The organism is Chryseobacterium daeguense DSM 19388 (genome assembly GCF_000430825.1).
Classification (GTDB): domain Bacteria; phylum Bacteroidota; class Bacteroidia; order Flavobacteriales; family Weeksellaceae; genus Chryseobacterium; species Chryseobacterium daeguense.
The window spans coordinates 57,672-115,342 of record NZ_AUMT01000008.1 but is presented as its reverse complement, the minus strand read 5'-3'; the positions used below and the strand labels follow the sequence as shown (position 1 = coordinate 115,342).

The following is a 57,671-nucleotide window of genomic DNA, read 5'->3' as shown; positions in this document are numbered from 1 at the left end:
TCGCAAATAACGAAGCATTGTATATTCAGCGGGAAATTCCGCCTGAGGAAAATATTTTTGAACGAGTGATTCTCATCGATACTTCATTAAAAAATTGGGGAACTCCGAAAGTTTTGGCCTTTGCATCGGCGATTGCCGTAATCAAACATCCGAAAGCGCATTCGGAATGTAAAGTTTTTGCATTGGGACAAACCAATATTCCTATTTCGCTTGACAAGGTAAATAAAGTTATTGATAACCTAAACCAGGTAAGTCCGGTTTTGGAAGTTTCACATTCACTCGAAAAATTCTTTAATGAAGAGCATACAGAGAAGGATCTGGAAGTTTTTTTCATTACCCATCAGGAAAACTTAACTAATCAGAATCTTCAGAAAGCTATTCACGAAAACAGAGATCGACTGAAATTTTTGGTCACAACTTCCTCACAGGGCGAACTTAATTTTTATAAGCATCATAAAGGAACGAGAAAGCACATCCAAAAGATTGTACTTCCGTTGCAGGAATTATGGGCAAATCCACCCGAAAGAAGGCAAAGAAGGGAAAATAACAATTCCGGCAGCGGAAAAAGAGCCGATGTTCCTTTGAATTACCCGATTTTATTTCCGGCACCGGTTAATAAAATAGCCACCTTTTTATATGAAGGTGAATTTTATATTTTAAGCAGTAAAAAACAATTGTTGAGAACCTATCTGTCTGATAATTATTACAATAAACATTACTACGATTATTATAAAATCCATCACGGATGTGAGGTTTTAATTGAAGATATTTCCGTAAAACCGAAAGGGCAGTTTGCTTTGGCGAGAAACAAACAGCAGGAATTTATTTTATGCCAGTATCAGCCGGATAAAAAATTGATTTCTAAATTAAATTTAAATACAAAAGAATATTCTGAACTGAATTTGACGGGACATATTATTCATCATGATTCTAAATTGATTTATTTTAACAAATATTTTTATCTTTTGAGTGATGAAGAAATGGTTCCTTTAATTAGTATGGAAGGAAATATTTCATTAGAATATATCCTAAATGATGACTTGATCTACAAGAACAAAGCAAAGGTTGAATCTGAAATTAAAAAGTTATCCAACAGTGGAATCAAAATTTTAAATAATTTTAGTAAAATAGGAATCAACAAAGAAAAAAATCTGGTAGTTTCAAACAGTGAATTAAATAAGTCCTATGATAATTCCATAACATTCTACAGAAACAGGCATCAGATAAGAATTTTTGCTGAACAGAATAAAAACAGGTTTACTTTTTCCGACGGAAGCGAAATCATCACCGATTCACGAGGAATGCTGACTTTTAAAAGCAGTAACAAAAATATCCCGGAATTTTATATTCCATCCACGGATTATGGATTTCTGGCGTTGGCGACCAACACGGAATTTGGAGGTTCAGAATATTACTTACCTCAAAATACGCTGCTTAAAGTAAAAACAATGGAAGAAATGTATGCTGAATATCTGGAAAGATTTATAGAACAAATTTGGGAATATGGAGCTTAGAATTAAACCTTTTCCGAAAAATATTTATCCTAAAAAAGGACTTTTAATAAAGGGATCCTCACCATTGACATGGCTTCATGAGATGGAAACTTTAGGTATAGATTTAAATAATATTCAGTCTTTCCCGATTCCTTCCAACGAACCGAACGTTTTGTATGGCTGCTTTCTGATTTTTCAAGATACGGCTCCGTCCGAAATTGGAAAAAATTCTTATTTCCAATGTATTAATAGTAAATTTTTCATTCCTGAAAACACGACTTTTTATCCAAAAATTAACCCTGAAGACTGGCAAAATGTCGATTCTGATTTTTTGATTATGCACCCGGAATTCGGATTGGTAAAATTAATTGAAGAAATCGACTGGCTTTCTATTATTCAAAATCCGAAACAATCGGAAGATAAAATCCGGAAACCATTAAATGGTGTAAAAATCCCTCAGAAAATTGAAAGCTATACTGTTGAAATGGATGATGAAAAGATTTTGGAAGCTCTTCAAACGCCGAAAACGGAAGAGGAATGGATGAAAAATCTTCCTTTCGACCTTAAAAAAGTAATGGAGGGAAACAAAAAAGAGATTGAAAAGTACTTAAAATATATCGAAAAATATCCTGACAGAGCTGTAGAGCTGGGTGTTCCGCTTGATGTAACGGGAACTTCAAGAGGAGATGGTTTTGGAATTTTTAAATTTCGGAATTCATGGCTCGGAAAATTATTCGGCGGTGGTTCAGAAAATGATGAAAAATCTACTTATTCGGAAAAATACCGATGGGTTTTTTGGGCATTTTTAATTGGTATTGCATTGTTCAGGTTCTTTATGCATGTGAGCAAGGATGAGCCGGGGCAAAATCCACCAATTGTTTCTTCGGGAAAAGTTTCAGAAGTGGATAAAAATATGATGAAGCCTGTTGTTGCTTATCAATCGGGGGTTACGGATATCGATATGAAGATTGATTCCATCTACGGAAGACAACGCAAGGATTTGATGAAAGAGCATTTGAATGCATCTCTACATTTTAGTAAGCCAGATGAAAAAAGCTATGAAGAATATTTAAATAAAGGCGGAAGACCGATTAATAAAATTCAGGATGATATTTTCAGGCTTAATGATAAAACTGATGCTGCAAGGGATTCTTTAAAAAGAGTGTATCGCAAGAAAATTGTAAAATATTTAGCTCAAAATGAAGAAAAATTAAAAACAAAAATTTCTGATTCTTTGAAAAAAGTAAGTTCGGGAAAGATAGCAGATCAGAGAATCGTAAAAACTGTTTTAAAAAAGAAGCAGAAATTGGTTGAAGACTCACTAGGCCGTCTTTACGGAACAAAAGAATACCCTGAACCGCCTATTAACATGGACAAAGCCCAGAAAGCGGAAACACTGGAAAAAGAAAAACCATATTCAAAACACAATATTACTTTTTCGGAAATTATTTGGTTAATTATTTTCATGACAGGAGTCGTGGGACTGTATAATTTTATTGTAAAAAGAAAATCTTTAAATATTGGAGGAGATAATGTTCCGAGCGGAATTAAGATTTTTCTTGTCATTTTGCTGGTTGCGATGCTGGCGTATATTTTCTATCCTTTGATCGAGATGTTCGGGTACAACTGGTTTGTGTGGATTCTCATTATTTGTGTTGTATTGCTTCTTTACCGTCTTTTCAGTGAAGATAAAACCATTTTAAAATCAGATAAAGATGAATAGGCAGAAGTTTATAGACAAGTTCATGGCGGCATTTTTTATTCTGGTGATCATTAAGGTGATCGGGATTTTGGCGCAGCTTTTCCATCAGAGCTTCTGGAGTGTTATCGGGACTTTGGTGATTTTTGCGATCGTTGCTTTGATCATTTTAGGAGTTCTTACACAATTGGAAAAGAAAGAAAAAGAGAAAAATTCGTCGGGTCGAAGAGGCATAAACGGCGGAGGAAATTTTTATCTCGAAGCTTCTCTTTTCGACAAGATTAGAACCAAATATAAAGATCTGGCTCAAAAATACATCAATGAAAAAGATTATAAAAGAGCCGCAAAAGTATATATAAACCTGCTCCGTGACAATTACCGTGGCGCAAAAACTCTGGAAGACGGAGGTTTTTATAATGAAGCTGCTGTAATTTATCTTAAAAAGCTGAAAAACAAATCCGAAGCAGCCCATTGTTATGAAAAAGCCAGACAGTACAGAAAAGCAATCGATTTATATAAAGAGCTTGAACAGAAAGAAAAAGTAGGGGACCTTTACAGACAAATTAATGATGTTAAAAATGCAAATACTTATTATCAAATGGTTGTGGACGATTATGTAAACAACAATCAGATGGTAAAAGGTTCATTAATTTACCGTAAAAAAATGGAGATGCCGGATGAAGCCCAGAAAATTCTGTTGAAAGGCTGGGAAGAAGATCGCGATGCATTCAATTGTCTGAACAATTATTTTGCTAATATTTTTGATGTGAAAAAACTCGATCAGCAGATACAGGAATTATATCATAAAACTCCTTCTGATAAAAAGATTACTTACCTTGAAGCAATGAAGCACGAATTTAAAAAAGATCCGAAACTTCAAAATACAACAAGAAATATCGCCTACGAAATTATTTCGGAAAAAATTTCAACCCGTTCGGAAATTGTGAATGAGCTAAAACATTTTAATCCCGATGATGAGGTTATTTTGAAAGATATTTCGAGGTATAAAACGGGAAGAAATAGAATGTTTAGGAATTAAATTATGTGAATTTAGATTTAAAATATTAAAATCCGAAAGATAATTGTTGAATATTATCCGGTTTTCCGTAAAAAGGAAATTTTTGTATTATTTCAAACTGTCCGATACTTGGACTAAACCTTCTTACAGCAATTTGATTACAATGAAAATCAAATTTGACGTCTCGAAAAAGGTCTTTTGACTTTATCAGTTGTTCAGGTTTAAGTTTTCTACCAATAGTTAAATGAGCATTAGATTTATTGTTATATCCATTAATTTTTTGGCGGACATTTCGTAATAGTTTTTTAAAAATCTCATTTCCACTCTTACAAGGTAAAACGATTATTGATTTTGATGAATCGGAACAAATAACTTTATCAAATATTGTGTTGAATGATACTTGTTTTTGAGTAATCATTATAAGTTTTTCAATGATATATTTCAATTCCTCGTCCGTTGCTTCAAATTCTAAAATAGTTATATGAGCAATTGAATTACAACTTCCATAAGTTCCGATTGTATCGTACAATTTACTTTTAAAGGTTTTAAAAAGTTCAATAATTGAATCTTGAGGATGAATAACAATTGAATAAGTTTTCAACATAAATTTACCAGCTATATTATTTGAACAAAATTAAAGAATAAGATTATTTAAAACTTTAGGTAACTGAAAATATCAGCTTATAGTTTTTACAGTTGTCAACAATAAAAGAAAAACCTTTATCTTTGCACCAATAAAATTATGACAATACAAAGAGCACATATCAGTTTAAATCTATGCGATCGCCCGGTAATAAAGGGATCGTTTGGATATGAATGGATGATATTGGATGAGGCGAAATGTGCTTGCTTTGAAAATTATTTACTGTAAACCCGTAAAAATTTAATCAAAATACTGCAGAAACGCCTCGACGATCGGGGCGTTTTTTGTGTTTTTAGAGCATAAATTATTTAGAATGAAAAAAAATAACCATAAAAGTGAAAATTATTTAATAACAAATGAACAATTAATAAGAAAATAAAGCGTGATAAGTAACCCGATGAGAGACAGTCATTTAGGTATTTAAGACATCTGCAAAGTATTGCGGACAGAAATTCTGCATTCTAAATTTTGAGTATAATTATTTGATTTTCAAATACTTAATTGAAAAATAAATTTGCGAGTTAAAAAATTTCATATTTACTTTGCAACCGAAAATTAAAAGCAACACGTTTTTTAATCTTCAAAAAACAGTTTTAAACAATAAGAATATAATGAAACAATTACATAACATATCTAATCAGTATTCAAGACAACACGGACAAGAGCCGATGGGACTTGCATGTATTCTTGATAGTGAATTTGTGAAAAAAAGGTGCTTATATAAATGGGTCAGCTAATCAACTGACACGTCTAAAAATATAAAGCGCCTCCCAAAAAGAGGCGCTTTTTTTATGGTTTCTTTAGCTTATTTGGTAAAGCGCCGGTCTGTGGAACCGGAGAACAGGGTTCGATCCCCGGAGATACCCAAAGTGAAAATCTCATAGCTCAAATGGTTAGAGCACTAGTCTTTTAAACTAAGGGTTGAAAGTTCAAATCTTTCTGGGATTACTAAGGTTCCGTAGCTCAACTGGATAGAGCATGGGTTTTCTAAACCCAGGGTTACAGGTTCGAGTCCTGTCGGAATCACAAAAAAAGGTCTATTGATGTAATGGCTAATCTGCCTGACTGTCGCTCAGGCACTGCGAGTTCGAAATGCAAAGCATTCGTGAATTCAAAAGAAAAAATATATGTGATGATGAACAATCTTGCATAGACCACAAAAGGTTCACGGAAACTTCCAATCCGACTGTCTCTCGGAGAAGATTTTGAAGTGAATCTGCAAAACTGGAAAGATAACGGTGGTTGTTTACCCGTCTTGGACGCGGGAGGTCGCAAGTTCGAATCTTGCTTTCCAGACGAAAAAGTGAATGGTCAAATGTGAATTTGTTTCACAGTTAAATTTTAAAATTGACCGCGAAGCTAATTGATTATTTACCATTCATGAAGTTAAATTGTTTCAAAAGAGAAAAGGAAAAAGTTTGTCGAGAGCAGAAGATCTTTACGCTAAAAACACGATATAATATATAGACAAGCTTTTTCTTAACTCAAAAATTGAGAAGTTAGAAATTAGTAGTTAGCTTAAAATTCACTCATTACTAATTGTTTATTATTCATAAAATCTGATGGTTCGCCGAAGTGGAAGAGTCGGGGCGGTCTGCAAAACCGTTGCGTAAGCTGAGTGGGTTTGACTCCCATAACCATCTCAAATAACTAAAATGAGATTAGTTCCGAAGAAAAGTAAAGTTTGTCGAGCGTAGAAGTTCTTATATCAAACAAAAAATTAAGACAGGCTTTGTTTTTCTTCAATTTAAAAATTAGAAGCTAAAAGTTAGGGTTGTGTGTTATCTAAAAAACTATCAGCCAGCAACTATCAACCAGTTTCAAAATCCGGAAGTACGCCGAAGTTGGAGAGTCGGGGCAGACTGTAAATCTGTTGCTTCATTGCTGAGTAGGTTCGAATCCTACTACTTCCACCAACACCGCTGATAATGTAATGGCAGCATGCAGGAAATGTACTCTTGTTGTTCAGGTTCGATTCCTGATTAGTGGTCAAAGAAGTGAATCGTGAATTTTGCTACGTAAGTGAATTTTAAACTGACAGCAAAGCGAATTGATTATTTACAATTCACAAGAAAAACGCTCTATTCGTCTAACGGTTCAGGACGTCTGCCTTTCGAGCAGAAAATAAGGGTTCGATTCCCTTATAGAGTACTAGGTTTAAATGGAAAAGAGAAAAGTTTGTCGAGCGCAGAAGATCTTTACAATATAACAGGCATAGTTTATAAATATAGATAAGCTTTTCTCAGACCTAAAATTATAAGTAATGAGTAATATGCAATGAGTAATAAACTACGCGCAAAAAATATTACTAATTACCAATTACTTATAAAGCTTGGAAGAGTGGTGTAGAAGGTCTGCACGTTAGTCTGAAAAACTAAAGGTACAGGTTCGATTCCTGTCTGTTCCACAAAACTGATTCATAGTGTAATTGGTCAGCACACAAGACTTTGACTCTTGCTGTTCAGGTTCGAGTCCTGATGAATCAACAGAAATTATCTGTCATCATTGGAAAAAAGGCTTTGTGTTCTTGGCTGAGTGAAACGCCTTTGCGAACTTTAATATTCAAATAATAATTAATAAAAATTTAAACAAAACAAATTTAAAAGATGTAGAAAAAATGGAAACGCAACAACAAACATGGCAGAACATGACTGGAAAAATCTTCCACAACTCTATCACACAGCTGGTAGAAGAAGCCATCATCCGCGAACAGGCAAATGGACACCGACTGAAAGTGTGTGTGGGATCAGACTCCCACGTGTATGGTGACGCCATTAATTATGCTACGGCAGTTGTCTTTATTCGTGAGGGAAAAGGAGCGTTTACCTTTATCAGAAAAGAAAGAGAAATACAGAAGATCAGTATCAAAGAGCGAATGTTAAATGAGGTCAACAAATCCGTAGAAATCGCTTATTCAATTTGCTCTATTCTGGAAACTTATGATGTGGAAATGGAGGTACACGCAGACATTAATACCGATCCTGATTTTAAATCCAACGTCGCTTTGAAAGACGCCATGGGATATATTCTGGGAATGGGATATGTGTTTAAAGCAAAACCCTACGCATTCGCAAGTTCCAATTGTGCTGATATGATGGTGTAAAATAGCTGGAAGCGGGGTGATGGAAGATGGAAGTTTTTTAACAGTATGAATTTAACTTCCCCATCCAGCTTCTAGCATCCATCCAAAAAAATAAATTATGAAAACAATTTTAATCATTAATGGAGAAAAATACTGGAAAGATTATTTTGCAGGATTTAATGTGGTTCAGAAAAAAGTTCAGACATCGGAATTTATTTTAAAAAATTCTGAATTGTATGTGATCGATACAGATGGAGTTTGCAAACCGGATGTAATCTTTTGGAGATTAGGAGCGATAAATCCGGAAGCAAAGCATAGGAACATTTTGGAATTAATTGAATATTCAGGAGTTCCTTGTGTAAATTCAGCATCAACATTATTGATGGGTTATGAAAGATTATCAATGTTAAATCGATTGAAAAAATTGGGATTACCTGTTATTGATTTTAATGTGGCAACCAGTACCACTCAATTGAAAAATCTTGCAATTCAATTTCCTTTCGTGGTTAAAGTTGGAAATCATCATGGTGGATATGGAAAAAGTCTGATTTCGAATGAAGAAAAATGGGAAGAATTAAAAGATTTACTCTTTATTCATCAGGATTATGTGACAACAGAGAAATTTATTAACTATAAATATGACATTCGTTATTTGGCAATAAATGATAAAGTTTGGGCAATGAAAAGAAAAGGCAAATATTGGAAAGCCAATTCATTAACCCAGGAATATCAAATTATTGAGCCGGAAAAAGAATGGATTGAAAAAGTAAAACTGTTACTGGAAAATATCAAAGCAGATATTGTTGCCATTGATGTTCTGGAAACAGAAAACGGAGAAAAAGTGATTTTAGAATACAACGATATTCCCGGTCTTTCAGGATTTCCTGAAGATGCAAAACTAGAATTATCAGGTATTGTAAAAAGTAAATAAACAACTTAAAACTAGTAACCATGTATTTTTTAGTTCAGGCTAATGTGTATTTAGATCCCGATCATTACAAAATTTTTGATGCTTTAGAAGAATTAAATATTGACTATCACGTAATTAATATTCCTCCAAATGCAGAAAAAATAGATTTCGAAACAGACAGGAAAGATGTTTTCGTATATGGTTCGGTGACGATTGCAAGATTGGCAAAACAAAATGCCGACTGGTTTCCCGGTTCTTTTTACGGAGGAAATCACCTGTATGAAGTGTATTCCAAATATTATGGTGAAAACCTTTTGAATCACAAAATTTCCATTCATAAAATTTCAGAAAATTTGATTTGGAAAAAAGATGAATTAAAATTCATTAAACCTTATAATGAAGCGAAAATTTTTACAGGAAAAGTTTTTAATGAAACAGAATGGAATGATTTTGTTTTTGAAGCATTGAAAAGTCAATCGAATAGAATTACAGAAGATTCTTTGATTCAAATTTCTGAAACCAAACAGACAATTAAAGAGGCAAGACTCTGGATTGTCGGTGGACAAATCATAGATGCAGGATATTATAAATTCAATGATAATGCTCCTTTCGAAGAAAAAGTTTCAGAAGACGGATTAAATTTTGCCAATGAAATGATCCAACTTTTTAATCTTGAAAAAGCTTTTGTAATGGATATTTGTTTAACGGATGAAGGCTGGAAAATCGTTGAAATAAACTGCATCAACAGTTCCGGATTTTATCCCAATACCAACGTGAAAAGTATTATCAAAGCTTTGAATATTTATTTTTCCAATTAAAAGATAAGCAATGGAACTAACAAAAAGATTAATATTTCTGGACGATATAAGATATCCGATTGAGGCGTATCATTATACAAAACAGGATATTTTCCTCAGGAAAGACTGGCATATTGTTCGAAATTACGAGCAGTTTGTCAATAGGATTTTGGAAAAAGGACTTCCGGAAATGATTTCTTTTGACCACGATCTTGCAGATGAACATTATTTGGAAAAGAATTCTCAGGAATTTGTTGAAAAAACAGGTTACGATTGTGCAAAATGGCTGGTGGAATATTGTCTGGATAATTATTTAGACTTACCACAATTTTATTGTCACTCCATGAATCCTGTTGGAAAGGAAAATATTGAAAGCCTTTTAAAAAACTTTAAAATATTGTAATGGATATTTTTAGATTAATTCAGGATATAAAAATGCATTTGAAACTCAGTTTTGATGAGGTCGACAGATGGTTTGATAAAGATAAAGAAATGATGAACTTTCAGCCTTCAAATGGAGGTTGGACAGTTCAGCAGATTTTAGAACATATTTATCTGACGAACTTTTATTTGTTGATTCTCATTGAAAAAGGCTCAAAAAAAGCAAAGCGGAATTATCAAAATCTTGATTTAAATTTTGAAATAAAAAATTACAGCTTCGATAAAGAGAAATTTGAAAAAGTAGGTGAGTATGGTGCTTTTGAGTGGATAAGACCGAAGCATATGGAGCCAAAAGGAGAATTGGATTTAAATGAAATTAGAAGTTTAATTTCTCTGCAATATAATCAATGTTTAAACTATTTAAATATAATGAAGAACGGTGAAGGTCTTCTCTGTAAAACAACAATGACTGTAAATGAATTGGGGAAAATCAATGTGTACGAATATATTTATTTCCTTTCTCTTCATGCTCAAAGACATGTTACTCAGATGAAGAATAATGGATTAGAAATATAAACTATAAACGAAAATCTTTGATTTTTCTTATGTGTGCTTTACTATTTAAAAGTACTAGGCTTATTATGAAAAGTGTAGTTGATTCTTTCAGAATGAAAATTGCTGTGTAGAGTTTTATTAATAAACTCAATTTCGATCCTTTTTAAAATGTAAACTATGAAAACAACAAACAAAATATTAATCATCGATTTAGAAGCCACATGCTGGGAAAACGACAGGATCCCGCCTGGTCAAAAAACCGATATTATAGAAATAGGAATTTGCGAATTAAACAGAAATACAAACATAATTGCCAAAAAGCAAAGTATTTATGTCATTCCTGAAAGGTCTAAAATCAGTAAATTCTGTACTGATCTTACGGGAATTACGCCGCAATTAATTAAAGAAAAAGGAATTCATTTTGAAGAAGCCTGTGAAAAGATCAGGGATGAATACGATTCGACATCGCTTACATGGGCAGGGTTTGGAAATTTTGATAAAGAGCAGATCATGGAACAGTGCGAGTATCTCGGTATTGAAAATCCTTTTTCAGAAAATTATATTAATGTGATGCATCAATTCAAACATTATAACGGACTTCATAAAATGATGGGTTTGAAAAGAGCCCTTCGTGCTATGCACATGGATTTTGAAGGTCAACATCACAGCGGAGCAGACGATGCTTACAATGCAGCCAGAATTTTAAGGAAAATTTTGGAATAATCATGGGCCGGAAGTTTGAAGCTGGAGGAGGAAGTGAATTACGTACTGTAAACTTACATCTTCCCGCACCCATCTTCATTGCCTTTTAAACATTTAAAAAAAAGTGAAAACAACAGAAAATATATTAATTATAGACCTCGAAGCCACATGTTGGAATGACCGGCCGCCGAGAGGACAGGAAAGTGAAATCATAGAAATCGGAGTTTGTATTATGGATGCAAAAACCGGTAAAATTTCACAAAATGAAGGAATTTTAGTAAAACCTCAATTCTCAAAAGTAAGTCCGTTTTGCACGGAACTGACTTCAATTACTCAGCAAATGCTTGATGCTGAAGGCATTTTGCTCGATGATGCATTAGATATTCTGAGAGCAGAGTACAATTCTGAAGACCTTACTTGGGCAAGCTATGGAAACTACGATCTAAACATGCTTAAAAATCAGGCAAGAAGGTTCAATGTGGATTATCCTTTGAGTGATGACCATATCAATATGAAGACATTATTCGGAGAATTACATCCGACTGTTCGAAAAAGTGTCGGTATGGCAAGAGCTTTAGGTGAATTGAATTTCAAGCTTGAAGGCACACATCACAGAGGGGTGGATGATGCGAAGAATATTGCAAAAATATTACATTGGTGCCTGCAACAATAGTAATGTTGCAATTTAGCAATGTAAAAATATAACAAAAGCTTCCTTTATTAGGAGGCTTTTTTATTTCAGTATTGTCCTGTCATTGCGAGAAGTGAAGCGACGAAGCAATCTCAATAATAAAATTAGATTGCCTCACTTTAAGTTCCAATAATAAAAAAATCACATTAAAATATTTTACGCAAAAAGATTGCGCAATAAGACTTTTACTTTGCATCATCAAAATGAAATAACACTAAAATTTTGAAAAACAAATTTTAGTCAAAATATCAGACTGGTCTTGTTGGGTGTTTCTGTATAGCGCCATTGCAGGAAATTTTGTTGAGAAACATTATTTTTTTCTGTTCAGCTTGACCTGAAGGTTTAAGGAGTTTACCAGAAAATTCCGCCATGTGCTATGGGTCGGAGGTTCGAATCCTTCTATTTCCGTAGGGGAATATAACTCAGTCAGGTTAGAGTAATAGCTTTTTTGGATGCGTGGGTTCGACTCCCACCCTCACTTCGAATGAGGTAGCTCAGTTTGGTCAGAGCACTACACTGTCACTGTAGTTTGAAAATAGACTAAAAATCTATTTTTTTTCGAGTTGAATATCTCAATAAAAATATTCTTCAGGAGAAATCTGAGTTTTTTCAGTTGTTAAATTAACATTTTGAAAAAGCCTGCAAGAAAGACTTTTCTGAAAAATGAAATTTAATGGAAGATTAATAATCGTTGAATAAATTTCTAAAGAAATTCTATAAAATGGTATTGAGATCACAAATAAGTGATTGGATAACAACTTTAATAAAATTTTTTAGAAACAGATTTAAGAATTATTGGTCTGATATAAACGGATTTTTTCCGAAAATCTTACTTCCGCCATTTTTGGAAGAAAAATCTTGGATTCTCCTTATTTTAAAATAATAACTATTAAAAATATAAACAATGATTAATAAAGTACAAATTAATGCATATCAGGTAGGTTTGGTTTTCAGAAACGGAAACTTAATCGAAATTTTGAAAGAAGGCAGTCAATGGATTTTTGGAAATAAGTCTGTAGAGATTTATGATATGAGATCTTTGTTTAAAACAAACAATGAGCTTACCCTTTTATTGAAAAATGAAAGTCTAAAATCTATGTTGGAGGTCATTGAAGTAAAAGATGGTGAAATTGCACTGATGTTTGAAAACGGAATTTTTAAAGAAGTTCTGAATGTAGGACAGTATGCTTTCTGGAAGGGAATTTTGAATAGAGAGTTTCAAAAAGCTGATTTAACGAAGGTTGAGATTACAGAAAATATCTCCAAAACTCTTCTTGAAAATATGAAATTGAAAAATTTCGTGAGAAAACTTATTGTTACGAATCAATATAAAGGTCTTTTGTTTATTGATGGAAAATTAGTCAAAGTTCTGGAAGCCGGAACATACTATTTCTGGAATAACGAAATTTCTGTGGAAATAAAATCCGTTGATATGCGTATGCAGCAAATGGAAATTGCAGGTCAGGAACTTCTTACAAAGGATAAAGCGATGCTTAGGATTAATTTTTATGTGCGTTTTCAGGTAGAAAATATTGAGAAAGCACTAATGGAAAATAAAGATTATGACAAACAATTGTATATCCTGATGCAGCTTGCCCTCCGTGAATTCGTAGGTGCGCTGACTTTAGATGAATTACTGTTGAAAAAAGATTCTGTAGGTAAGGAAATCCTGGAAAACCTTGGAAACAAGGCAGCAGATCTTGGTCTGATGGCTTCTGACGCGGGCATCCGAGATGTAATTCTCACTGGCGAAATGAAAGAAATCATGAATCAGGTGTTAATTGCAGAGAAAAAAGCTCAGGCAAACAGCATTATGCGTCGTGAAGAAACGGCTTCCACAAGAAGTTTGCTGAATACGGCAAAGCTGATGGAAGAAAATGAAGTACTTTGGAAGCTGAAAGAAATGGAATATATGGAGAAAATTGCCGATAAAATTGGAGATATCACCGTATCCGGAAACAGTAATATCGTTTCTCAGCTGAAGGAAATATTCGCAAAATAGAAAACTAATAACTATCATTATATTGAAGGCAGTCCATTTTTTTTGGGCTGCCTTTTTATTTTAAAAAATAAGCCGATGAACATTACATTCACCGGCATTATTATTGAAAAATATATATAAAAGAATATTATTTGTAAAATTAGATGAGGTTTAAGAAAAAGGCAATATACAATGAAGGATATTGCCTTTTGCATTAAAAATTTTTTCATCTTGTGTTTCTAGATTTTTAAAATCAAAAAAAACGTGTAGTTATTTTTTGAAATTAAAATTCACCATTGCTTGTGTTTTTAGTAAAATTTTAAATCTAATTTTAAATTGAAATAATTTCAAAAGTTTTACTTTTTGAAGTGTGATTATACCAGGAAGATTTTACAGAATCTAATTGATATAAATTTTTTCATCATTTGTGTTTAATAATTTTTAAAAAAAGATTATTCATTATTTACTTATGCAAATAGATGAAAATTACGTGCTAAAACAAAAAAAATGATATACCATCTGAATACTAGTTTTATTTAAATTATTGATTTTCAGTAATATTATTTTCGAATTACTTCAACTTGATAATGAAAAATATTAAGATTTTTATATTTTCTTGGTTTTTAATTTTGTGATAATAAATGGGAATTATAGAAATTGGCTTTAAAAGCTGTTTAACTTTTTGGATAGATTTACAATTTTGTTTTTCGTATTAATCCAATATGTAATTTTTTCTCAAGGTCAAAAAATGTTAGGTATAAACATTATATGCAATGATTAATAATTTTTTTTCAATTAAGGTTTTTATATTATAAAATTTATATAGAATTATTGATTATTTTTAATTGAAATAAGGAAGATTGATATGAAGGTAAATGATTTTTGCTGATAAAATTGATATATCAATAAATATCAGACTGTTCATCTGCCTTTTTACCCGTTAAATCTCTAAGCCATATTCCCATATCTTTTTCAGTAGGAATGAGAAATTTTTTACGAAGATTTTGCTTTCTGTTTCTAATGGTGTTGATGGATTTCTGTGTATACTCCGCAATATCTTTGATAGTAAAGCCTAAAAAAGTGTAAGCACAAAGCGTAAGCTCGGTGATTCTAAGGCCTGGACTGTAATCTAAAAGCTTTTTTTGAAAGTCTGGATAAATCTCCTGGAAACATTCATAAAACATAGGATCATTCTTTTTTGCGAGTTCTATAACCTTGTTGTAAGAATCATTTACTTTTAGTTGAAGTTCCTCTGTTTCTGATGTTTTTTGAGAAATTATTTCGTCTTTTTCTTGTAGTGTAGTATTTACTTCAGTAATCAGAGTTTCTTTATGTTTTAAATTTTTCCTAAGAATATTATAAAAAACAATAAATAATAAAACCATTAGGGATATCCCGCCTAAAATCAAGTAGTAATTTTTCTTTTTTGAGCGTTCATATTCTTTTTCCTGGTCTTTTATAACAACATTTAACGCATAATCTACACTTTTGCTTCTTTCGAGTGAAATTTGATCCTCTGTATTTTTATAGGCTGTTTCATATTCATTTTGCTTTTCTTTATCGCCCATTAATCCGTATATATCCGCTATTTTTTTATTTAAATCATTGAATAGTAAAGTGTTGATGGAGTTGTCTCTAATATTCTGGATAGCCATTAAATAGTAATTGAGCGCCTTTTTTTCATTTTTCTTTTCCTGATAATATTTCCCAAATGTCATGTACTGTACAAATAGGATAGGGTCTTTATATTTTGTTTTTAAAGAAAAGGCTTTCTTGTAGTAATAAAAAGCTGAATCAAGATCTTTTTTCTGAAAATACAGATTTCCTATAGCTGTATAATGTTCTGCAAATGAATGATATGCGTTCTTTTCGTTTAGTTTTTTTAATTCATTTAGGTCCAGCTTGTAAAAATATGCTGCAGAATCCAGCTGTTGTTTATCAAAATATTGACCAGCAGTGTTTCCATAGATCCTTGCCAGAATGTGTATGGCTGCAGTATCTTTATTGTTTTTCAGAAGCTTAGAAATATCTTTTAGTTCTTTTGCACTTTGAGATTCTAAAAAGAGTACATAAAAATTGTATGATTTTATTTCCCGAAGTTTTGCCTGAAGAAGAATATCGGTTTGGGTGTAAGGCTGTAGAAGAGCTTCCTGTACATAAGATAGACTTTCTTTATGAAGTTCCAGCCCGGATAATGATCTTGCGATTATATAATTGCTTTCTGCAATTCTTTTATCGTCCTTTAATTTTTTCGCAAGTATATTGGCTTTTTTCGCAAGTTGTTTCATTTGTGTTTTTTTGAATTAAATTTTCATCATTTGTGTTTGTGTGAAATTCATGCCGGGAATTTTTTTGGGATCCTTCCCGACATAAAATTTCTCTTTTTCATCTTGTGTTTTTCGTTGTCAAACCGTTTCAAATATTCTTGAATGATTTCTGGTGCAAAGGGAAACAAATTTCATGAATAAACAAAAAAAATAGCATACTATCCGTATACTATTTTCATTTAATTATTTGATAATTAGTAATTTAAATTCATATTAGCTCTTTCTTTCAGTTAAATTTCTTAACCATATTCCCATATCCTGCTCACTGGATAAATTAAATTTCTTTCTTAAATTTTGTTTTCTGTTCCTCACAGTATTCACAGATTTGTAGGTGTAGTCCGCAACATCCTTTACATTAAAGCCTAAAAAAGTATAGGCACAAAGAATAAGTTCAGAAGTTCTGAGACCGGGACTGTATTCCAGCAATCTTTTTTGAAAATCCGGATAAACTTCCTGAAATCTGAAATAAAATGAAGGATTATTGCTTTTGGCGAGTTGAAATACTTCATTGTAAGCATCATTTACTTTATGCTGAAGCTCTTCCGTTTCCACAGTTTTCTGCGAAATTATTTCTTCCTTTTCCTGCAGGGTGCTGTGAACTTCTGTGATAAGCGTTTCTTTTTGTTTCAGGTTTTTTCTTAAGATGTTATAGATAATAACGAAGATCAGCAGTAAAACCAGTACCCCCACGCCAATCCAAATGTACTTATTATATTCAGATTTTTTAAATTCTTCTTCTTTATCGCTGAGTATGATTTTCAATGCGTGCTCAATATTGGAATTTCTGGCGGTAAGAAGTTTGCTTTGAAGATCTGCATACGTTTTTTTGTATTCTTCACTTTTTTCTTTATTTCCCAGTTTGTCATACTGCTCGGAAATTTTTTTATATAAATCATTATTTACAAAATGATAAGGCGTAATATTCTGTTCTTTAATATTTTGAATCGCACTTTGATAATATCCTATGGCTTTTTCATATTGTTTTTCACTGGCATAGTAGTCCCCTAAAGCTGTATAATCAAAGAAGAGGACAGGATCCTTATATTTCCGATCTATAGCTAAGCTTTTCTGAAAATAATATAATGCCGAATCACCCTTTTTACCTAAAAATTCTGTCCCTTTATACCTGTAGAAATCGGAAAGTTCAAGATGGACATATTTTTCCGGTATTTTTTTAAGCTCCTGATAGCACAATTTTGAATAATACTTGGCCGAATCAGGCTTTCCGGCACCGATGTTCAGGTATGTTCTCTGTAAAAGTATGGTAGCATCTTTATTATTTTCGTCTTTCAGGAGTTTTACAATTCCAGGTAGTTCCTTGTCAAACTAAGACGTCAGCCCAAGACTGTAATAGTTGAAAGCTTTTACCTCTTTAAGCTGGGCCTGAAGGAGTTTACTTTTCTGATAATAAGTTTGCTGAGTTGCTTTTTTTACATACGTAAAACTTTCTTTGGGAAGTTCCAGGAAAGATAAGGCACGGGCAATATTGTAGTAAGATTCTGCAATTTTTTGTGAATTGCCGCTCTTTTTAGCAAGAATACTGGCTTGTTTTGCATATTGCAGCTGTTCAATATTATTAAATCTTTTCCTGCTGTTTTCAGCTTTTTGAAGAAGATCATCAATTTCCTTAAATTCCTGATCCTGACAAATAGCAATATTTGAAAACAGTAGAAATAACAGCAAGATACTGTTTCTGAAAGTGTTGTGTTTTTTACTCATATCAACTTTTGCCCCTTAAAGCTATATTGAGATTATATATTATTTATTATTACAAAAATATAATTCTTATTTAAATATCAAATAAAAAATAAAAAAAGTCGGTAAACTTTACCGACTTTCTATTTAATATCCTCTTCGAATGTTTTTTTCCATTTTGAAAGAGTAGTTCTGCTTATCTTATATTTTTTTGACATATAGCTTGTGGAAAAGCCATGCTTTTTCTGGTATTGTAGCAGCTTAAGCATCGTTTTCTTATCATACGTCTTTAGCTTCTGGTTGTTTTTCATACTTTCCTTAGATTGTTTGAAAACCAATTCATTAAAATTCAAAACATCTTCTGTAGTTTTTAAATTCTGCAAAAGAGTCTGTATTTTGGGATCTTTAAGCTTCTCAGGCTGGTCCTGTTTCAGCATATCCAGGTATATTTTTTTATAATTGGGGCGCATTATATTTTATTTTTAATTGGTATTATTTTTTTGCAGCCATCTGTGAAGTGTACTTTTAGGAATGGAATATTCATTAATGACATCAGTTTGTGTCATCTCACCCGATTGGATTTTTTGAATAATAAATTCCTTAATTTCCTGAGTATAAATATTTTTTCTGAAGTAAGGTATCTTCTCTGATTTCTGATTGTTGCTAGTCTTATTAACCGCTGATGGTGGAGAATATAAAATAAGGTGTGAACTGTAAAGCCTGAAAAAATCGTACTCCAAAAGTTTAGACCATCTTAATAAAAGATCCGTGTCAATAGAGCTGCTTTCATAAATTTCTTCAATAAAATCTTCATCTTTCTTCAGGAAGTTGCAGATTCTTTCCATATTGATCTGCATTTCCTCAACTCTTTCTTTAATAAATTTCCCTATGTGTATTTCTTTATATAACATTTTTATTAGATATGCTTGTTAAATCTGCATCATTAGCAACAGGTAGTTGATAGCGGAGAATAATTATTTTTAAAAAATCAATCAAACGATTGAGGGATAACAAAATCATAATTTTGCTATATATTTTTTGGACCATGCAGTTTTGCCGGACCTAAAGTTTTTGTTGATTTTTTTATCTGGTAAGAATTCTTGCGTCTTCATAAGTACGTTCTGTCTATGCTTTAGCGATCATTCCTTTTTAATCATCCATTTTGCCAGTAAACCTATTTCTTGGTAAAGTAAATAGATATATTACCTGTTAAAGCTTTTTCATGCAATTTGTCTTTATATAATTATTGGTTAATTTCTTATCCTTAATATATTCTTTTCTGAAATTTTTTTAATCAATTCTGTTGAATTTATTGAAATTTTTAAGAAAATAATTATCGTCTTTATTTTCAAATATATAAAAAAATAGAAACTAAACCTAAAAAACAATTTAAAATTTTTCTTGAAATCACGATTTAGTAGAAAAAAGTATATAATAAATGGAATGACTTGTGAAATATTGTATGTTAACTTTTACGGAATATCAAAAGCTTTAACGATCAATATTTTGTGAGTTTTTTAAATCATAAGTAATTGTATAAAAAAATGTAAGTACATACCTTTGCTGCGAAATGAAAAATACCATTGCATTATTCGATTTTTCGAAGAAAATTAATTATAAAAACGAATTTTTAGCCGGTTTTACGGTAGCAATGACCATGATTCCGGAGTCATTGTCGTTTGCCATTTTAGCAGGGCTTTCTCCATTAACGGGGCTTTATGCCGCATTTATGATGGGACTGGTTACGGCCGTTTTGGGCGGCAGGCCGGGTATGGTTTCTGGTGGAGCAGGAGCAACAATTGTTGTTTTGATTGCTTTAATAAAAAGCCACGGTGTAGAATATCTTTTCGCAACAGTAGCTTTAGCAGGGATTTTCCAAATGCTGGTAGGTATTTTTAAGTTGGGAAAATTTGTACGGCTTATTCCGCAGCCTGTAATGTATGGTTTCTTAAACGGTTTGGCTGTCATTATTTTTATGGCACAGGTAGAGCAGTTTAAAATTACTGATGTGTCTGGTGTCTCTGGCTGGCTGCAGGGTACGGCATTATATATAATGGCGGGTCTTACAGCTTTAACGATCGCTATTGTTTATTTTTTTCCAAAAATAACAAAAGTAGTACCGGCTTCATTAGTAGCGATTTTAATTGTTTTTGGGATTGTTTTGGGCTTCGGGATCAATACCAAAACGGTTGCAGATATTGCTCACATTAGTGGAAGCTTGCCTTCTTTTCATATTCCGAAAATACCATTTTCATTAGAAACACTGCAGATCATCTTTCCTTATGCGATGATTATGGCCGGGGTAGGCCTGATCGAATCTCTTCTCACGCTATCAATGGTAGACGAAATTACCAATTCCAAAGGTAGCGCCAACAAAGAATCCGTAGCTCAAGGATTGGCCAATATCACCAACGGTTTTTTCGGAGGGATGGGAGGGTGTGCAATGGTAGCACAAACGCTTGTAAATCTTAATGCCGGTTCCAGAACAAGGCTTTCGGGAATTATTGCATCCATTACCATCTTAATTATCATCTTGGTGGGAGCTCCGTTTATTGAAAAAATTCCTATGGCGGCACTGGTTGGGGTTATGATGATGGTTGCGATCAGTACTTTTCAGTGGGTATCCATTAGAATTATTAACAAAATGCCGAAATCTGATATTTTTGTAGGAATTACGGTGGCTTTAATTACCATTATCCTTCATAATCTTGCGCTGGCGGTTTTGGTTGGTGTAATTATTTCTGCATTGGTTTTTGCCTGGGATAATGCGAAAAGAATTCGTGCAAGGAAACATATCGATGAAAATGGAGTGAAGCATTATGAAATATTCGGGCCATTGTTTTTCGGTTCTGTTACTGCATTTACGGATAAATTTGATCCTGCTGGTGACCCTGAAGAAGTGATCGTAGATTTTAAGGAAAGCCGGATAGTGGATATGAGTGCTATTGATGCTTTGGATAAATTATCAAAAAAATACAGTGAGCTTAATAAAAAACTTCATTTAAGGCACTTAAGCGAAGACTGTATTAAAATGCTCAAAAATGCTGAAGCGGTGATAGAAGTGAATATTCAGGAAGATCCTACCTACAAAGTGATGCCGGAGAAATAGGCTTGGAATATTTTTTTTGCTAAATAAAAAAATAGACTGTAAAATTTGTTTACAGTCTATTTTTTAATCAAAATTGTAAGAGTATTATTTTTTAATGAATTTTAAGTTTTTAGCACCTTCAATTTCTATAAAGTACTCGCCCTTCGTAAGTTCAGTAACATTAATTGTCTTGTCATTGGAGATATTTCCCTGTAAAACCAGTCTTCCATTCATGTCTGAAACTTTATAGGGTTTTGTTCCTTTTAACGGTAAACTAACCTTTATAAAATCACTTGCAGGGTTTGGGGCAATGCTTCCTGTTACTCTGGTATTAACCTCATTTGTAGATAATACATTGGTGTAAAGCTGATTGATTTCTGCAGGTGTAAGAACTCTGTTCCAGATCCCTACATCATCGATACTTCCCATAATATATCCTGATGGTCCTATTGCACTTCCAATATAGAAAGGTAAAGAAGCTGTGTTTGTACCAGTGTAAGTATTGCTGACTGTACCCACAGAAACGCCATTTTTATAAAATTCCATAGTTTGATTATTATAAACGGCTGCATAATGCTCCCATTGTGTGGTAGAATAAGCGGGGCCATTCAGCCAAGTCCATGGCTGACCTTGCTTATTGGTACCATATATTGTTTTTGTGGCATCACACTGCACAAGCCAGATGAAATTTCCACTGGTACCCGAACCGCTCATTAAAGCCACTCCTTCGCCATTACCCGTTTTTTTCATCCAAAAAGAAACAGAAAATGCTCCAGTCTGAGAAAAATTGTATGATAATGAACTCTTTGTAAGATAATTTCCAAACCCGTTAAAGGAATAAGCTGCATTAGCATTTCCGTTTCTGTCAGTCGTAAGGGTGGCGCCGTTTACGGTAAGGTTATTACCATTTCCGCTGGCGTCATTTGCATCTCCACCGAATCCCCACCAGGCAACCAATCCCGACGTGGGAACATAGTTGGGGGTTTGTGCAGAAGCAGCTATTGTAAAAAGCATAGAAGAAAGTAGGAATAATTTTTTCATAAAATAGTTTTTTTAAAACATGAGTTATAAAATTAATAATTATATTTTTATTTATAGTTAAATTATGTTAAAATTATAAAGATTTAACTGTTTTACTATTCTTTTCTTGTCTGAATTTAAAATTTAAATTTATTTGGTTGAGCTGGTTTACTTTATTAATATAAACTTCAAAGATTATTTGTTTTATTCTAATTATAGAGAAATATTTTATGAGTGTATTTTTTTTAATAAATTAATTCTATAAACAATGAATTATAGTGAATAAGTATCTTGTAATTGCCCGAAAGGGTTAGTTGAGACAATATGAAATCATAAAAAATCATAAAAAATTAGGCATTAATTTTAAAAATTTTATCTTTGGAAAGAATAGAATTTTTTGAACACAAATTGATGATGAAAACAAAAGTCTTTTTCAAGAAAGAGCTAAATAAAACTTTTAACTTGTAATTGTTTTGAAAACAGATATCGACATTCATAACCATAGTCATTTTTCCTTTGACTTATGGCTCACCCTGATAAAATCTCACCCTGAATTTAAAGCAAAAAGAGTTGAGCTGTTCTCCTCGTTTTTTAACGTAGAAAAGCCCATTGAAGAGGTCTCTAAAGTCGTAAGGTATTATGATGATCTTTGCAATTCCATTAACGAGGTTATTGGGCGCAATGTGGATACTTTTGAAATATATCTCTTGATTTTAAATTCTTTACAGGTTGATATTAAGCAAATCAATAAGGAGATTTTAAATGAATTTTATCAGAAAAGCGAAAATCTTTTTCTTGAGTACAGCCCTGTTGTGATCTTCAAAGATGTTCACGATTTTTTTGATGAAATTAAAAATCAGGGTAAGACAATTAATATTCTGAGCAATACAGGGTTTATTAAAGGAAAAACAATGAGGAAATTCCTAATTAACGAAAATCTTGATCAGTACATTGATTTTCATATTTATTCAGACGAAATTAATTGTTCAAAACCCAATCCCAGGATATTTCAGGAAGTGAAAAATTTAATTAAAAATCAGGATTTGGATTTAAAGCAGATTTTGCACATTGGCGATAACCCGATAGCCGATTATAAAGGTGCAAAAGATTTTGGTTTCAACGCACACTTACTTAAACACCAAATATAATATGAATAAGAGATACAGCTTGCATCACATTCATTCGGCGGATGAGTTCACGTTTTCACCTGCGGAATACAGCTATTTTAAATATGGCGATAAGTCGTATGCTGAAAAATTTGCTAAAGAGCTTTTTGAAGGTTTTATTTCTGAAAATGAGACACTTTTAGATACGGAAAAAGAAATTGTAGTGCTGCCAAGTCCTTATATGGCTATCCCTACGGCTTCTAATTTCTTATGTTTCTACTTTAAGAAGCATTTGGATTTTTATTTATTTCAAAAAGGTAAAAAATCAAGCATTTTATCAAAAATCAATAGAAATCATACATATACTATAGATTACGGCACATTAAGCTTTGAAGACCGGAAAAATTTGATCGCCAATGATACTTATTACCTTGATAAAGATTTTCTTAGGGGAAAACTTTGTATTTTTATAGACGATATCAAAATTACCGGAAGTCATGAGTATACAGTGAACAGGATTTTGCAGCAGTATAACGTGGATGGAGAATTTTTATTCATGTATTATGCTGAGCTGATGAATCTTGAACTGGATCCGAAAATTGAAAATTTCTTCAATTATTATGCGGTGAAAAATGTAGAACACATCGCAGAAGTAATGCTAAAGCCGAGTTTTGAGTTTAATACAAGAATCGTAAAATATATTTTAGGCTTAGAATCAAGTAATTTTGAATATCTTTCGTCTAAAATAAAAAAGGAACAGATGGATAAGCTTTTAGAGCTCGCCATCAGCAACAATTATCATTTAATAAAAGAATTTGAAAATAATATTAACATATTAACACAAACTGAATTATATTATGGCTATTAACTTACAAAAAGGACAAAGAGAAAATATAAATGCACCAAAATTCACGGTAGGACTGGGTTGGGATATCAACAATACATCTACCGGAACAGCTTTTGACCTGGATGCATCTTTGTTTTTATTAGGAGAAAACAAGAAACTGGTATCGGATAATCACTTTATTTTTTACAATAACCTTGAATCTCCGGATAAAGCGGTGATCCACTCAGGTGATAACCTAACGGGTGACGGAGCCGGTGATGATGAGCAGATTAAAATAGATTTAACGAAAATTGATCCTGCTGTACAGGAAATCACCGTTGTGGTAACCATCCACGATGCAGATGCCAGAAGACAAAACTTCGGACAGGTAAGAAATTCTTTCATCAGAATTTTTAACACAGATACCAACGAAGAACTTTTAAAATATGAATTGGACGAAGATTTCTCTATTGAAACCGCTGTGGAATTCGGAAGAATCTACAACAGAAACGGAGAATGGAAATTCGAAGCGGTAGGAAGCGGGCAGAGAGAAGGTCTTGAAAAATTTGTATCAATTTATCAATAATTTACTATGGATAATCAACCCAATCAGTCAAACGATCCTCTTGGTTCAATAGAGCCTCTTAAAACATTTGAGCCTACTCCGGTCACACCTCCGGCCCAGCCTGCACAAAATGCAGCTCCGGCAGTTCTTGTGGACAGGGACGGGAATGTAAACCTGAATCAGCTGCAGGTAGAAGAGCGTCAGAAGTATGAAACAATGGCTAATGCTATTGATGAAACAAATCCGGGTTCCATTGTGAATTTCGGGGCAGACCTGCAAAAAACTTTAGCTAACCAGAGTGACAGCTTCTTAGGAAACGTAAGAAGATCAAATTCCGGTGAAGTGGGGGAACTCATTAATAATTTATTGATCGAGCTGAACTACGTAGATGTTGATGAAATAAACAACAGAAACCCTGTAAAAGGATTTTTGAGCAAATTGCCTTTCATGAAAAAAGTCATGACACAGGTGGAAAATCTTTTCGCGAAATATGATAAGATCGTTAATAATATTGACCAGATTTCTCATAAAGTAAATGCCGGAATCATTACTTCTTCCAAGGATAATGCAGTTTTGCAGACGATTTTTGACAGCAACGTAAATTCCATCAAACAGATTGAAGATCTTGTTATTGCAGGAAATTTAAGAATGGAAAAAGCTGCTCAGGAATTGGCGGAAATGGAAACTAACCCTCAGAATTATGCTGATTACCAGATTGCTGATAAAAGAGATTTCATCGCAAGATTAGACAGGAGAATGGCAGATCTTAAAGTGGTTCGTCTTATTATGATGCAGTCACTTCCACAGATCAGATTGGTACAGAACAATAACGTTTCTATTGCTGAAAAAGCTCAGACAATTCTTACCACGACATTACCGGTTTGGAAAAATCAGCTTTCTCTGGCAGTTGCTATGCACAGACAGCAGCAAAATATTGAGATTCAGCAGAAAGTATCTTCTACAACAGAAGAAATTCTTAGAAAAAATGCGGAACGTCTTGGGCAAAACTCAAGAAATGTTGCAAAAGCCAATGAGCAGACCATTGTTTCTGCTGAAACATTGAGAGAAACTACCAATATGTTAATCAGTACATTGAACGAAGTAAAACAGATCCAAAAGCAGGGTGCCGAAAACAGAAGAAAGCTGGATCAGGATCTTCAGACACTGGAACACGAACTAAAAGCAAATATCAGAAGTTAATAATACAGGACAAAGGTGGATGATGAAGCTGTAACCATACTATCTCAAAGCAAAAGAAGATTAACGAAACTTAAGCTTCTTTCGAATTTTTTTGAAAATGTAGATGTAATTTCCATTTATATCAAAACGGATATTATACATAAGCTTTTTGAAGAAAATAAGACGTTGGATTACAATAAATTAGAGCTTTTTCACCTACAGTACACCGATAGTTTAATAGAATTGCTTACCAAGATCAAACGAAAAAAGGAAAATGATCTGTTGGCTGTTATTAACGAGATAAATATTAATAATCAATACATTGAGGCCTTCGAGGAAAAGAAAACCGATAGTTTTGAAACAGACAGAAAGATATACAGCGGTATATTTTCCCAGCATCTGAGGAATCTTTATAAAGATCTCACGGAAGATAAATTTACCCTGAACTGGAATGATGTTTTATATTTTCAAAAAAAATATGCAGCAGAATTCTACAGAACGGAAGCTGATGAGAGCAAATTAAAACCGCATCCGGTTCCTTCTTATCAGTATCAGGATTACTCCATTGAGAGAAAATTGTTGGGAAAATTAAACATACAGCAGTTTAAAGTTCGTTTTGTATGTGGTTACCGGATAGACAGGAATGAATATGAATTGTTCAGGATTTTCCAGTCCGACGAACATTTTATATTTAATGTGGAAGAAAAAAGATTGTATTTAATTGATGATGAATTATCTTATTTAAATACTTCCGAAAATGAATCCAACCAGATTTCAATTATCAATCAATTGAAAAGAAAAAATGAAGAACTGGAAGAAACCATTGAGGAAAAAAAACGGAAGCTGCCCGATGATGTGGAAACCGTTTTGAAAGACTATCTTCGAAATCTGGAAAGTATTGATATTATGAGTAAAATATTCGATGTGAATGAAGAAACGAACATTCTTCGTGCCATGTTGAATTTAAATTTAAATAATTAAAATAATGGAGAGCCCTAAGGGGCGACACAAAAATAGCATTGGGTGAAACCCGATGAAATGGTGCACGATTTTATCAAATTAAACAAATAATAAAACATAAAATGGCTATTAATTTACAAAAAGGTCAAAGAATAAACCTGACGAAAGAAAATGGTACGGCTCTTACCCAGGCTTGTGTAGGAATCAATTGGGGGGCAATCGAGAAAAAAGGATTTTTCGGGGGAGTTACTAGAGAAGCGGTGGACTTGGACGGAAGCTGTATTCTTTATGATTCCAATAAAAATGCAACGGAAATCATTTATTTCGGGAATTTAAAATCTAAAAACGGTTCCGTAAGACACAGTGGAGATGATCTTACCGGGGATGTAAATGGAGATGACGGTCTTGATAACGAAGTGATTACAGTGGATTTCAGTAATCTTGAACCGAATGTAGAGCACGTAGCATTGGTTTTGAACAGCTACAAAGGCCAGGATTTCGGGACAATTCCTTTTGCTTCAATCAGGATTTATGAAGGAACTCCTACCAATGTAAGAGAAGTTTTTGCAAAATATGACATTGCTAATGATGCTTCTTTCAAAGGTCATGTTGCTATGGTGATGGGAGTGTTCTACAAGAGAAACGGAGAATGGAAATTCAACGCCATCGGAGACCCTACCAAAGACAGGAAATTACAGGAAACGATTGAAACTGTAAAGCAAAATTATTTGTAAGAGATTATAAATTAACCAATTAATATTTAGCAATAATTGTACAACCGTGCAGCTATTGCTTTTATCATATAATAAGCACATTAAAAAGTGGGACAAAATACTAGTATTTTAGATCTTCATCCGGGTTTGGTTTGGGGATTTGCGATAACTGTAGTTATCATGTTGCTCCTGGATTTGGGAGTTTTCAACAAAAAAAGTCATGAGGTTTCTTCCAAAGAAGCTACTATCTGGTCAATTGTCTGGATCTCGCTGTCAATGGTTTTTTCCGGTGTCGTATACTGGGTTTATAACTCAGATATGGGTCCGGGAAGTCATGAGCTGGCGGTAGAAAAATTCACGCAGTATCAGGCTGCGTATTGGATTGAAAAGGCGCTTTCGGTGGATAATTTATTTGTATTTATCCTCGTTTTCGGTTTTTTCAAAGTTCCAAAGCATCTTCACCATAAGGTTCTTTTCTGGGGAATCATCGGAGCGCTTGTTTTCAGGGCAGTCTTCATTTTTGCGGGAGTGGGGCTTATCAACCTTACGTATCTTCCGGAAATGAACGTCTTCGGACATCCGGTGAAAATCAACATTGTGATGACTCTTTTCGGATTGTTCCTTGTGTATGCCGGGATCAAATCCTGGGGAGAGGGTGAAGAAGATGATAATGAGGACTTCAGCGATACACCGGGTGCTAAGCTGGTAAAAAGATTCTGGAAAGTATCTGATAACTATGACGGAGATAAGTTCTTCACGATTCAAAACGGAATCAAGATGGCAACTCCGCTTTTAGTGGTGGTAGCGGTAATTGAGTTTACGGATGTACTTTTCGCGGTAGATTCCATTCCGGCGATCTTTGCGATTTCAAATGATCCGTTTATCCTTTATACATCGAATATTTTTGCAATTTTAGGATTAAGATCTTTATACTTCCTTTTAGCAAATTTCATTCACATGTTCAGCAAGCTTCCTTATGGTCTGGCAATTATCCTGGCTTTTATTGGAGTTAAAATGTTAATTGCACCATGGATTCATATTCCATCACCAATTTCTTTGGGAATTGTGGGAGGAGTACTGGTGATTTCGGTTCTCTTATCCGTTATGTTCCCTGAAAAGGTTACTGGTGACAAAGATAAATTAGAAGAATAAATTGAAAAGGCTCTACAAATCAGTAGGGCCTTTTATTTTTCACTATTTTACTTATGTAGCAAGATTCACCATTCACTTTATTTATATTTCAGCAGTTTATTAATTTTTCTTCTCGTCTGAACAGAGACCTTGTACGCTTCATCCCGAAGCTTCTGGATTTTACCTACCGGCTGGAAGAATGTTTTGCTTTCAAAGGGATTGAATGAAAGCATTTCATTTTCGCATGAATTCGGATTTAAAAGCGCTCCTTTTTCAATTTTTATTTCACCCACTTTAATGTAAGGTGATCGTTTCCATTCTACATTCAGCTTATTGATAGGTTGATTTTTAAGATCATAACAAATTTGAATTAAAACATCTGCGGTAAAATCAGTAGCTTTCAGATAACTTTCAAGAGCATCTTTTACTTTCAGTTTTTTTCCAAAATTTCTATTGACCAATTTGGGAACAAGCTTAATTTTAATCATATTTTCTCCCAACCGGTAAGCTCCCACAGAGTGATAATCAAATGATAAAATAAAATCATTTCTTTTATTCCAAAGCTTGATGATATTCTTTAAAAAAGATCCTGTAAAAGTGGACGGAATAACTCTTAAAACCTGGAGCATTAATGAAAAAGAGCTCCATTTTTTCACAAAAAACCGATTAACAGAGGTAAATAATTTCAAAAAAGTACTTACTGAATTAATAGGAAACAAGGGAAAATTTACCAATGGATAATTCGCAATCAGCTCCCCGTTTTCATCTTCTATCTTTACAGCAAATCCATAAGCAGGAATGTCTTTCTTCCCCTTATTAATTTTGAGATGAGCATTGGAAAATCGGATGATCAGATCATATTTTTCTTTATCAAAAAACGGCTGAAGTTCTTCCGGGATATTTTTACTGATGAGAAAACAGCCTTTTGCTATGCCGTAGCTTTTAGCATGGGCATTTCTGGTGGCATATTCTACGTCACTTACCGAGGTTGACTGTTCTACAAAATCAGCGATACTTTTTTTATTAATTTCAAGGAGCTCATTCTCCTCGTCAGCCAGCTTGTCGTATTTCTTATTATATTTTAGTGGATTTGGCATTTAGTTTTAAAATCCAATTATAACGCCAAGTTTCGGAAATGTTATTAATTTAATATTAAAGATATTTGAATTTTTATCGGCAGGAAGCAGGAAGGCTGAGGTTTGAAGTTTAATGTGTTCAAAATAAAATGCTTAATATATTTAAAATTCTCATGAAAACTTCCATCTTCATTTTTCCATCTTCCCGCCTTAAATTCTATCTTTGTAAAAAATATCAATTATGGGAGTAGCAGATATGTTATTTAAACGTAAAAAAGAACAGGCAGAGAAAAACCTGAAAGACGGTAAAGAATACATGGAAGAATATGGCAAAAGAGAAAGTGTGGTAACATTGCCAAGCGGTTTGCAATATGAAATCATCACGGAAGGAGATGGTGAAAAGCCAGGCCCGAAATCTACGGTAAAATGCCATTACCACGGAACCACTATTTCAGGAAAGGTATTCGACAGCTCGGTAAAAAGAGGAACACCTGCATCTTTTCCTTTAAACAGAGTAATTGCAGGATGGACGGAAGCCCTTCAGCTTATGCCGGTAGGAAGCAAATGGAGACTGATTATTCCTCCGCATCTTGCGTATGGAGATCAGCAGATCAGCAAAGAGATAGGACCAAACAGCACACTTGTTTTTGAAGTGGAGTTATTGGAAATAAAATAAATACATACAATCTAAATTTACTCAGTGATGGGTAAATTTTTTTTATTGAATTTAAATGTAATTATATTTGTTACAATTAAAGTTTTTTATATCTTTGTATCACAATTATGAACAATACAAGATTTTCAACCGCGATACACATCATGACCTTGCTGGCCCAAAGCCCTGATGAATGGCTTACCTCCGAATGGATGGCCGGAAGTATCAATGTAAATCCTGTGATTGTGCGTAAAGAAATAAGTGTATTAAAGCAGGCGGGCCTGATATCCAGCAGACAGGGTAAAGAAGGAGGGAGCCAATTGGCAAAAAATGCAGATTTAATACAAATTTCAGATATTTATCTGGCGGTGAAAAACACTGAGGTTCTTGGGAAGAAAAATAACAACCCTAATCCTGCATGTCCTGTAGGAAGGGAAATTAATGATCATTTGAATACTTTATTTTCAGAAACGGACCAGCTGGTTTTAAATTTTCTTGGAAATAAATCATTGAAAGAATTCAGTGATCAGTTTAAATAAATTTTTTTGACTGCAAATGTAACAATATTTATTACAATTAATTTAAAATAAAAAATATGAAAAAAGTAGCAGTAATAGGTGCGACAGGTTTTGTGGGAACACAAGTGGTAAATGAATTATCAAACAGAGGATACGAAGTGGAAGCCATTGTAAGGGATGCTTCAAAGGTACAGCAAAGTGACAAAGTAACGGCAAAAAGTATTGATGTTAATAATATTGATGAATTGGCGGAAGCTTTAAAAGGAAATGATGCGGTAATAAGCGCATTTAACGCAGGCTGGACGAACCCGAATTTGTATGATGACTTTCTGAACGGTTCTGTAAATATTGAAAAAGCAGTAGAAAAATCAGGAGTAAAAAGATTTATTACTGTGGGAGGAGCCGGAAGCCTTTTCATTGAAGACAATCAATTGGTGGACGGGCCGGATTTTCCGGAAGAATATAAACCCGGAGCAACGGCAGCAAGAGATTACCTGAATAAAATTAAAGAAAACAAGACATTAGACTGGACGTTTTTCAGTCCTGCCATTGAAATGCATCAGGGAACGGCAGGTGTAAGAACCGGAAAATACAGAACCGGACTGGAAAATCCTGTTTTTGATGAAAATGGTAGAAGCGTGCTTTCCGTGGAGGATGTTGCGGTAGTTTTGGTGGATGAATTAGAACAGAACAATCATATTCGCGAACGTTTTACAGCGGCATATTAAATTTTCTTCAAAATATAATTAAAAAGTTTCGGGGGCTCGTCAAAGACGAGCCCCCGAAATTCCAATATAATCAATTTTAATTCCTTACAAATTCATAAATAGCTTCGGATTGACCGGAGTATTGTTTTTGTGCACTTCATAATGCAGATGAGGCCCGGTAGAACGCCCGGAATTTCCGGATTTTGCGATGGTTTGTCCTACTTTTACCTTATCATTGGCTTTTACAACAAGCTGGGATAAATGCCCGTAAAGTGTTGCAAGTCCGTTTCCATGAGAAACAATGACGCAGTTTCCGTAACCTCCCTTCTGTCCGGAGAAAATTACAGTTCCGGCTGCAGCGGCTCTTACGTCAGACCCGAATGGTACTGCAATATCCAATCCTTTATGAAACTGCATCTGATCAGCTTCTGCAGGAGGATTATTTTTTTCTGCGGGTTTATTTCCTGTATTGGTCGCCACGGCTTTTGTTGAAGAACCTGTTGAAGGAGCAGGAGCTGCAGGCGCAGGATTTGCTTTTGGGGTTACCATCACTTTTACCTGTCTCTTTTCTCCATAGCTGTCGGTGATTTCTATTATTTTTTCCACCGGCTCAGCTTTTACTTCAGGTTTCGGAGCGGCAGCAACAGTTGCTGGAGCAGATTCGGTTTTTGTATTTGATTTTACGGAAGCGTAAACAGTTTTAAACGGAATAGGATTTTTTCTGATCCCGAAATTGGATGAAATATATCCGTCTGTCGGCATTCCCAAAGGAACCTGCATCAATTTATTTTGTAGATCTATCAGGTATTGGCTGTATCTGTTGGCCTGTTTTGCAAGGTAAACAGAATTTGAAATACTGTCCTGGCTCAGCGCCATTATTTTCTCGCTTGCAATGTCTTTGGATTTTAAGAAAGAATTAAGCTGTGCTACAGTTTGATCTACCATGGTGAGATCAGTTTTCATTTTTAAATAATCTACACTGTCTTTTTCAGTATTTATTTTTACAAGGTTCACTTCATAGTGCTTGTCGTCTTTTGAAGAATACAACTTTGCAATGAAAATGCCTTGTGCAAAAACTACCAGTAAAAGCCCTCCCAGAATGAGATTTACGTTCCTTTTGCTGTTTAGAAATTTCTTCATATTTCTTCTCTTAGTAATTACAAAACGGTTTTAAGCTTGCAAATTTAATTAAAAATAATTTTTCAGGATTATTTTTAACAAAACTTTATTTATTTCTGTAATTAACGGGTGATTAAATATTTAATTGTGTGGAAGTGTTAATTTTATCTAAAAGTGGGTTTTATCATGCTGTGAAAACTCCTCCTCAATCTTTGTTTTAATATATTTGCAGTTCACATTTCTAATATGGCTAAAAAGAAAACGAATACAGAATCGAACCCGAAAAAAGGAAGGAATGATATTTCCGTGGGTGTTGTAGGAAGCGGAAGTTTCGCGACTGCTATCGTAAAAATGCTTGTTGAAAACTGTAAAGTGGTGCACTGGTGTGTAAGAAGCGAATTTGTAAAAGGAGCTATTGAGCTCCGCGGTCACAACCCGACTTATCTTACCGCTGCCACATTTAACCTTAAAAATTTAAAGCTTACAACAGATATCAATGAATTGGTTTCTGCCTGCGATATTATTGTTTTAGCAACACCTTCCATCTATCTTTCTGATACTTTGGATAAAATGACGTGTGATTATAAAAATAAAATCTTTGTTTCCGCGATAAAAGGGATCATTCCTAAAGTAAATGATGTGGTAGCCCATTATTTAAGGGATGAATTTAAGATTGGATTCAGGAATCAGGCTGTGATTGCCGGTCCTTGTCATGCAGAAGAAGTGGCGATGGAAAGGCTTTCCTATCTTACAATTGCAACTGTGGAGGATGAGGTTTCCGAAAAGTTGGTCAGCATTTTTAATTCAGATTTTATTAAGGTTCATTCCAGCAAGGATATTCTGGGCAATGAATACAGCGCGATTCTTAAAAATATTTTTGCGATCGGGGCAGGTATAGCCAGCGGTTTGGGATATGGTGATAACTTTACGGCAGTTTTTGTTTCGAATGCTATCCGCGAAATGGAAACCTTCCTGGAAGCCATCTACGAAGCACCGAGAGATGTTAATGAAAGTGCTTATCTTGGAGATTTACTGGTAACTGCCTACTCATTATTTTCAAGAAACCGAAGCCTCGGAAATCTTATCGGAAAGGGATATACCGTAAAATCTGCGATACAGTCTATGAACATGGTGGCAGAAGGATATTACGCCGCCGATTCTATTTATAAAACATCAAAGGAAAAAGGATTAAAGCTTCCGATTGTGGACACCATTTATGCCATTCTTTATGAGGGTAAAAATGCAGAAAAGCAATTCCGGAAACTTACCGCAAAACTGAATTAATTTTATATTTAAATCAAAATATTGGTGATGCTTCGACTCCGCTCAGCATGACACGACTCTAATACTAACCGTAATAACGTAATGTTTTAACGGTCTTTTGTAGCGATGTCATGCTGAGCGGAGTCGAAGCATCTAAAAAATTCAATTTAAACCTAAATCTCAGCCTAAAAAACTGATGTTAAAATTCTTAAACAAACCCTCATTCTAAGAACTTTTCCCGAAATTTGATATAATAAAATTAAAATTATGTCACAATCGCTTACAAGCAGAACGCCGAAACCAAAATACGACGTTGTTCTCATCGGTGGCGGAATCATGAGTGCCACTTTAGCTACCTTATTACATGAATTTGATCCTAATCTGGAGATCGCTATTTTCGAAAGACTGGGCCGGTTCGCAAAAGAAAGCACCGCCGCTTGGAATAATGCGGGAACAGGCCACTCAGCGTTTTGTGAACTTAATTATACTCCCGAAAAACCGGACGGAACTATTGATATTTCTAAAGCGGAAAGTATTGCTGAACAATTTGAAATCTCAAAACAATTCTGGTCTTATTTAATTACAAAAGGATATATCAGGGAGCCTAAAGATTTTATTAATTCCTGTCCGCACATGAGTCTTGTATTTGGTGAAAAAGATGCTGAATACCTGAAAAAACGTTATCAAAAAATGTCAGAATCAGTCTTATTCAAAGGAATGAAATTTACAACAGACCATGAAAAACTCAGAGAATGGATCCCGCTTGTCATGAGCAAAAGGAACCAGTCTGAAATAATGGCTGCCACCAAAATGGATATGGGAACTGATGTGAATTTCGGGACACTGACAAGAAAAATGGGAAGGCATCTGCTGGAAGATTCCAATGTAGAAGTTTTCCTTTACCATGAGGTAAAAGATGTAGATCCAAGAGAAAACGGGCAATGGGAAATGAAAGTCAAGGATAGAATTCACAACCACAAGCAGGAAGTGGTAGCAGATTTTGTTTTCATAGGAGCGGGAGGTTATGCACTGCCGCTTCTGGACAGCTCGGATATCAAAGAAAGTGAAGGCTATGGCGGTTTTCCTGTTTCCGGGCAGTGGCTGGTTACCCACAATCAGGAATTGGTAGCGAAACATCATGCTAAAGTATATACTCAGGCTACCGTGGATGCACCGCCAATGTCTGTTCCGCATCTGGATTTAAGAATTATTGACGGGCAGAAAGCACTGCTTTTCGGGCCTTTTGCTGGGTTTTCAACCAAATTTCTGAAAGAAGGAAGCTATCTCGACTTACCTGAAAGCGTGAATACAAAAAATCTAAAATCATTATTCGGAGCATGGTGGCACAATCTTCCTTTAACGAAGTACCTGATTCAGCAGGTGGCGATGAACAAAGCACAGCGTATCCAGCATTTAAGAGAATTTATTAAAGATGCAAAAGAAGAGGATTGGGAACTGAAAGTAGCCGGGCAACGCGTTCAGATCATTAAAAAGGATGAAAAAGAAGGCGGCAAGCTGGAATTCGGAACCGAGGTTGTGGTCAATAAAGCCGGAACCATTGCGTCCCTGCTGGGCGCTTCACCGGGAGCTTCCACAGCAGTGTATGCCATGCTCAATGTCCTGGAAAAATGCTTTCCGGAAAAGCTGCACGGAGAATGGAAAGAAAAGCTACTGGAAATGGTTCCTTCTTACGGGCAAAAGCTTGCGGATAATCCGGAACTTACGGAAAAAGTAAGAAATTACTCAAAAGAAAAATTAGAACTTGAATATTAAAATATAAATAATAAGTAATCGGTAATAAGTGATATATTGCTAATATTACTTATTACCGATTACTCATTACTCAAATAAATGGATACACTCGTAAAACCGGTCATTGCAAAAGAACTGCTGGAATCTCTTGAGGCAAAAATCCAGGAAGAGCAGCAGGTGATTGTGCATTGCTGTTTCCCAGCATCACCTTTTTTAGGAAACCTTATAAGGATCTGGCATTCAACTTATCTTTTTGACAATAATTCTGATCATAAAAGCAAGCTGATTCATGCGGAAAACATTACCATTTTCCCAAATTGGACTGTTGTTCCTTTTATGCAGGACTTCTGGTTTACCTTAGTTTTTTCGGGGCTTCCGAAAGACTGTAAAAGCTTTGATTTAAAAGAAATTATCCCTGAAGAAGGCGGCTTTTTCGTGGAATCCATCAAAAGAAATTCATCAGATGTTTACCGGGTGAAAATTTCGGAATCGTTTAATTAGTTTTTAATCACAGATGACACAGATTTACACAGATGATTATGATTACTATTTTAAAATAAATCTGTGGTAAATATCAAGCAAATTGATTCTGTTTAATTAAATTCTCAATACAATATTCAGTAATCGCAACAATAGTTACAAAAGGATTTACACCTATAGTTCCGGGAATCAGAGAGCCATCCAGCACAAAAAGATGGTCATGGTTTTTAAGCTTGCCGAATTCATTCGTTGCTTCTCCAAGAACGCATCCGCCCAAAGGATGGTAACAGATATTAGCTCCAAATCCGTTTTTAAATAAAAGATGTGATCGTGTTCCGCCATTCGCCTTATTCATTTTTTTAATGAAATAATCGGCATTTTCTCTCATTTTTCGGGTATGACTTTCATCCCAGTCAAGCTCCAGCCGGCCATTGCTGTAGGAAACGGAACCTTTTTTGTCTACTCTGTTAATTTGAAGATACAATGCCGTCGCCACATCCATTCCCATCGGAAGTGGTGCAATTTCTGTGAAAAATGGATGTTCCGGATCATCCCAATTATCAATGCCGCCCACCGGAATTGTAGATTGTTTTGTCCCGGTACCTCCGGCGAGAGGATTTACCCAGTTTCTGCCGGTCATAAAATTGCCGTTATTACCCCAGTTTTTACCGATATTTTCATTCAGAGGAAAATTATTGACCGCATTGGATTTCATCAGCAATTGTAAAGTGCCCATGGTTCCGGCTGCCAGAATCAGTTTTTTGCAGTTGAAAACTTTGTCATTGATTGTGTTTCCTGCAGTATCGATCTGGCGGACATTGAGGGTATAACTTTTATCAGCATTTAGTTTAATATCATCCACCGCATGCAGATCAAGGATTTCAAGATTTCCGGTTTCCAATGCTTTTTGCAGATAGGTTTTATCGAGGCTGTTTTTTCCGTGGTTATTTCCATAAATTACTTCATTGTTAAGGGCAGAGCGGGGCACTTCATTATTGTACTCCTTTTCCATATAATTGAAATCGTACACATTCGGAACCCTCATCGTTTTAAAGCCAGCCTTATGAGCTTCTTTTTCACCAATAACGGTAAATTTATAGTATGGGCATTCCTGTATGAATTCTTCACGGATAACGTTTACTTTAAGCTCTTTTCGGGCTCTTGGAAAATAAATCTGGTAAAATTTTTCAGAATTAAGCTGGGGGAAAACTTCTTTAAAGTAACTTTCTTTCGGTGTTACAGCCATTCCACCGTTCACCAGGGAACCGCCGCCAACACCTCTTCCTACCCAGATATTGATGTGTTCAAAATCCAGCCGGTCCAGCACTCCGGTAAAGGGTTTTATAGAAAAAATGTTCAGAAAAGGAGCTATGGTTTTCTTTTTCAGCCATGCAGCACTTTTACCGGGTTTCAGTAAGCTGGAATAAGGAAGCCCTGATTTACCCCAGTTCAGGCCCATTTCAAGCATTAATACTTTTTTTCCGGCTTCACAAAGCCTGAGCGCGGCAACAGCGCCGCCATATCCTGAACCGATAATAATGATCGGGCTGTTAGTTTCTTTAATGCTGATTTTACGTTGTTGGCTTGCCTGCAGTACACCGGAATTCAAAAAATAAAAACCTCCTACTGCAAAAAAACCAGATTTTATAAACTCTTTTCTAGTCATTTCTGTATTTTGTGAATTTTGTTCAAAAAATATGCTATAAAACACGGTTTTAAAGAATTTTAATCATATTGTGAATGTTTTAAGTTTTGTAATCTTTTGTTTTAAATTTTTAGATAATAAATTATTTAATTTGAATGAGAAAAGAGAATTTTGTTTAATGAATGTATGCTTTTTGTAACTGTTTTTTAATATAAATAAAATTAAAAATCCTTAGCTTTAACTTTATTTTGATACATCCATGAACAAGTATATTGTAATACTGATATTTCTACCGCTATTTACCTTCGCTCAAAAAAGCATGTCCAAAGAAATATTGGAGGTGAAAAAGTTTCAGAAAGAGCTGAACGACGAGTATTTTAATCCTAAAGAAACACCGTTAAGTAAAGATAATTTTACCAATTTCAAAGGTCATCCTTTCTTCCCGGTTGATTTAAAATACAGGGTTACAGCAAAATTTACCAAAACGAAAAATCCGCAGCCATTTGATCTTCCTACTTCTTCCGGCAAAACAAAATCTTACAGAGAATATGGTAAAGCCAGTTTTACATTAGACGGAAAATCATATACTTTAACATTATATCAGAGCTTGGACTTAATAAAACAAACAAAATATAAAGATTATTTATTCCTCCCGTTTCGTGATGCAACAAACGGAAAAGAAACCTACGGCGGCGGAAAATATATGGACCTTACGATTCCAAAGGGAAATACCATCATTCTTGACTTCAATACATCTTACCAGCCGTATTGCGCTTATAATGCTTATGATTACAATTGCCCGATTGTTCCCGAAGAAAACAAGGTTCCTGTAGAAATCCGGGCCGGAGTTATGTATGAAGATATTTATCATCATTAATTTATGGTTACATTACAGTTTTTTACAGAAGAACATTTTCCTGATCTTAATTATCAATTGGATGAAATCCAGCTGCAGTATACTTCAAGCGCAGAAATGGCCTTGCAGAGAATTAAAGAAAGAAATGACGGAAAAGCATTTCCCATTACAATTTTATATGAAGAAAAACCTGTAGGATTTTTTGTGCTGGACTTCGGGGAAGATAAATTCGATCTTACGGATAATCCCAATTCTACACTTTTAAGATCGCTGTCAGTGAATCCCAAAATGCAGGGAAAAGGTATCGGCAGGGAAGCTATGCTACAAATTGATGATTTCACAAAAAAGAATTTCGGGAGTTGTGACGAAATCGTCCTGGCTGTTAATCAAAATAATATTTCTGCTTACGAATTATATATAAAAGTCGGTTATCATTACGATGGAAAATCCAGAATCGGTAGGAGCGGCCCTCAATATTTAATGTACAAAAAACTTTAAGAAATTTTTAATTGCAAATTTTTATGTTTGGCGTGATACTTTCTGCTATCTTTAAGTAACATCAAATAATAAAATATGGAAATCTCACTTCAAAATCAGATTGCTGTAATTACAGGAGCCTCCAGCGGAATAGGTTCGGGAATCGCAAAATCACTGGCCTCGGCCGGAGCCACGGTCATCGTCAATCACTCATCAGAAAAATCTGCGGATGAAGCAGAAGCAGTTTTAAAAGAAATTACCGACGCCGGCGGAAAAGGAATCACTTATCAATGTGATGTTTCAAAGGAAGATCAGGTGGTGAAGATGTTTCAGGACACCATTTCTCAGTTTGGAACAGTGGATATTCTGGTCAATAATGCCGGAATCCAGAGGGACGCAAAATTTACGAAAATGACTCTCGATCAATGGAATGCCGTTATAGGAGTCAATCTTACAGGCCAGTTTCTCTGCGCAAGAGAAGCGATTAAAGAATTTCTTCGCCGTGGTGTAGACCCTTCCCGCTCCGTTGCCTGCGGAAAAATCATTCATATAAGTTCTGTTCATGAAGTAATTCCCTGGGCGGGACATGCCAATTACGCGGCGAGCAAAGGCGCCATCAGGATGCTGATGCAGACTTTAGCTCAGGAATATGGTGCAGACAAAATCCGTGTCAATTCCATCTGCCCGGGAGCTATTCAAACTCCCATTAATAAGGATGCGTGGAGCATCCCGGAAGCTTTAAATTCATTATTAAACTTAATTCCGTATAACAGAATCGGCCAGCCGCAGGATATCGGAAATCTTGCTGTATTTTTGGCAAGTGATGTATCAGATTACATTACAGGTGCCAGCATTTTTGTGGATGGCGGAATGACCACTTTCGAAAGTTTTTCCACGGGAGGATAATTTTTGGCGCACATTTCCGGCTTTCACTACTCGCTTTTTTGTGCCTTTGCATTTTCCGGAGCGTACAAAAAGAGCTCAGACAGGCCGTTCAATCCGGGGCGCAGGCAGTCGAACCAGAAATAGCAGCCGTTTGAAAGGCAATTGTGAATGGTGAATTTGTTTCACTGTCAATTAAAAAAATAACCGTTTTAGTTTGTCATTTTGCCGAATGAAGAATCTCAAATAACCTAAATAATAAAGATTCTTCATTCCACTTTGTTTCATTCAGAATGACAAAGGGATGGAAGTTAAAACAATATATTTTTAATCATTTATCCACCTGTCAATCATCATTTATAAATAACATGAAAGAAAAAGAAAGATTATCAGAAGTCACCTGGAAAAAATGGGGACCCTACGTCAGCAATCGGGAATGGGGGCTGGTTCGTGAAGATTACAGCGAAAACGGAGACGCCTGGAACTACACTACCCACGATACCGCCGAAGCAAAAACCTTCCGCTGGGGAGAAGAAGGAATATGCGGAATTTGTGATGATTTTCAGAAGCTTGTTTTTTCCATAGGATTTTGGAATAAGAAAGATAACATGGTGAAAGAAAGATTCTTTGGCCTTACAAACGGACAGGGAAATCACGGTGAAGATGTAAAAGAATATTTTTATTATCTGGATTCCACTCCTACGCATTCTTACATGAAAATGCTGTACAAATACCCTCAAAATGCCTTTCCTTACGAAGATTTAATACAAAAAAATGCAGAAAGAGGTAAAGAAGATGCCGAGTACGAACTCATTGATACCGGGATTTTTGACCAAAATGAATATTTCGATCTGTTTATAGAATATGCCAAGGCAGATCAGGAGGATATTCTGGTAAGGCTTACGGTGGTAAACAAGGCAGACAAAGAAGCTCCTTTGGTTATTCTTCCTTCGGCCTGGTTCAGAAATACCTGGGCTTGGGGGTATGACGATTATAAACCTCAGATGAATTCTGAAGAATCTGAATCAATACAAGTCCATCACAGAGATCTTAATATCAAAAATATTTATGCAAAGCAGGCGGCAAAAGTTTTGTTTTGTGACAATGAAACCAATAATGAACGGCTCTACCAATGCCCGAGAAAATCAAAATACTGTAAAGACGGGATTAATGATTTTGTAATTCATGGGAATTCCCAAGCCGTGAATCCAAAAGACTTCGGTACAAAAGCAGCATTCCTAATTGACGAAAAATTTAAACCAAAAGAAACTAAAATTTTTGAATTCCGGCTTTCTGATAAAGATTTAAAACATCCTTTTGAAGATTTTAATGAAATTTTTGAATCAAGAAAAACGGAAGCGGATGAATTTTATGCGGACATCCAGTGCGGAATAAAAACAGACGATGAAAAACTGGTTCAGCGTCAGGCTTTTGCAGGAATGCTTTGGAACAAAATGTTCTATCATTACAATGTAGAAAGGTGGCTGAAGGGTGATCCCTCACAGATAGCACCCTCAAAATCACGTGAAAAAATCAGGAATTCTGAATGGAAGCACCTCAATAATGAACATATCATTTCCATGCCCGACAAGTGGGAATATCCATGGTATGCGACCTGGGACCTTGCTTTTCATACGATAAGTTTTTCATTAATAGATCCGGATTTTGCAAAGCATCAGTTGAAGCTATTTCTTTTCGAATGGTATATGCACCCGAATGGCCAGCTTCCCGCCTACGAATGGAATTTCAGTGATGTAAATCCTCCGGTTCATGCATGGGCCGTGTTCAGGGTCTTTAAAATTGATGAATATTTAAAAGGAAAACCGGATATAGAATTTCTGGAAAGTGCTTTCCAAAAACTGTTGATGAATTTCACCTGGTGGGTAAACAAGAAAGACAGCAATGGAAATAATATTTTTGAAGGAGGATTTTTAGGACTGGATAATATTGGTGTTTTTGACAGGAATGCAGAGCTTCCGAATGGTGAACACCTTGAGCAGTCCGATGGGACCAGCTGGATGGCCATGTTTGCTTTAAATATGATGAGAATTGCCCTGGAACTTGCCCTCTATAACAGTATTTATGAAGAAATGGCAATGAAATTCTTCGAGCATTTCCTTTCCATTGCAAACTCACTTGATAATATGGGTGATGAATGTTTCAGCCTTTGGGATGAAGAAGATGAATTCTTCTATGACGCCCTTGCTTCGAGCGACGGAAATCATATGTATTTGAGGATGAGGACTATTGTTGGATTGATTCCGATGTTTGCCGTTGAGGTAATTGATGATGAAATGATAGAAAATCTCCCGAATTTTAAAAAAAGAATGCAGTGGATTCTGGAAAACAAGCCGGAATTGGCAGCACTGGTTTCACATTGGGAAGTTAAAGGCCAGGATTCCAAGCATTTATTATCTCTTTTAAGAGGTCACAGATTGAAAAGGCTGCTTCACAGAATGCTGAATCCGGATGAGTTTTTAAGCGAATTCGGGGTTCGTGCTTTATCGAAAGAATATGAAAAAAATCCTTTTAATATTCAATTGAATGAAACAGATTACACGGTAAAATATGCTCCTGCAGAAAGTGACAGCGCACTTTTCGGTGGGAACAGCAACTGGCGCGGGCCGATTTGGTTTCCGGTTAATTTTTTAATTATCGAAAGCCTACAGCGTTTCTTTTTTTATTACAGCCCGGATTTTTTGGTGGAATATCCTACAGGAAGCGGGAACTTCATGAATCTGGATGAGATTGCAGATGCATTGAGCAAAAGACTATCAAAAATATTTTTAAAGGATGAAAATGGAAACCGTCCGGTAAATAATCAATACCCAAGATTTCAGACCGATCCTGATTTTAAAGATTATATTTTATTTTATGAATATTTTCATGGCGACAACGGTCGTGGAGTAGGGGCATCACATCAAACAGGCTGGACAGGCTTAATCGCAAAAATTCTTATGCCGAGATTTTCAAAAAAAGAAATGGCTGAATCAGAAACAGAGATGCCGGATGAGCGAAATGATTTAAGCGAAAAGCAAAATAGCAAAAAAACCTAAAACTGCTTATTGAAATTTAAAAGGCAAAGAGCAATTTTGTCTTTTCGCTTAAAATTTACTCAAATATCTGCTGGATCACTTCCAAAGAATTAGGGATTTTAAAATCGGTCATGTGATAATGACAGTATACAAGAAGGCTGTCTAAAAAATCTTTTCTAAAAGTGGAATGAATCTTTATCTGGTAAGGATTTTCGGAATAGAGAATACTTTTCCAGATGGCCGAAATCTCCTGATTGAACAGCTGATGCGTCATACTCTGTGAAAAAACGCCTGTTTCGGGATCAAGAAAATTTCCGGTGTTCAATAGGGGTGCAACACCCTGAATCTTTAAAATTTTAATTAAAAATATAAAATGTGACTGGTAGTTCTGATTTTCCAGCTCATCAATAAACTCTTCCAGGCAGAAAAAAATACTTTGGTTTTTATTTTCGTGCCTCAGGTTTTGGTTTAAAAAATCTGAAATAAAAAAAACAACAGTATTGCATTTGATATCCATATAAATATCATTACTTTTCACCATCTCAAATTTTGAAATGGTGTGTATTCCGTTGCCCTTTAATGGATTTAAAGAAAAATTTAATTTACTTAAAGGCAGAAGCAGGGCTTTTTTCTTATTTCTTTTGGCGTAAATTCCCTTTAAAAAATAAGACTGAAAGCCGTCTTCCTCCGTAAAACAATGCAATACTGCATCATTTTCGCCGTACTTTATGTATGATAATAAAAATCCGTTTTGTGAATTCATTAATTAACCACAGCTATCTTTGCGGTAGCTTTATCTGAGCCATCTTCGTTGGTCATTAATACAAAATAAATCCCTGAAGCTACTCTTTTTCCTCTTTGATTGTTAAGATCCCATTCATAATATCCTCCTCTTGCCACTGCAGAATGTACTACATTTCCGGTAACATCCGCAATTCTGATGTTAGTAACTTCCGCTAATCCTTTAATGGTCACTTTTCCTTTAAAATTAGAAGTTACAACAGGGTTAGGATATACTAACACATTCCCGAAGCCTGAACCTACCTCTGCGACATCACCCTGATATGTTACAATTCCGTCATAGGATGCGAAATATACTTTACCCGTTTTCCTGTCAACTTTAATATCCGTGATACTGTTGGTAGGTAACGGGGAATTTTCTTTTGTAAAATGTTTAATCGTCTGTTGCCCGTCTGGCGATAAATAATAAACACCGCCACCATCTACTGAAACCCATTTATGATCTCCTCCATCCACTTCTATCTGAAGGATTTGAGAATCTCTGAAAAGTTCTTCACCCAGCCCGTTTTGTTCAATAATTATAGGTTCTACCGTAGCACTTGTGGGGTTCTTAATCGCTGAAACGGCATTGGGTAAAATTCTCAGACCAATATCTCCGCCAATCCACGCGTCTCCGGATTTGTCAATAGCCACAGAGATGGATCCTCCTGAATTGGAAGCAAAGCCATTGGACTGGTTGAGAATATATTCTGTATCATCTGAAGTGTTAATCGTTTTTTTGTAATCGTATGCCAAGAAGCTGTTAACTCTCGGAATTGGCATCCACATCAAACCTTCATAATAAACTGCTTTCTGAGCCCCGCCATTAGAGATAGTTGTATTTTTAATAAGAAAATCATCAGTCGCTCTGTCATAAGCTCCAACGGAAGTAAGAGGTCCCTGAGCTGATCCTTGGCCGGAAAATGCAATGGTTGCTATTAAATTATTAGCATCATCAAATGTAAGACCTACGGGACGTCTTGTATAAAAATCCGAAGTTCCTAAGTCATAATTTTTAGTAAATGTAAAATCTTTACTTCCAGAATTATACTTCATTTTATAAATACCACGCCCGGTAGAATTATTATAATTGGTAAAGAAAATATCATCAGGATTTGCCGGATCTGAAACCACATCTAGGATATTAAACCTTGTTGTATTACCAATAAAATACGATGGGTATATCCATTCCCCTCCGTTGAAATAATAAAACCCTGGATTTTTAGCATTGAAAAGGGGCGTATTGAATCGGTTTTCTCTTCCTCCACTTGAAACCAATATCTGATTTTCACCATAAAGGCTTAGCTTATATGCATAATTAAAATATGGACCATCCGGCTTAAAAGTATTATTTGACTCGTTTTTTATCCCTGATAATACGGTACCGCCGTAAACACTGCTTCCTACTGTGGTTGCCGTATTGCATTCTTCTCCGAAAGATACTGTATTGCTAAAGTTACCATTGGTATTAAAGGTAAATACTCTGTTTACATCTGTTACAATGATGTTATTAGTATTCACAACTACATCTTTGGCATTGGTAAAGGATTGTGCAAGTGCCACCGGTGTACCTCCGTTATAAACATAAGCTGTTGTAGGGGAAGAAAAACTCAAAACACTTTCAGAATCTATATGATTGAATGAACCTGCCATTTCTGTAGTCCATGTGGTGAAAACCGGGAAAGTGGTGTTCATCTCATGGCTTTTTAGTCCTGTACTTGTTACGGAAAATACTTTATTTCCGAAGATGGTAGCTTCATTGCTTGCCTGGTAAACGCCACCCGTCAGGAAAAATGCAGAGTCTTTAAATTCTTTCTTTTTTAAATCAAAAATAGATACACCATAACCCACTGAAATTACAGCCAGATCTCCCGTAATAGAAATATGATTGATTCTCTTACTTCCATTATATCCCGTAGCGATGGGGATATCCACTACATAGGTAATTCCGTCCGGAGAAATCACATCCAAAGAACCATTCTGATAACCGATAAGGCCAATTTTATTCTGGGGATTATAGTCAAAAGCAGAAATTCTTACCTCATGCAAGCCGTTTGCTTTGGACAGCTTGGTAATTTCACCTGAAGATATCGTGTAATAAAATACCCCGTTTTCTGCGGCTGCGATAATTTTACCATTATCTTCCTTCATGGCAAGAACGTTATTATAAGAAAAAAGGTCTGCCCATTTTTTTGAAGAAATGTTCTGTGCATTTACAAATTGCAGGGATGCCAAAATACCAAGGGAAAGTAGAGAAAGTTTTTTCATGCTTATGCTATTATGCTGCTGTCAATTGCCTGATTGTTCCAGGAAATATGTTGTACGTTTTTATTTGAATCAAAGAAAAAATCTATCCTGCCTAAAAGAAGACCGGCCCATCCAACCTGGTTTACCAGAACACTCTTACCTTGTCTGTTGGTATATTTTTGTGGTTCGGGTAAAAAAGTATGGGTATGGCCTCCAAGAATAATATCAATATTTTCTGTTTTGGCGGCTAAGATTTTATCACTTACTTTATTGGGTTCGTCTTTATAATCATAGCCAATGTGCGAAAGGCAGATCACAAGATCACATTTTTGCTCGTTTTTAAGGAAATTGGAATAATGCTGAGCCACATCTACCGGGTCAGAATATACTGTTTCTCCGTATTGTTTTTTTCCAACCAATCCATCCAATTGAATTCCCACACCGAAAATTCCCACTTTGATTCCGTTTTTATTGAAAATCTTATATGGAGAAGTTTTTCCGTCCAGAATTGTATTTTTAAAGTCATAATTCGAACAGATAAATGGAAACTTTGCATTAGGCAAAACCTTTAAAAATCCGTCCAGTCCGTTATCAAAATCATGATTTCCCATTGTGGAAGCGTCGTACTTCATCATTGACATTAGCTTAAACTCCAGCTCGCCTCCGAAAAAGTTAAAATAAGGAGTTCCTTGGAAAATATCTCCGGAATCAAGAAGCAAAACATTGGATTCCTGATTTCTGATCTGCTGAATTAAGCTTGCCCTTCTTGCAAAACCTCCCTGATTGGGATTTTTGGTATAGCTTGTATCAAAAGGCTCGATTCTGCTGTGCTGGTCGTTGGTATGAAGAATGGTAAGTTTGTTTGCGGATTTCAGATCAAAGATTTTCAATTCTTCCGCCATCATCATATTGGGAGCCATAGCCATAGCTAAAGTTCCGCCTCCTATTGCCTTTAAAAACTTTTTTCTATCCATTATTTCTTACCGATAAAATTTAAACGAACATCTGTTTTGGCCGTCACTTCAGGATTTTTCTTAAAATAATCAATAAAAAGATCTCTTAATTTTATTCCTGTAGAAATAGCTTCCCCTTTTGCGAAAAATTTCATATTGTCTCCGCCCAAAGCCAGATAATCAGACGTAGCGATATAATAATCCTGTGTGGGATCTACTGCTTTTCCGTTGATTAAAGTTTTCGTCAGTTGTCCATTATTAGTTTCAATGTATAAATGGGAAACGGGATTGTTCACCTGAGTTTTTGCATAATAATCAAAAAGCCCCTGCAGATCTGTTCCTTTCATTTTTACAATAATCACTTCATTTTCGAAAGGCATTACTTCAAAAACGCTTTTCAGCATAATATCTCCTTTCCCGATCGTTGTACGGATTCCCCCGATATTGATCAGGGCGGCATCTACATTTTTTTTAAGGTTGATTTTTGCCCATTCATTTGCTCCATCAAAAGTATAGTCGGCTAAAAGATTGCCCAGATTGTTGTTATCTCCCTGTTTGGTAAGGTCTACGCTGGTATGGGAAATCTTCTGATTCATTTCCTTATCCAGTTTTTGCTTATAAGGTTCAATAACTTTTACAAACTCCTCATCATTCGTAAGTTCGTTATTAACAGAAATATTCTTCTGGGTCTGTATATTCGCTACCTGCAGCGGAGATGCCGTCTTGCAAGCGGAAAATATTGCCAGGGAAATTCCTAATAATAAGAATTTATTTTTCATAATATCTTTTAGTATATGCAAATATAATTATATGTATAATAAAACATTATTATTTATTACAAATTCTTATAGTAAATTATTAAATTTGGGGAAAATAATTTTAACAGATGAGCATTTTAAAAGGAGTAGGTGTAGCTTTGGTAACACCCTTTAATGAAGATTTATCCGTTGATTTCGACAGTTTAACAAAACTTGTGGAATACAATATTGAAAACGGAACCAATTATTTAGTTGTTTTGGGAACTACGGCGGAAGCTGCAACGCTTTCTGCTGAGGAGAAGAAACAGGTGGTAGATCATATCATTAAGGTGAACAGTAAACGCTTGCCTTTGGTGTTGGGAATTGGCGGAAATAATACGCTTGATGTTAAAAAACAGATAGAAGAAACAGATTTATCAGCATTTGAAGCAGTACTTTCTGTATCTCCATATTATAATAAACCTAATCAGGAAGGGCTTTATCAGCATTATAAAGCATTGGCTTCCACCGGTAAAAATATCATTATTTATAACGTTCCTTCGAGAACAGGGCAAAATATTGAAGCGGAAACTACTTTACGTTTGGCAAAAGAATTCCCGAATTTATTTTTGATTAAAGAAGCGGCCCCTAACATTCTTCAGTATTTTGATATCCTGAGAAAAAAGCCGGAAGGTTTTAATCTGGTTTCGGGAGATGATGAATATACTCTTCCTGTAACACTGGCAGGCGGGAATGGCGTAATTTCTGTAATAGCACAGGCTTATCCGAAAGAATTTTCTACGATGGTTCAGTTGGCTTTTGACAGAAAAGTAGATGAAGCTTATGAAATTCACAATAAATTAGTGGAAATTACAAGACTTATTTTTGCAGAAGGAAATCCTTGCGGAATCAAGGTTATTTTAGCAGAAAAAGGAATTATTAAAAACTATTTGAGGCTTCCTCTGGTTGCAGCTTCAGAAGGTTTGCATGCAAAAATAAAAGCTGAAATGGCGAATATTTAAAAGTGATTATCAGTTTGCTTTATGGTGAATTGTAAATTTACAGTAACATTTTAGAGTTACAATAAACATATTAAGGTGAAAGGTTCAAAACTTTCACCTTTTTTATTTGAGATGGCAGTGAAAGGCCACTCATTCCTTAATTTTAATTTATAAAATTTTTTAAATAATGAAATTTATAGAAGCTACAGAAAAAGATGTTCCTTTGATTCAGGATCTCGCTAGAAGATCATGGGAAAAGGCTTATACAGGAATTATTTCAGATGAGCAAATAGAATATATGCTTACAAACATGTATTCCCAGCAGGAGATTAAAAACCAACTTGAAAACTCTAAATACCATTATTACTTAATTTTTGATGATACAGCGGACTCTTACGATGGCTTTATGGGGTATGAGCATGATTATGAAAAAGATACGACAAAGCTTCACAGAATTTACCTCGTTCCTGAAAGCAAAGGAAAAGGTGCAGGAAAAGCAGCTTTGGAGTTTTTGAAAGTAAAGGTGACAGATTTTGGTAATAAAAGAATTATTCTAAACGTAAACAAAGAAAATATTGCGAAAGATTTTTATAAATCACAGGGTTTCAGTGTATATGATGAGGTTGTATTAGATATTGGAGATGGTTTTGTAATGGACGATTATCTTATGGAGTTTTTAATTCACAAACAAATGAATTAAAATTCTATAATTTTTGATTATAATTCTATAAATAGTGATGTGTTTTTTTTGTACATCTTTGCATCAAAACCAAATCACTCATAAAAATACATTCATATGCTTGGTTTAAGCTTTTTTTAGCTTTTTATCGGTATATTTTTTTCATCCTTAGTGTTTAAAATTCCTGTATGCTTATACAGGAGTTTTTTTATTGAATTAATTCTATCTTTTTATTTCACTTTTAAATGAAATAAGCATTATATTTACCATTGAATTTATACACTATATCAGGATGAAAATGTATGTAAAATTTAATTTCAATGCTCTTTGCCAGAAAGTGTTGGATGATAAACTTAAAGAGCACGGTCTGAAGTACCGTCTGCTGAATTTCGGGGAAGTGGAATTTTATGAATCATTTACCCAGGAACAGCATAAGATTTTTAAGGAGAATCTTGAGGACTACGGCATTGAGATTATTGAAAACCATAAAACGGCTTTAGTTCAAAAAATTAAGGATGCTATTTCAGATCTTGTATTTTCCCATGAAGCCATACCGGTAAAAGCCTCAATCTACATCTCAGAAAGACTGAATCACAGCTATGGATACCTGTCTAATCTCTTTTCTGAGTTTACACACACCTCAATAGAAAACTTTATCATTCTTCAGAAGATAGAATATGCTAAGAGTTTGATTATCAATAAAAAGCTGAACCTTACTGAAATTGCTCACAGGCTGAATTATTCCAGTGTGGCCCATCTCAGCAGCCAGTTTAAAAATACTACGGGAATTACACCCTCACAATTTCAAAAAATTATTGCAAGGAAACGAAAAGTTCAAAGTGCAATTAAGGCCGGAATGCAGTATGACTAAAGAGTATCTTAATGTGGTTGTGATAGATCGTGATGAAAGCAATGCGGTTTTGTTTAAAAAAATATTTAAAGAAGTAAGGGTAGCAAACAAGCTTCAGATACAAAATAGCTATAAAGATTTCATAAATAGTATGAATAGAGCTGAAGCTGTGGTTCATGAAATTTTATTCATTGATTTTGAAAATTCAGATGAAAATATTTTTGATTGTCTGGAAGGTATCAGAGCAGATTCCCGTTTCGATAATATGATTATTGCTGTATTTTCCCGACAGATTACTACTGCGGACGAAGAAGAATTATTTGTAAAAGGAGCTAATATTTTAATGGAAATAATTGATAATGATGATGATATGAAGAAATCTGTCAATGAAATTATGACGGTCAACTGGCAATATCATACATCAGGATTAAATAAAAATAATTTTATCATGAAAGTGTGAAAAAAATTCACTTATTTATTTCTAGAATGAAATTTAATTTTTATATTTGCTCTATTAATATTCACAAAATAGTGATAATTTATATCTGAATTAATTTTATAAATTATTACATTTTTATACTGTAAATTTTGAACACAAATTTACCATATAAAAAACAATAAATGAATGGAAAATAATTGTTTCAAATGAGAAACTAAATTATATAAATCACAATGTTAGTTAACAAAATGAATTATATGAATTTCCAATAAAAAGCGTAGAAGATCTTTAAACAAAACGGTACAATCATGAAAACTTAAGCTTAGCCGGAGGAACTTTATTCGTTTCATTTTTTAAAATCCTTCAGCGAAACAGACAGTTAGTTTTTATAAGAAAAATTGGAAACATAATTCATTTTGTTTTATTTTAATGTAGATCTAAACTTAGTATAAAAAAAACACCATATCACAAAATATTAAGTTGAATAAAATATTAAAGTAATTTATTTAAACGAAGTAAAGTAATTTCTTCAAAATAACAGTTTTATAAGGGGGACCGCGTGAAGATCATATCTTTTCGCGGTTTTTTTATGAAATTTTACTCCACTTATTTTTTCCTTTATAATTTCTCAGGTAATAATTTTTAATAATCTGGTGATCCGGTCTTGAAAGCAAAGGATCGGCCTCCAGAATTTTTTCCACCGTATTTTTTGTCACCTTAATAATCGCTGAATCGTTTACCAGATCAAGCCTTTTAAAATCTACCACACCACTTTGCTGCGTTCCCAGAATATCGCCGGGACCACGGAGCTGCATATCAACCTCCGAAATTTTAAAGCCGTCATTGGTCTCTACCATTGTTTTGATGCGGGTCCTGCTGTCTGATGATAATTTATCGGAAGTCATAAGAATACAGTAGCTTTGCTCTGCACCACGCCCTACACGGCCACGAAGCTGATGAAGCTGTGACAGCCCGAATCTTTCCGCACTTTCAATGACCATTACCGAGGCGTTCGGTACGTTGACACCTACTTCAATTACCGTTGTAGCCACCATAATTTCTGCTTTTCCAGAAGCAAAATAGCTCATTGCGGCATCTTTTTCGTCAGGTCTCATTTTGCCGTGAAGCATGGTGACGTTATAATGCGGGAAATTATCCATCACATTTTCCAGCCCTGTCATTAAATTTTTATAATCGAGCGTCTCGGATTCCTCAATCAAAGGATACACAAAATATACCTGTCTCCCTTTCTGGATTTCTTCCCTGCAGAAATTGTAGACGTAGGCCTTGTCTTTTTCCCGTCTGTGAGCGGTGATGATGGGTTTTCTTCCTACTGGCATTTCATCAATTACAGAAACGTCAAGATCAGAATAAAAGCTCATGGCAAGCGTTCGCGGAATAGGCGTGGCGGTCATTACAAGGATATGAGGCGGTATCTTATTTTTAGCCCAAAGCTTCGCTCTCTGCGCAACCCCGAATCTGTGCTGCTCATCAATAATGGCCAGTCCAAGGTTTTTAAATTTAACTTTATCCTCCAAAACAGCATGAGTTCCTACAAGAATAGAAAGTTCGCCGTTTTCTAATTCTTCATGAATAATTTTCCGTTCAGATGCTTTCGTGGAACCTGTAAGAAGCCGTACATTGACTTTTGTATCTTTTAAAAGATCTTTAATCCCGTTATAATGCTGTTGGGCAAGGATTTCCGTGGGAGCCATCATACAGCTCTGGAATCCATTATCTTTTGCAATAAGCATCGTAAGCAGTGCCACCATTGTTTTCCCGGAACCTACATCACCCTGCAGAAGCCTGTTCATCTGGATAGGTTTTTTCATATCCAGGCGGATTTCTTTCAATACTCTTTTCTGAGCACCGGTAAGGTCAAAGGGAAGATGATTTTCGTAAAAATTATTGAAATAATCTCCTACAATAGGGAAGGGATTTCCTATAGTGTGACTTTTGTGATGGATTTTTTTTAAACCGTAGCCCAACTGGAAAAAGAATGATTCTTCAAACTTCAGACGATAATTTGCCTTTTCAAAATGTTCCATATCTTTTGGGAAATGGATATTAATGTAGGTATGCTGTCTTGATAAAAATTTAAAGGCTTTCATCATATAATCCGGAAAATTTTCCTGAATAAGATTGGGAATCTCTTTACAGATATTGCGCAAAACATTCTGGAAAAATTTTTGATTTAAACCTCTTTTCGTTAATTTTTCTGAGCTTGGATAGATTGGTTTTAAGCGGTTATCAGTATCTTTTTTCTCCTCAACTTCTATTTCCGGATGTGGCATAGAAAATTGATTATTGAAAACATTGATCTTCCCGAAAATATAAATTTCTTTATTAATCGGAAGCTGCTCTTTCATCCATTTCGAATATTGGAACCACACAAGATCCATCGTTCCCGTATCATCATTGAATTTTGCGGAGAGACGCTTTACCTTTCCGGTCTGTATCTCCTGAACACTGGTGATTTTCCCTTTCAGCTGTACGTCCGTTGTTACATTTTGCAGCTGGGAAATTGTATGCACTTTGCTTTTATCGAGATAACGGATAGGGAAGAAGGTCAAAAAATCTTCCACGGTGGAGATTCCCAGCACATTTTTAATGAGCTTGGCTTTTTCAGGACCTATTCCTTTTACGTATTCTATCGAAGTTTCTAGGGTCATTTAAAAGAACCACGAATTTCGGGAAAAAATAGAAATTAAAAAAGACTTTCAGCACTGAAAGTCTTTATGTTTTAATCTTTTATTTTAGATTTAAATTTTTTCTGATAATCTTCCCATTGCTGTCGTGTACGGATTTTTTTGAAAAGATTTTTTGAAATTAATTCCAGATAGGGCTCCAATTCTTTTGCAGATAATTCTCCCTGCAGAATAGTGATAGGCCCTCCGTTTTCATCAAGGAAAACCGTGCTGGGAACGGCAGCTACATTCATATATTGTGTAAATTCGTGCAGAGAATTTCTTCCTTTTCTCTGTTCTGTATTAGGATTTGAAAATAACCGTCCGAAGATTTCAATATCTTTTTTTTCTTCTGCATTAAATTTTACAGCATAATAATTTTGGTTTAAAATATCTGCAATAACCTGATGACCATATGTTTTTTTGTCCATTATTTTGCAAGGACCGCACCAGTCTGCATAAAAATCGATCAGTATTTTTTTGGGAGTTTGCTTTTGTGCTTTGAGGGCTTCTTCAATTGTCATCCATTTCACCTGCGCAAAGCCAAAATTTAAACAAAACAAAAGAAATATGCTTATAATTTTCTTCATAATTTGATATTTAAGTAAAAATAAGCATAATTCATTTACCTATTTTACTTCCTGCATTAATTTTTTCACAATCGGAGATATCAAAATTAATACCACGCCGGCAATTACCGCATACAATCCCAATTGTTTATATCCATTAGTATAAGTGATAAAAGCATCATAGTTTGAAGAGCCTTCTTTTGCCGTTGCAAGTCCTGCACCTATGATTCCTGCTACATATTGTCCATAAGCAGAAGCCAGAAACCACATTCCCATCATCATTCCCTGGAGGTTTTTGGTAGAAAGTTTTGTCATGATCGATAACCCGATCGGTGACAGGCAGAGTTCTCCCAAAGTAATGATCAATAAGGCAAGGGTAAAGAAATTGAGTGAAGTAATCCCCTGAAGATTTACAAATAGCCTTGTTGCAAATAAAACATAATATCCCAGTCCAAGAAAGATAAATCCTAAACCGAATTTTATAATTGTATTGGGTTCTATCTTTCTTTTATTTAACCAAATCCAAAGCAATCCGATTAACGGGGCTAAGAAAATAATGAAAAATGCACCTCCTGAATTATTTACACCATTTGGATCTAAACCGAAAAGATCTTTATTTAAATTTTTAGCCGCGAAAATGCTTAAAGAACCTCCACTTTGCTCATAAATCCCCCAGAATAAAATAGAAAACAGAATGAAAACTAAAGCTGCCCACAATTTTTTACGCTCCGATGGCGTTACTTTTGTCATTTCGTAGAATAAATAGATCAAAGTCAATGGTCCTACTGTCCACATAAAATAATCAGTATATTCAGGTACTGAAACCATAATCATAATAAGCGGGATGAAGGCTAATGACAATATATAAACAGCATATTTTAAATATTTTCCACCTAAATAAAACAAGTAAGATATGGTAGCGAAAATAATGGTAATTATGGCTAAATTTATAATTATACTGTTTACTTCCGATTTAAATTCAGTAGAATTTCCTGTAAATCTGAAAAACATTCTCAGAACAAATAGATAAATAAGGACGACTCCTGCAAGGAATTTTTTCGAATTTTTCTTGGTGACAATGTTTTCAATTTCAGGCTGAAGCCCGATAGTTCCTAAACTTTTTTGAGTAAAAACAAAATTAATAAGACTGATTACCATGACAATGGCTGCTAATCCGAATGCAACATTCCAGTGAAGCCCCTCAGGAATAAGATGTGCGAAGAGTTCTCCTTTCCCAATGGTAATACATAAATATCCTCCAAGCAATGCTCCAAGGTTAATTCCGGCATAAAAAAGCGAAAAACCGGCATCTGCTCTGGAATCATTGGGTTTATAAAGCTGTCCGACCATAGATGAAATATTGGGTTTAAAAAAACCTGTACCTACTACGGTAAATGCAATTCCCAGAAAGAAAAATTTATGTGGATCTGTTGCTAATATTAAACTTCCGACAATCATTAAAAGGCCGCCCCAGAAAAGTGATTTCCTGAATCCCAGTATTTTATCTGCGAAAAGACCGCCCACAAAAGTAAATGCGTAAACAAAAGCCTGTGTGGCGCCATACTGAAGGTTGGCTTCTTTCTCGTGGAAGTTAAGCTGGGAAATCATGAAGAAAACCAACATTCCGCGCATTCCGTAGAAACAGAAGCGTTCCCACATTTCAGAGAAAAAAAGGCTCCAGATTTGTTTTGGGTATTTTCCTTTGAAATTTTGTATTTCATCTAAAGTTAAGCTCATAATGGTAATATGATTAATTAATTAGGGGTTTATTGTCATCCTGACCCAGCTCAAAACGTATTCTGTCCTGATCAATAATGTGTTTTAATTCTTCTTCTTTTGGAAGATATAGAAGATATTTGCTGGCAAAAAGATTGTTCTTGTCGTTTAAGACGGAATATTTTACAATGGTTTCATCTTTTTCGGAACAGAGTAAAATTCCTATCGTGGGATTGTCGCCTTCTCCGCGTTTCAGATCATCATAGATTCTCACGTACATATCGATCTGCCCGATATCCTGATGAGAAAGTTCGCCTGTTTTTAAATCAATAATGACGAAACATTTTAGTATATAATTGTAGAAAACTAAATCAATATAAAAATCCGAAGTATCAGTAGAAATGTGTTGCTGTCTTGCGACGAAAGCAAATCCTTTCCCAAATTCTAAAAGAAACTTTTGGATATGATCAATAATAGCCGTTTCAATATCTTTTTCCGTGATTTTTTCATCGGTTTTTATTCCAAGAAATTCAAAAATATAAGGATCTTTTAAAACGCTGTGAATTGTTTCGTTTGTAGTTTTTTTATGCTCTAAAACTCTTTCGTACGCGAGAGAATTGATCTGTCTTTTTAAATCTCTGTAATTCCAGTTATTATGAATGGACTCATTAATATAATAATTCATTTTATCTGAATTATCAAGTCTTATTATTAACCTGTAATGAGTCCAGCTCAATTCGTGACGCAATGCGTCACATATTGGAAAAGCCTGATAAAAAGAACGCATATTTCTTAAGTTGCTTTCATCAAAACCTTTTCCAAACTCCAGAGTCAGCTTCTTTGAAAGATTTTTAAGAGTATATTTTCCGTATTCTGCGCGTTCTTTTCCTTTCTGCTCATCTTCAATAATTAGTTTTCCGATCTGCCAATACGTAAGCAGCAGTGTAGAATTCGCGATCCGAAAAACCTTTTCGCGCGACTGGGTAATAATCTCTTTTACTGATTGAAATAAAGAATCTTCGGAAATTTCCATCATACGAAAATAAAAAAAACCTCCGACTTTGCAGAGGTTTTAAAAAATATTTTATTGATGCAGGTTAGTTTACACCATGCATCATTTTCTTTAAGATTGGAGAAATTAAAGCCAGAATTACAGCAGCAATACCACAAAGTACTACGAATACCATGAAAAATTCGAATAAATTGTGAATTTCAAATCCTGCAAAAGTAGGGTTCGCCAAAGGTAGTTGCGCTTTTTCAAATGCGGCAACCTGATCTGCATTCAATGTTACTTTTTTATCTAAAACATCCTGAAGGTTTACTCCGATTTCCTGAGCTTTTGCGAATTTATCACCTGTAGCCGGGATCAATGCTCCCAAAGAACCAGCCAAAGCATAACCCGCAGCATTGGAAATAAAGAATACACCATATAATAAAGATGCGAATCTTTTTGGAGCTAATTTACCTACCAAAGATAATCCAATAGGAGATAAGCAAAGCTCACCACAAGTCTGGATGAAATATAAAAGCATTAACCATTTGATAGCCAATAATCCTGAGTTTCCAAGATCTTTTACGTTGTGTGCAATGATGAAATAACTTAAAGCAATTAAAGCAAGACCCATCGCCTGTTTCATAGGAGAAACCGGTTCTTTTCCTTTTTCTCTTAATTTATCCCAGCATAAGCTGAAAGGAACAGCCAGCATTACAACGAAAATCCCGTTGAAAATCTGAACCATTGAAGGCGGCATATTCCACCCGAAAATATTTCTGTCGGTCTGGTTATCTGCAATAAAAGTTAATGAAGAACCAGCCTGCTCAAAAGCTGCCCAGAAGAAAATAATAAAGAATGATACGATATAGATTACCCAGATTCTTTGTTTTTCAACCTTATTTTCAGCAGAACTCATAATTAAGAACGCCAAGGAAATACCTGCTGCGTAGATAAAAGGATAAATAATTCCTTTGATCATCTGTCCCATTTCC

Annotated in this window: 52 protein-coding genes and 9 tRNA genes (2 of these 61 cut by a window edge); 42 read left to right on the top strand and 19 right to left on the bottom strand. The window is 34.8% G+C overall.

What is annotated here, in order from left to right; translation table 11 throughout:
- The 3 genes in view from H560_RS0110935 to H560_RS0110925 are tightly spaced (each overlapping or abutting the next) and all read left to right on the top strand, a layout consistent with a single transcriptional unit that may run on beyond the window.
- Positions 1 to 1,514, top strand: partial view of a hypothetical protein gene (locus H560_RS0110935; protein ID WP_027380078.1) — the 3' portion only. 880 nt of this gene lie to the left of the window's left edge; only the last 1,514 of its 2,394 coding nucleotides appear in the window; the start codon falls outside the window, past its left edge; the stop codon is at positions 1,512 to 1,514.
- Entirely contained in the window at positions 1,504 to 3,216 is a 1,713-nt protein-coding gene (locus tag H560_RS0110930; RefSeq protein ID WP_027380077.1) for a hypothetical protein, read from the top strand. Before H560_RS0110935 ends, H560_RS0110930 begins: the two co-directional genes overlap by 11 nt.
- The gene (locus tag H560_RS0110925) at positions 3,209 to 4,231 is read left to right on the top strand and encodes a tetratricopeptide repeat protein (protein ID WP_027380076.1); all 1,023 of its coding nucleotides are present in this window, start codon (positions 3,209 to 3,211) and stop codon (positions 4,229 to 4,231) included. Before H560_RS0110930 ends, H560_RS0110925 begins: the two co-directional genes overlap by 8 nt.
- A gap of 25 nt (positions 4,232 to 4,256) precedes the next feature.
- On the opposite strand, the gene H560_RS22370 is transcribed toward H560_RS0110925, so the two are convergent.
- Entirely contained in the window at positions 4,257 to 4,814 is a 558-nt protein-coding gene (locus H560_RS22370) for a hypothetical protein (RefSeq protein ID WP_027380075.1), read from the bottom strand.
- 838 nt (positions 4,815 to 5,652) lie between these two features.
- Between H560_RS22370 and H560_RS0110910 the strand changes: the two genes are divergently transcribed.
- The 17 genes from H560_RS0110910 to H560_RS0110830 all read left to right on the top strand — a co-directional run bounded on the left by H560_RS0110910 (position 5,653) and on the right by H560_RS0110830 (position 13,973).
- A tRNA-His gene (locus tag H560_RS0110910) sits at positions 5,653 to 5,720 on the top strand.
- Positions 5,721 to 5,727: 7 nt separating this feature from the next.
- Positions 5,728 to 5,801, top strand: a tRNA-Lys gene (locus tag H560_RS0110905).
- A gap of 4 nt (positions 5,802 to 5,805) precedes the next feature.
- Positions 5,806 to 5,879 (top strand) — tRNA-Arg (locus tag H560_RS0110900).
- 198 nt (positions 5,880 to 6,077) lie between these two features.
- Positions 6,078 to 6,149: transfer RNA gene (locus H560_RS22955), tRNA-Pro, on the top strand.
- A gap of 265 nt (positions 6,150 to 6,414) precedes the next feature.
- Positions 6,415 to 6,496 (top strand) — tRNA-Cys (locus H560_RS22950).
- 186 nt (positions 6,497 to 6,682) lie between these two features.
- Positions 6,683 to 6,769 (top strand) — tRNA-Tyr (locus tag H560_RS0110895).
- A gap of 162 nt (positions 6,770 to 6,931) precedes the next feature.
- Positions 6,932 to 7,004 (top strand) — tRNA-Glu (locus H560_RS0110890).
- Positions 7,005 to 7,187: 183 nt separating this feature from the next.
- Positions 7,188 to 7,260, top strand: a tRNA-Phe gene (locus H560_RS0110885).
- A gap of 6 nt (positions 7,261 to 7,266) precedes the next feature.
- A tRNA-Gln gene (locus tag H560_RS0110880) sits at positions 7,267 to 7,339 on the top strand.
- Between the two features lie 131 nt (positions 7,340 to 7,470).
- Entirely contained in the window at positions 7,471 to 7,956 is a 486-nt protein-coding gene (locus H560_RS0110875) for a ribonuclease H-like YkuK family protein (protein WP_027380073.1), read from the top strand.
- A gap of 97 nt (positions 7,957 to 8,053) precedes the next feature.
- Positions 8,054 to 8,866 carry an ATP-grasp domain-containing protein gene (locus tag H560_RS0110870; RefSeq protein ID WP_027380072.1) on the top strand — a complete coding sequence of 271 codons (813 nt, stop codon included), beginning with the start codon at positions 8,054 to 8,056 and terminating at the stop codon, positions 8,864 to 8,866.
- A gap of 20 nt (positions 8,867 to 8,886) precedes the next feature.
- On the top strand, positions 8,887 to 9,663 hold the full coding sequence (locus H560_RS0110865; protein WP_027380071.1) for an ATP-grasp domain-containing protein: 777 nt from the start codon (positions 8,887 to 8,889) through the stop codon (positions 9,661 to 9,663).
- Positions 9,664 to 9,673: 10 nt separating this feature from the next.
- The gene (locus tag H560_RS0110860; protein WP_027380070.1) at positions 9,674 to 10,045 is read left to right on the top strand and encodes a cyclic-phosphate processing receiver domain-containing protein; all 372 of its coding nucleotides are present in this window, start codon (positions 9,674 to 9,676) and stop codon (positions 10,043 to 10,045) included.
- Positions 10,045 to 10,599 carry a DinB family protein gene (locus H560_RS0110855; RefSeq protein WP_027380069.1) on the top strand — a complete coding sequence of 185 codons (555 nt, stop codon included), beginning with the start codon at positions 10,045 to 10,047 and terminating at the stop codon, positions 10,597 to 10,599. Before H560_RS0110860 ends, H560_RS0110855 begins: the two co-directional genes overlap by 1 nt.
- A gap of 156 nt (positions 10,600 to 10,755) precedes the next feature.
- Positions 10,756 to 11,301: a 3'-5' exonuclease gene (locus H560_RS0110850; protein WP_027380068.1), complete on the top strand. Its 546-nt coding sequence runs from the start codon at positions 10,756 to 10,758 to the stop codon at positions 11,299 to 11,301.
- 103 nt (positions 11,302 to 11,404) lie between these two features.
- Positions 11,405 to 11,953 carry a 3'-5' exonuclease gene (locus H560_RS0110845; RefSeq protein WP_027380067.1) on the top strand — a complete coding sequence of 183 codons (549 nt, stop codon included), beginning with the start codon at positions 11,405 to 11,407 and terminating at the stop codon, positions 11,951 to 11,953.
- Positions 11,954 to 12,875: 922 nt separating this feature from the next.
- Positions 12,876 to 13,973 (top strand): slipin family protein, encoded by a 1,098-nt coding sequence (locus H560_RS0110830; RefSeq protein WP_027380066.1) that lies wholly within the window; start codon positions 12,876 to 12,878, stop codon positions 13,971 to 13,973.
- An 881-nt stretch (positions 13,974 to 14,854) separates the two neighbouring features.
- Here the strand turns inward: H560_RS0110830 and H560_RS0110820 are convergent.
- From H560_RS0110820 to H560_RS0110800, 5 genes are all read right to left on the bottom strand, one after another.
- Positions 14,855 to 16,240, bottom strand: coding sequence for a tetratricopeptide repeat protein (locus H560_RS0110820; RefSeq protein ID WP_027380065.1), 1,386 nt, complete (start codon positions 16,238 to 16,240; stop codon positions 14,855 to 14,857).
- 252 nt (positions 16,241 to 16,492) lie between these two features.
- Positions 16,493 to 17,473: a tetratricopeptide repeat protein gene (locus tag H560_RS0110815; RefSeq protein ID WP_027380064.1), complete on the bottom strand. Its 981-nt coding sequence runs from the start codon at positions 17,471 to 17,473 to the stop codon at positions 16,493 to 16,495.
- A gap of 132 nt (positions 17,474 to 17,605) precedes the next feature.
- Positions 17,606 to 17,998, bottom strand: coding sequence for a hypothetical protein (locus H560_RS0110810; RefSeq protein ID WP_027380063.1), 393 nt, complete (start codon positions 17,996 to 17,998; stop codon positions 17,606 to 17,608).
- A gap of 119 nt (positions 17,999 to 18,117) precedes the next feature.
- The gene (locus H560_RS0110805; RefSeq protein ID WP_027380062.1) at positions 18,118 to 18,444 is read right to left on the bottom strand and encodes a helix-turn-helix domain-containing protein; all 327 of its coding nucleotides are present in this window, start codon (positions 18,442 to 18,444) and stop codon (positions 18,118 to 18,120) included.
- 12 nt (positions 18,445 to 18,456) lie between these two features.
- The gene (locus H560_RS0110800; RefSeq protein WP_027380061.1) at positions 18,457 to 18,885 is read right to left on the bottom strand and encodes a transposase; all 429 of its coding nucleotides are present in this window, start codon (positions 18,883 to 18,885) and stop codon (positions 18,457 to 18,459) included.
- A 659-nt stretch (positions 18,886 to 19,544) separates the two neighbouring features.
- On the opposite strand from H560_RS0110800, the gene H560_RS0110795 reads away from it, so the two are divergent.
- Positions 19,545 to 21,083, top strand: coding sequence for a SulP family inorganic anion transporter (locus tag H560_RS0110795; RefSeq protein ID WP_027380060.1), 1,539 nt, complete (start codon positions 19,545 to 19,547; stop codon positions 21,081 to 21,083).
- 84 nt (positions 21,084 to 21,167) lie between these two features.
- Here the strand turns inward: H560_RS0110795 and H560_RS0110790 are convergent, their stop codons facing one another.
- Positions 21,168 to 22,103, bottom strand: coding sequence for a LamG domain-containing protein (locus H560_RS0110790; protein ID WP_027380059.1), 936 nt, complete (start codon positions 22,101 to 22,103; stop codon positions 21,168 to 21,170).
- A gap of 452 nt (positions 22,104 to 22,555) precedes the next feature.
- On the opposite strand from H560_RS0110790, the gene H560_RS0110785 reads away from it, so the two are divergent.
- From H560_RS0110785 to H560_RS0110755, 7 genes are all read left to right on the top strand, one after another.
- Positions 22,556 to 23,230, top strand: coding sequence for an HAD family hydrolase (locus tag H560_RS0110785; RefSeq protein ID WP_027380058.1), 675 nt, complete (start codon positions 22,556 to 22,558; stop codon positions 23,228 to 23,230).
- 1 nt (position 23,231) lies between these two features.
- On the top strand, positions 23,232 to 24,056 hold the full coding sequence (locus tag H560_RS0110780; protein ID WP_027380057.1) for a phosphoribosyltransferase family protein: 825 nt from the start codon (positions 23,232 to 23,234) through the stop codon (positions 24,054 to 24,056).
- Entirely contained in the window at positions 24,046 to 24,600 is a 555-nt protein-coding gene (locus tag H560_RS0110775; protein WP_027380056.1) for a TerD family protein, read from the top strand. The genes H560_RS0110780 and H560_RS0110775 overlap by 11 nt, the downstream gene beginning before the upstream one ends.
- A gap of 6 nt (positions 24,601 to 24,606) precedes the next feature.
- Positions 24,607 to 25,779 (top strand): toxic anion resistance protein, encoded by a 1,173-nt coding sequence (locus H560_RS0110770; protein WP_027380055.1) that lies wholly within the window; start codon positions 24,607 to 24,609, stop codon positions 25,777 to 25,779.
- A 15-nt stretch (positions 25,780 to 25,794) separates the two neighbouring features.
- Complete coding sequence (locus H560_RS0110765; RefSeq protein WP_027380054.1) at positions 25,795 to 26,739, top strand: hypothetical protein; 945 nt, start codon at positions 25,795 to 25,797, stop codon at positions 26,737 to 26,739.
- 101 nt (positions 26,740 to 26,840) lie between these two features.
- Complete coding sequence (locus H560_RS0110760; RefSeq protein WP_027380053.1) at positions 26,841 to 27,452, top strand: TerD family protein; 612 nt, start codon at positions 26,841 to 26,843, stop codon at positions 27,450 to 27,452.
- An 87-nt stretch (positions 27,453 to 27,539) separates the two neighbouring features.
- Positions 27,540 to 28,583 (top strand): TerC family protein, encoded by a 1,044-nt coding sequence (locus tag H560_RS0110755; RefSeq protein ID WP_027380052.1) that lies wholly within the window; start codon positions 27,540 to 27,542, stop codon positions 28,581 to 28,583.
- Between the two features lie 77 nt (positions 28,584 to 28,660).
- Here H560_RS0110755 and H560_RS0110750 read toward each other — a convergent pair whose 3' ends face one another.
- The gene (locus H560_RS0110750; RefSeq protein WP_027380051.1) at positions 28,661 to 29,659 is read right to left on the bottom strand and encodes a catalase family protein; all 999 of its coding nucleotides are present in this window, start codon (positions 29,657 to 29,659) and stop codon (positions 28,661 to 28,663) included.
- 220 nt (positions 29,660 to 29,879) lie between these two features.
- On the opposite strand from H560_RS0110750, the gene H560_RS21440 reads away from it, so the two are divergent.
- From H560_RS21440 to H560_RS0110735, 3 genes are all read left to right on the top strand, one after another.
- Entirely contained in the window at positions 29,880 to 30,314 is a 435-nt protein-coding gene (locus tag H560_RS21440; RefSeq protein WP_051289292.1) for an FKBP-type peptidyl-prolyl cis-trans isomerase, read from the top strand.
- Between the two features lie 107 nt (positions 30,315 to 30,421).
- Positions 30,422 to 30,832: an Rrf2 family transcriptional regulator gene (locus H560_RS0110740; RefSeq protein ID WP_027380050.1), complete on the top strand. Its 411-nt coding sequence runs from the start codon at positions 30,422 to 30,424 to the stop codon at positions 30,830 to 30,832.
- A gap of 56 nt (positions 30,833 to 30,888) precedes the next feature.
- Positions 30,889 to 31,539 carry an NAD(P)-dependent oxidoreductase gene (locus tag H560_RS0110735; protein WP_027380049.1) on the top strand — a complete coding sequence of 217 codons (651 nt, stop codon included), beginning with the start codon at positions 30,889 to 30,891 and terminating at the stop codon, positions 31,537 to 31,539.
- A gap of 84 nt (positions 31,540 to 31,623) precedes the next feature.
- Here H560_RS0110735 and H560_RS0110730 read toward each other — a convergent pair whose 3' ends face one another.
- Positions 31,624 to 32,658 (bottom strand): M23 family metallopeptidase, encoded by a 1,035-nt coding sequence (locus H560_RS0110730; RefSeq protein ID WP_027380048.1) that lies wholly within the window; start codon positions 32,656 to 32,658, stop codon positions 31,624 to 31,626.
- 225 nt (positions 32,659 to 32,883) lie between these two features.
- Between H560_RS0110730 and H560_RS0110725 the strand changes: the two genes are divergently transcribed.
- The 3 genes from H560_RS0110725 (at position 32,884) to H560_RS0110715 (ending at position 36,153) form a co-directional block, all read left to right on the top strand.
- Positions 32,884 to 33,921 carry an NAD(P)H-dependent glycerol-3-phosphate dehydrogenase gene (locus tag H560_RS0110725; protein ID WP_051289290.1) on the top strand — a complete coding sequence of 346 codons (1,038 nt, stop codon included), beginning with the start codon at positions 32,884 to 32,886 and terminating at the stop codon, positions 33,919 to 33,921.
- 246 nt (positions 33,922 to 34,167) lie between these two features.
- The gene (gene mqo, locus H560_RS0110720) at positions 34,168 to 35,673 is read left to right on the top strand and encodes a malate dehydrogenase (quinone) (protein ID WP_027380046.1); all 1,506 of its coding nucleotides are present in this window, start codon (positions 34,168 to 34,170) and stop codon (positions 35,671 to 35,673) included.
- Between the two features lie 78 nt (positions 35,674 to 35,751).
- Positions 35,752 to 36,153, top strand: coding sequence for a hypothetical protein (locus tag H560_RS0110715; RefSeq protein ID WP_027380045.1), 402 nt, complete (start codon positions 35,752 to 35,754; stop codon positions 36,151 to 36,153).
- 73 nt (positions 36,154 to 36,226) lie between these two features.
- Here the strand turns inward: H560_RS0110715 and H560_RS0110710 are convergent, their stop codons facing one another.
- Complete coding sequence (locus H560_RS0110710) at positions 36,227 to 37,798, bottom strand: GMC family oxidoreductase N-terminal domain-containing protein (RefSeq protein WP_027380044.1); 1,572 nt, start codon at positions 37,796 to 37,798, stop codon at positions 36,227 to 36,229.
- A 298-nt stretch (positions 37,799 to 38,096) separates the two neighbouring features.
- Here H560_RS0110710 and H560_RS0110705 point away from each other — a divergent pair, with 298 nt between their 5' ends.
- From H560_RS0110705 to H560_RS0110690, 4 genes are all read left to right on the top strand, one after another.
- Positions 38,097 to 38,654, top strand: coding sequence for a DUF1684 domain-containing protein (locus tag H560_RS0110705; protein ID WP_228372459.1), 558 nt, complete (start codon positions 38,097 to 38,099; stop codon positions 38,652 to 38,654).
- A gap of 3 nt (positions 38,655 to 38,657) precedes the next feature.
- Positions 38,658 to 39,131 (top strand): GNAT family N-acetyltransferase, encoded by a 474-nt coding sequence (locus H560_RS0110700; protein WP_027380042.1) that lies wholly within the window; start codon positions 38,658 to 38,660, stop codon positions 39,129 to 39,131.
- Positions 39,132 to 39,206: 75 nt separating this feature from the next.
- Positions 39,207 to 40,016 carry a glucose 1-dehydrogenase gene (locus tag H560_RS0110695; protein ID WP_027380041.1) on the top strand — a complete coding sequence of 270 codons (810 nt, stop codon included), beginning with the start codon at positions 39,207 to 39,209 and terminating at the stop codon, positions 40,014 to 40,016.
- A gap of 344 nt (positions 40,017 to 40,360) precedes the next feature.
- Positions 40,361 to 43,048 (top strand): MGH1-like glycoside hydrolase domain-containing protein, encoded by a 2,688-nt coding sequence (locus H560_RS0110690; protein ID WP_027380040.1) that lies wholly within the window; start codon positions 40,361 to 40,363, stop codon positions 43,046 to 43,048.
- A 55-nt stretch (positions 43,049 to 43,103) separates the two neighbouring features.
- Here H560_RS0110690 and recO read toward each other — a convergent pair whose 3' ends face one another.
- From recO to H560_RS0110670, 4 genes are read right to left on the bottom strand one after another with little or no spacing between them, the layout of a single operon-like run.
- A complete protein-coding gene (gene recO, locus H560_RS0110685; RefSeq protein ID WP_027380039.1) occupies positions 43,104 to 43,790 on the bottom strand; it encodes a DNA repair protein RecO in 687 nt (228 codons plus the stop codon).
- Entirely contained in the window at positions 43,790 to 46,075 is a 2,286-nt protein-coding gene (gene porZ / locus H560_RS0110680) for a type IX secretion system anionic LPS delivery protein PorZ (RefSeq protein ID WP_027380038.1), read from the bottom strand. The genes recO and porZ overlap by 1 nt, the downstream gene beginning before the upstream one ends.
- A 2-nt stretch (positions 46,076 to 46,077) precedes the next feature.
- Positions 46,078 to 47,028, bottom strand: a complete 951-nt coding sequence (locus H560_RS0110675; RefSeq protein ID WP_027380037.1) for a bifunctional metallophosphatase/5'-nucleotidase — start codon at positions 47,026 to 47,028, stop codon at positions 46,078 to 46,080.
- On the bottom strand, positions 47,028 to 47,786 hold the full coding sequence (locus tag H560_RS0110670; RefSeq protein WP_027380036.1) for a 5'-nucleotidase C-terminal domain-containing protein: 759 nt from the start codon (positions 47,784 to 47,786) through the stop codon (positions 47,028 to 47,030). Before H560_RS0110670 ends, H560_RS0110675 begins: the two co-directional genes overlap by 1 nt.
- A gap of 107 nt (positions 47,787 to 47,893) precedes the next feature.
- On the opposite strand from H560_RS0110670, the gene dapA reads away from it, so the two are divergent.
- The 4 genes from dapA to H560_RS0110650 all read left to right on the top strand — a co-directional run bounded on the left by dapA (position 47,894) and on the right by H560_RS0110650 (position 50,734).
- Positions 47,894 to 48,766 carry a 4-hydroxy-tetrahydrodipicolinate synthase gene (dapA, locus tag H560_RS0110665; protein WP_027380035.1) on the top strand — a complete coding sequence of 291 codons (873 nt, stop codon included), beginning with the start codon at positions 47,894 to 47,896 and terminating at the stop codon, positions 48,764 to 48,766.
- Between the two features lie 166 nt (positions 48,767 to 48,932).
- Positions 48,933 to 49,445 carry a GNAT family N-acetyltransferase gene (locus H560_RS0110660; protein WP_027380034.1) on the top strand — a complete coding sequence of 171 codons (513 nt, stop codon included), beginning with the start codon at positions 48,933 to 48,935 and terminating at the stop codon, positions 49,443 to 49,445.
- A gap of 271 nt (positions 49,446 to 49,716) precedes the next feature.
- Positions 49,717 to 50,295: a helix-turn-helix domain-containing protein gene (locus H560_RS0110655; protein ID WP_027380033.1), complete on the top strand. Its 579-nt coding sequence runs from the start codon at positions 49,717 to 49,719 to the stop codon at positions 50,293 to 50,295.
- Positions 50,288 to 50,734, top strand: coding sequence for a hypothetical protein (locus H560_RS0110650; protein ID WP_027380032.1), 447 nt, complete (start codon positions 50,288 to 50,290; stop codon positions 50,732 to 50,734). Before H560_RS0110655 ends, H560_RS0110650 begins: the two co-directional genes overlap by 8 nt.
- Before the next feature lie 566 nt (positions 50,735 to 51,300).
- On the opposite strand, the gene recG is transcribed toward H560_RS0110650, so the two are convergent.
- The 5 genes from recG to H560_RS0110625 form a co-directional block, all read right to left on the bottom strand.
- Positions 51,301 to 53,385, bottom strand: a complete 2,085-nt coding sequence (gene recG, locus H560_RS0110645) for an ATP-dependent DNA helicase RecG (protein WP_027380031.1) — start codon at positions 53,383 to 53,385, stop codon at positions 51,301 to 51,303.
- Positions 53,386 to 53,456: 71 nt separating this feature from the next.
- Positions 53,457 to 53,990 (bottom strand): thioredoxin family protein, encoded by a 534-nt coding sequence (locus H560_RS0110640; RefSeq protein WP_027380030.1) that lies wholly within the window; start codon positions 53,988 to 53,990, stop codon positions 53,457 to 53,459.
- A gap of 39 nt (positions 53,991 to 54,029) precedes the next feature.
- The gene (locus tag H560_RS0110635) at positions 54,030 to 55,706 is read right to left on the bottom strand and encodes a peptide MFS transporter (protein WP_027380029.1); all 1,677 of its coding nucleotides are present in this window, start codon (positions 55,704 to 55,706) and stop codon (positions 54,030 to 54,032) included.
- Between the two features lie 13 nt (positions 55,707 to 55,719).
- Positions 55,720 to 56,721, bottom strand: a complete 1,002-nt coding sequence (locus H560_RS0110630; protein ID WP_027380028.1) for a PDDEXK nuclease domain-containing protein — start codon at positions 56,719 to 56,721, stop codon at positions 55,720 to 55,722.
- Positions 56,722 to 56,782: 61 nt separating this feature from the next.
- On the bottom strand, positions 56,783 to 57,671 hold the 3' portion of the coding sequence (locus H560_RS0110625; protein ID WP_027380027.1) for a peptide MFS transporter. The gene runs 866 nt beyond the window's last position; the window shows 889 of its 1,755 coding nt (coding positions 867-1,755); its start codon lies beyond the right edge, outside the window; its stop codon occupies positions 56,783 to 56,785.

What these genes read in the sequence shown, in the direction of transcription:
- H560_RS0110930 (WP_027380077.1), top strand. Translation starts at nt 1,504, where the DNA reads ATGGAGCTTAGAATTAAACCTTTTCCGAAAAATATTTATCCTAAAAAA.
- H560_RS0110925 (WP_027380076.1), top strand. Translation starts at nt 3,209, where the DNA reads ATGAATAGGCAGAAGTTTATAGACAAGTTCATGGCGGCATTTTTTATT.
- H560_RS22370 (WP_027380075.1), bottom strand. Translation starts at nt 4,814, where the DNA reads ATGTTGAAAACTTATTCAATTGTTATTCATCCTCAAGATTCAATTATT.
- H560_RS0110875 (WP_027380073.1), top strand. Translation starts at nt 7,471, where the DNA reads ATGGAAACGCAACAACAAACATGGCAGAACATGACTGGAAAAATCTTC.
- H560_RS0110870 (WP_027380072.1), top strand. Translation starts at nt 8,054, where the DNA reads ATGAAAACAATTTTAATCATTAATGGAGAAAAATACTGGAAAGATTAT.
- H560_RS0110865 (WP_027380071.1), top strand. Translation starts at nt 8,887, where the DNA reads ATGTATTTTTTAGTTCAGGCTAATGTGTATTTAGATCCCGATCATTAC.
- H560_RS0110860 (WP_027380070.1), top strand. Translation starts at nt 9,674, where the DNA reads ATGGAACTAACAAAAAGATTAATATTTCTGGACGATATAAGATATCCG.
- H560_RS0110855 (WP_027380069.1), top strand. Translation starts at nt 10,045, where the DNA reads ATGGATATTTTTAGATTAATTCAGGATATAAAAATGCATTTGAAACTC.
- H560_RS0110850 (WP_027380068.1), top strand. Translation starts at nt 10,756, where the DNA reads ATGAAAACAACAAACAAAATATTAATCATCGATTTAGAAGCCACATGC.
- H560_RS0110830 (WP_027380066.1), top strand. Translation starts at nt 12,876, where the DNA reads ATGATTAATAAAGTACAAATTAATGCATATCAGGTAGGTTTGGTTTTC.
- H560_RS0110820 (WP_027380065.1), bottom strand. Translation starts at nt 16,240, where the DNA reads ATGAAACAACTTGCGAAAAAAGCCAATATACTTGCGAAAAAATTAAAG.
- H560_RS0110810 (WP_027380063.1), bottom strand. Translation starts at nt 17,998, where the DNA reads ATGAGTAAAAAACACAACACTTTCAGAAACAGTATCTTGCTGTTATTT.
- H560_RS0110805 (WP_027380062.1), bottom strand. Translation starts at nt 18,444, where the DNA reads ATGCGCCCCAATTATAAAAAAATATACCTGGATATGCTGAAACAGGAC.
- H560_RS0110800 (WP_027380061.1), bottom strand. Translation starts at nt 18,885, where the DNA reads ATGTTATATAAAGAAATACACATAGGGAAATTTATTAAAGAAAGAGTT.
- H560_RS0110795 (WP_027380060.1), top strand. Translation starts at nt 19,545, where the DNA reads ATGAAAAATACCATTGCATTATTCGATTTTTCGAAGAAAATTAATTAT.
- H560_RS0110790 (WP_027380059.1), bottom strand. Translation starts at nt 22,103, where the DNA reads ATGAAAAAATTATTCCTACTTTCTTCTATGCTTTTTACAATAGCTGCT.
- H560_RS0110780 (WP_027380057.1), top strand. Translation starts at nt 23,232, where the DNA reads ATGAATAAGAGATACAGCTTGCATCACATTCATTCGGCGGATGAGTTC.
- H560_RS0110775 (WP_027380056.1), top strand. Translation starts at nt 24,046, where the DNA reads ATGGCTATTAACTTACAAAAAGGACAAAGAGAAAATATAAATGCACCA.
- H560_RS0110770 (WP_027380055.1), top strand. Translation starts at nt 24,607, where the DNA reads ATGGATAATCAACCCAATCAGTCAAACGATCCTCTTGGTTCAATAGAG.
- H560_RS0110760 (WP_027380053.1), top strand. Translation starts at nt 26,841, where the DNA reads ATGGCTATTAATTTACAAAAAGGTCAAAGAATAAACCTGACGAAAGAA.
- H560_RS0110750 (WP_027380051.1), bottom strand. Translation starts at nt 29,659, where the DNA reads ATGCCAAATCCACTAAAATATAATAAGAAATACGACAAGCTGGCTGAC.
- H560_RS21440 (WP_051289292.1), top strand. Translation starts at nt 29,880, where the DNA reads ATGGGAGTAGCAGATATGTTATTTAAACGTAAAAAAGAACAGGCAGAG.
- H560_RS0110740 (WP_027380050.1), top strand. Translation starts at nt 30,422, where the DNA reads ATGAACAATACAAGATTTTCAACCGCGATACACATCATGACCTTGCTG.
- H560_RS0110735 (WP_027380049.1), top strand. Translation starts at nt 30,889, where the DNA reads ATGAAAAAAGTAGCAGTAATAGGTGCGACAGGTTTTGTGGGAACACAA.
- H560_RS0110730 (WP_027380048.1), bottom strand. Translation starts at nt 32,658, where the DNA reads ATGAAGAAATTTCTAAACAGCAAAAGGAACGTAAATCTCATTCTGGGA.
- H560_RS0110725 (WP_051289290.1), top strand. Translation starts at nt 32,884, where the DNA reads ATGGCTAAAAAGAAAACGAATACAGAATCGAACCCGAAAAAAGGAAGG.
- mqo (WP_027380046.1), top strand. Translation starts at nt 34,168, where the DNA reads ATGTCACAATCGCTTACAAGCAGAACGCCGAAACCAAAATACGACGTT.
- H560_RS0110715 (WP_027380045.1), top strand. Translation starts at nt 35,752, where the DNA reads ATGGATACACTCGTAAAACCGGTCATTGCAAAAGAACTGCTGGAATCT.
- H560_RS0110710 (WP_027380044.1), bottom strand. Translation starts at nt 37,798, where the DNA reads ATGACTAGAAAAGAGTTTATAAAATCTGGTTTTTTTGCAGTAGGAGGT.
- H560_RS0110705 (WP_228372459.1), top strand. Translation starts at nt 38,097, where the DNA reads ATGTCCAAAGAAATATTGGAGGTGAAAAAGTTTCAGAAAGAGCTGAAC.
- H560_RS0110700 (WP_027380042.1), top strand. Translation starts at nt 38,658, where the DNA reads ATGGTTACATTACAGTTTTTTACAGAAGAACATTTTCCTGATCTTAAT.
- H560_RS0110695 (WP_027380041.1), top strand. Translation starts at nt 39,207, where the DNA reads ATGGAAATCTCACTTCAAAATCAGATTGCTGTAATTACAGGAGCCTCC.
- H560_RS0110690 (WP_027380040.1), top strand. Translation starts at nt 40,361, where the DNA reads ATGAAAGAAAAAGAAAGATTATCAGAAGTCACCTGGAAAAAATGGGGA.
- recO (WP_027380039.1), bottom strand. Translation starts at nt 43,790, where the DNA reads ATGAATTCACAAAACGGATTTTTATTATCATACATAAAGTACGGCGAA.
- porZ (WP_027380038.1), bottom strand. Translation starts at nt 46,075, where the DNA reads ATGAAAAAACTTTCTCTACTTTCCCTTGGTATTTTGGCATCCCTGCAA.
- H560_RS0110675 (WP_027380037.1), bottom strand. Translation starts at nt 47,028, where the DNA reads ATGGATAGAAAAAAGTTTTTAAAGGCAATAGGAGGCGGAACTTTAGCT.
- H560_RS0110670 (WP_027380036.1), bottom strand. Translation starts at nt 47,786, where the DNA reads ATGAAAAATAAATTCTTATTATTAGGAATTTCCCTGGCAATATTTTCC.
- dapA (WP_027380035.1), top strand. Translation starts at nt 47,894, where the DNA reads ATGAGCATTTTAAAAGGAGTAGGTGTAGCTTTGGTAACACCCTTTAAT.
- H560_RS0110660 (WP_027380034.1), top strand. Translation starts at nt 48,933, where the DNA reads ATGAAATTTATAGAAGCTACAGAAAAAGATGTTCCTTTGATTCAGGAT.
- H560_RS0110655 (WP_027380033.1), top strand. Translation starts at nt 49,717, where the DNA reads ATGAAAATGTATGTAAAATTTAATTTCAATGCTCTTTGCCAGAAAGTG.
- H560_RS0110650 (WP_027380032.1), top strand. Translation starts at nt 50,288, where the DNA reads ATGACTAAAGAGTATCTTAATGTGGTTGTGATAGATCGTGATGAAAGC.
- recG (WP_027380031.1), bottom strand. Translation starts at nt 53,385, where the DNA reads ATGACCCTAGAAACTTCGATAGAATACGTAAAAGGAATAGGTCCTGAA.
- H560_RS0110640 (WP_027380030.1), bottom strand. Translation starts at nt 53,990, where the DNA reads ATGAAGAAAATTATAAGCATATTTCTTTTGTTTTGTTTAAATTTTGGC.
- H560_RS0110635 (WP_027380029.1), bottom strand. Translation starts at nt 55,706, where the DNA reads ATGAGCTTAACTTTAGATGAAATACAAAATTTCAAAGGAAAATACCCA.
- H560_RS0110630 (WP_027380028.1), bottom strand. Translation starts at nt 56,721, where the DNA reads ATGATGGAAATTTCCGAAGATTCTTTATTTCAATCAGTAAAAGAGATT.